Source organism: Cupriavidus sp. IDO (assembly GCF_000812465.1).
Lineage (GTDB): Bacteria > Pseudomonadota > Gammaproteobacteria > Burkholderiales > Burkholderiaceae > Cupriavidus.
This window is the reverse complement of record NZ_JWMA01000146.1, coordinates 1-49,990: the sequence shown is the minus strand read 5'-3', so window position 1 is coordinate 49,990 and position 49,990 is coordinate 1. Positions and strand designations below refer to the sequence as shown.

Annotated in this window: 51 protein-coding genes and 5 pseudogenes; 37 read left to right on the top strand and 19 right to left on the bottom strand. The window is 59.4% G+C overall.

What is annotated here, in order from left to right; genetic code table 11:
- Nucleotides 1-214: 214 nt before the first annotated feature.
- On the bottom strand, nt 215-781 hold the full coding sequence (locus RM96_RS29520; protein ID WP_039015279.1) for a phasin family protein: 567 nt from the start codon (nt 779-781) through the stop codon (nt 215-217).
- A 1,133-nt stretch (nt 782-1,914) separates the two neighbouring features.
- Between RM96_RS29520 and RM96_RS29515 the strand changes: the two genes are divergently transcribed.
- The 4 genes from RM96_RS29515 to RM96_RS37955 all read left to right on the top strand — a co-directional run bounded on the left by RM96_RS29515 (nt 1,915) and on the right by RM96_RS37955 (nt 5,932).
- Complete coding sequence (locus RM96_RS29515; protein WP_039015278.1) at nt 1,915-2,289, top strand: hypothetical protein; 375 nt, start codon at nt 1,915-1,917, stop codon at nt 2,287-2,289.
- A gap of 256 nt (nt 2,290-2,545) precedes the next feature.
- Nucleotides 2,546-2,749 carry a cold-shock protein gene (locus RM96_RS29510; protein WP_039015277.1) on the top strand — a complete coding sequence of 68 codons (204 nt, stop codon included), beginning with the start codon at nt 2,546-2,548 and terminating at the stop codon, nt 2,747-2,749.
- A 1,524-nt stretch (nt 2,750-4,273) separates the two neighbouring features.
- The gene (locus RM96_RS29500) at nt 4,274-4,600 is read left to right on the top strand and encodes a hypothetical protein (protein ID WP_039015275.1); all 327 of its coding nucleotides are present in this window, start codon (nt 4,274-4,276) and stop codon (nt 4,598-4,600) included.
- A gap of 1,002 nt (nt 4,601-5,602) precedes the next feature.
- Nucleotides 5,603-5,932, top strand: a complete 330-nt coding sequence (locus RM96_RS37955; protein ID WP_082016773.1) for a hypothetical protein — start codon at nt 5,603-5,605, stop codon at nt 5,930-5,932.
- A gap of 142 nt (nt 5,933-6,074) precedes the next feature.
- On the opposite strand, the gene RM96_RS29490 is transcribed toward RM96_RS37955, so the two are convergent.
- Nucleotides 6,075-7,907, bottom strand: coding sequence for an ArnT family glycosyltransferase (locus RM96_RS29490; RefSeq protein ID WP_052279828.1), 1,833 nt, complete (start codon nt 7,905-7,907; stop codon nt 6,075-6,077).
- Nucleotides 7,908-8,104: 197 nt separating this feature from the next.
- A pseudogene (locus RM96_RS37950) lies at nt 8,105-8,254 on the bottom strand (H-NS family nucleoid-associated regulatory protein); the annotation flags it as partial.
- Nucleotides 8,255-8,772: 518 nt separating this feature from the next.
- Between RM96_RS37950 and RM96_RS37940 the strand changes: the two are divergent.
- The 5 genes from RM96_RS37940 (at nt 8,773) to RM96_RS37930 (ending at nt 13,240) form a co-directional block, all read left to right on the top strand.
- A complete protein-coding gene (locus RM96_RS37940) occupies nt 8,773-9,108 on the top strand; it encodes a GNAT family N-acetyltransferase (RefSeq protein ID WP_238587469.1) in 336 nt (111 codons plus the stop codon).
- Nucleotides 9,109-10,219: 1,111 nt separating this feature from the next.
- Entirely contained in the window at nt 10,220-10,591 is a 372-nt protein-coding gene (locus RM96_RS39030) for a hypothetical protein (RefSeq protein WP_152624236.1), read from the top strand.
- Between the two features lie 1,160 nt (nt 10,592-11,751).
- Entirely contained in the window at nt 11,752-12,324 is a 573-nt protein-coding gene (locus tag RM96_RS29480; RefSeq protein ID WP_039015272.1) for a hypothetical protein, read from the top strand.
- A 424-nt stretch (nt 12,325-12,748) separates the two neighbouring features.
- On the top strand, nt 12,749-12,937 hold the full coding sequence (locus RM96_RS40355) for a hypothetical protein (RefSeq protein WP_039015271.1): 189 nt from the start codon (nt 12,749-12,751) through the stop codon (nt 12,935-12,937).
- A 45-nt stretch (nt 12,938-12,982) separates the two neighbouring features.
- Complete coding sequence (locus tag RM96_RS37930; RefSeq protein ID WP_238587468.1) at nt 12,983-13,240, top strand: copper-binding protein; 258 nt, start codon at nt 12,983-12,985, stop codon at nt 13,238-13,240.
- Nucleotides 13,241-14,084: 844 nt separating this feature from the next.
- Here RM96_RS37930 and RM96_RS37925 read toward each other — a convergent pair.
- A complete protein-coding gene (locus RM96_RS37925) occupies nt 14,085-14,765 on the bottom strand; it encodes an SOS response-associated peptidase (protein WP_082016769.1) in 681 nt (226 codons plus the stop codon).
- 377 nt (nt 14,766-15,142) lie between these two features.
- Between RM96_RS37925 and RM96_RS40350 the strand changes: the two genes are divergently transcribed.
- Complete coding sequence (locus RM96_RS40350) at nt 15,143-15,367, top strand: hypothetical protein (RefSeq protein ID WP_082016768.1); 225 nt, start codon at nt 15,143-15,145, stop codon at nt 15,365-15,367.
- 793 nt (nt 15,368-16,160) lie between these two features.
- Here RM96_RS40350 and RM96_RS37915 read toward each other — a convergent pair.
- The 4 genes from RM96_RS37915 to RM96_RS29460 all read right to left on the bottom strand — a co-directional run bounded on the left by RM96_RS37915 (nt 16,161) and on the right by RM96_RS29460 (nt 19,062).
- Nucleotides 16,161-16,460, bottom strand: coding sequence for a hypothetical protein (locus tag RM96_RS37915; RefSeq protein ID WP_082016767.1), 300 nt, complete (start codon nt 16,458-16,460; stop codon nt 16,161-16,163).
- Between the two features lie 285 nt (nt 16,461-16,745).
- Complete coding sequence (locus RM96_RS29470) at nt 16,746-17,237, bottom strand: hypothetical protein (protein ID WP_039015286.1); 492 nt, start codon at nt 17,235-17,237, stop codon at nt 16,746-16,748.
- Nucleotides 17,238-17,519: 282 nt separating this feature from the next.
- Complete coding sequence (locus RM96_RS29465) at nt 17,520-18,122, bottom strand: SOS response-associated peptidase family protein (protein ID WP_039015270.1); 603 nt, start codon at nt 18,120-18,122, stop codon at nt 17,520-17,522.
- Nucleotides 18,123-18,618: 496 nt separating this feature from the next.
- Nucleotides 18,619-19,062, bottom strand: a complete 444-nt coding sequence (locus RM96_RS29460; RefSeq protein ID WP_039015269.1) for a GNAT family N-acetyltransferase — start codon at nt 19,060-19,062, stop codon at nt 18,619-18,621.
- Between the two features lie 650 nt (nt 19,063-19,712).
- On the opposite strand from RM96_RS29460, the gene RM96_RS37910 reads away from it, so the two are divergent.
- The gene (locus tag RM96_RS37910) at nt 19,713-19,916 is read left to right on the top strand and encodes a cold-shock protein (protein ID WP_082016766.1); all 204 of its coding nucleotides are present in this window, start codon (nt 19,713-19,715) and stop codon (nt 19,914-19,916) included.
- A 704-nt stretch (nt 19,917-20,620) separates the two neighbouring features.
- Nucleotides 20,621-22,174: pseudogene (locus tag RM96_RS29450) on the top strand (diguanylate cyclase domain-containing protein).
- 247 nt (nt 22,175-22,421) lie between these two features.
- On the opposite strand, the gene hfq reads toward RM96_RS29450, so the two are convergent.
- Nucleotides 22,422-22,748: an RNA chaperone Hfq gene (gene hfq / locus RM96_RS41000; protein ID WP_039015267.1), complete on the bottom strand. Its 327-nt coding sequence runs from the start codon at nt 22,746-22,748 to the stop codon at nt 22,422-22,424.
- 490 nt (nt 22,749-23,238) lie between these two features.
- On the opposite strand from hfq, the gene RM96_RS37905 reads away from it, so the two are divergent.
- On the top strand, nt 23,239-23,658 hold the full coding sequence (locus RM96_RS37905) for a GNAT family N-acetyltransferase (protein ID WP_082016765.1): 420 nt from the start codon (nt 23,239-23,241) through the stop codon (nt 23,656-23,658).
- Nucleotides 23,659-23,696: 38 nt separating this feature from the next.
- Here the strand turns inward: RM96_RS37905 and RM96_RS29440 are convergent, their stop codons facing one another.
- The gene (locus RM96_RS29440) at nt 23,697-24,023 is read right to left on the bottom strand and encodes an H-NS histone family protein (protein ID WP_039015266.1); all 327 of its coding nucleotides are present in this window, start codon (nt 24,021-24,023) and stop codon (nt 23,697-23,699) included.
- 258 nt (nt 24,024-24,281) lie between these two features.
- Between RM96_RS29440 and RM96_RS29435 the strand changes: the two genes are divergently transcribed.
- The gene (locus tag RM96_RS29435; protein WP_052279827.1) at nt 24,282-24,689 is read left to right on the top strand and encodes a hypothetical protein; all 408 of its coding nucleotides are present in this window, start codon (nt 24,282-24,284) and stop codon (nt 24,687-24,689) included.
- Between the two features lie 276 nt (nt 24,690-24,965).
- On the opposite strand, the gene RM96_RS29430 is transcribed toward RM96_RS29435, so the two are convergent.
- The 3 genes from RM96_RS29430 to RM96_RS29420 form a co-directional block, all read right to left on the bottom strand.
- Entirely contained in the window at nt 24,966-25,355 is a 390-nt protein-coding gene (locus tag RM96_RS29430; protein WP_039015265.1) for a hypothetical protein, read from the bottom strand.
- A 457-nt stretch (nt 25,356-25,812) separates the two neighbouring features.
- Nucleotides 25,813-26,481 (bottom strand): RraA family protein, encoded by a 669-nt coding sequence (locus RM96_RS29425; RefSeq protein WP_039015284.1) that lies wholly within the window; start codon nt 26,479-26,481, stop codon nt 25,813-25,815.
- 120 nt (nt 26,482-26,601) lie between these two features.
- The gene (locus RM96_RS29420) at nt 26,602-27,534 is read right to left on the bottom strand and encodes a LysR family transcriptional regulator (protein WP_039015264.1); all 933 of its coding nucleotides are present in this window, start codon (nt 27,532-27,534) and stop codon (nt 26,602-26,604) included.
- A 106-nt stretch (nt 27,535-27,640) separates the two neighbouring features.
- Here RM96_RS29420 and RM96_RS29415 point away from each other — a divergent pair, with 106 nt between their 5' ends.
- The 6 genes from RM96_RS29415 (at nt 27,641) to RM96_RS29395 (ending at nt 31,796) form a co-directional block, all read left to right on the top strand.
- Entirely contained in the window at nt 27,641-28,309 is a 669-nt protein-coding gene (locus RM96_RS29415; protein WP_039015263.1) for an RraA family protein, read from the top strand.
- Nucleotides 28,306-28,962, top strand: coding sequence for an RraA family protein (locus RM96_RS29410; RefSeq protein WP_039015262.1), 657 nt, complete (start codon nt 28,306-28,308; stop codon nt 28,960-28,962). The genes RM96_RS29415 and RM96_RS29410 overlap by 4 nt, the downstream gene beginning before the upstream one ends.
- Nucleotides 28,962-30,176 carry a pyridoxal phosphate-dependent aminotransferase gene (locus RM96_RS29405; protein ID WP_039015261.1) on the top strand — a complete coding sequence of 405 codons (1,215 nt, stop codon included), beginning with the start codon at nt 28,962-28,964 and terminating at the stop codon, nt 30,174-30,176. Before RM96_RS29410 ends, RM96_RS29405 begins: the two co-directional genes overlap by 1 nt.
- Before the next feature lie 140 nt (nt 30,177-30,316).
- Nucleotides 30,317-31,135, top strand: a complete 819-nt coding sequence (locus tag RM96_RS29400) for an alpha/beta fold hydrolase (RefSeq protein WP_052279826.1) — start codon at nt 30,317-30,319, stop codon at nt 31,133-31,135.
- Nucleotides 31,136-31,191: 56 nt separating this feature from the next.
- On the top strand, nt 31,192-31,365 hold the full coding sequence (locus tag RM96_RS40625; RefSeq protein WP_082016764.1) for a LysR family transcriptional regulator: 174 nt from the start codon (nt 31,192-31,194) through the stop codon (nt 31,363-31,365).
- Between the two features lie 251 nt (nt 31,366-31,616).
- Nucleotides 31,617-31,796 (top strand): transposase, encoded by a 180-nt coding sequence (locus RM96_RS29395; RefSeq protein WP_039015260.1) that lies wholly within the window; start codon nt 31,617-31,619, stop codon nt 31,794-31,796.
- Nucleotides 31,797-32,072: 276 nt separating this feature from the next.
- On the opposite strand, the pseudogene RM96_RS29390 reads toward RM96_RS29395, so the two are convergent.
- Nucleotides 32,073-32,937, bottom strand: a pseudogene (locus RM96_RS29390) (MBL fold metallo-hydrolase).
- A gap of 84 nt (nt 32,938-33,021) precedes the next feature.
- Here RM96_RS29390 and RM96_RS29385 point away from each other — a divergent pair.
- The 6 genes from RM96_RS29385 to RM96_RS29360 all read left to right on the top strand — a co-directional run bounded on the left by RM96_RS29385 (nt 33,022) and on the right by RM96_RS29360 (nt 35,966).
- Nucleotides 33,022-33,360: an ArsR/SmtB family transcription factor gene (locus RM96_RS29385; protein ID WP_039015259.1), complete on the top strand. Its 339-nt coding sequence runs from the start codon at nt 33,022-33,024 to the stop codon at nt 33,358-33,360.
- Nucleotides 33,354-33,788 carry a YeeE/YedE family protein gene (locus tag RM96_RS29380; RefSeq protein ID WP_039015258.1) on the top strand — a complete coding sequence of 145 codons (435 nt, stop codon included), beginning with the start codon at nt 33,354-33,356 and terminating at the stop codon, nt 33,786-33,788. Before RM96_RS29385 ends, RM96_RS29380 begins: the two co-directional genes overlap by 7 nt.
- Nucleotide 33,789: 1 nt before the next feature.
- Nucleotides 33,790-34,221 carry a DUF6691 family protein gene (locus RM96_RS29375; RefSeq protein ID WP_039015257.1) on the top strand — a complete coding sequence of 144 codons (432 nt, stop codon included), beginning with the start codon at nt 33,790-33,792 and terminating at the stop codon, nt 34,219-34,221.
- A gap of 33 nt (nt 34,222-34,254) precedes the next feature.
- Nucleotides 34,255-34,731, top strand: a complete 477-nt coding sequence (locus RM96_RS29370; RefSeq protein WP_338011440.1) for a sulfite exporter TauE/SafE family protein — start codon at nt 34,255-34,257, stop codon at nt 34,729-34,731.
- A 54-nt stretch (nt 34,732-34,785) separates the two neighbouring features.
- Nucleotides 34,786-35,604: a c-type cytochrome gene (locus RM96_RS29365; protein ID WP_039015256.1), complete on the top strand. Its 819-nt coding sequence runs from the start codon at nt 34,786-34,788 to the stop codon at nt 35,602-35,604.
- Nucleotides 35,605-35,774: 170 nt separating this feature from the next.
- Nucleotides 35,775-35,966, top strand: coding sequence for a YgaP family membrane protein (locus RM96_RS29360; RefSeq protein ID WP_039015255.1), 192 nt, complete (start codon nt 35,775-35,777; stop codon nt 35,964-35,966).
- 327 nt (nt 35,967-36,293) lie between these two features.
- Here RM96_RS29360 and RM96_RS29355 read toward each other — a convergent pair whose 3' ends face one another.
- Nucleotides 36,294-36,884: a PAS domain S-box protein gene (locus RM96_RS29355; RefSeq protein ID WP_193752549.1), complete on the bottom strand. Its 591-nt coding sequence runs from the start codon at nt 36,882-36,884 to the stop codon at nt 36,294-36,296.
- 222 nt (nt 36,885-37,106) lie between these two features.
- Nucleotides 37,107-38,009 carry a LysR family transcriptional regulator gene (locus RM96_RS29350; RefSeq protein WP_039015254.1) on the bottom strand — a complete coding sequence of 301 codons (903 nt, stop codon included), beginning with the start codon at nt 38,007-38,009 and terminating at the stop codon, nt 37,107-37,109.
- A gap of 103 nt (nt 38,010-38,112) precedes the next feature.
- Here RM96_RS29350 and RM96_RS29345 point away from each other — a divergent pair, with 103 nt between their 5' ends.
- From RM96_RS29345 to RM96_RS29335, 3 genes are read left to right on the top strand one after another with little or no spacing between them, the layout of a single operon-like run.
- A complete protein-coding gene (locus RM96_RS29345; protein WP_039015253.1) occupies nt 38,113-38,766 on the top strand; it encodes an NADPH-dependent F420 reductase in 654 nt (217 codons plus the stop codon).
- Nucleotides 38,763-39,572 carry a DODA-type extradiol aromatic ring-opening family dioxygenase gene (locus RM96_RS29340; protein ID WP_039015252.1) on the top strand — a complete coding sequence of 270 codons (810 nt, stop codon included), beginning with the start codon at nt 38,763-38,765 and terminating at the stop codon, nt 39,570-39,572. Before RM96_RS29345 ends, RM96_RS29340 begins: the two co-directional genes overlap by 4 nt.
- A 3-nt stretch (nt 39,573-39,575) precedes the next feature.
- Nucleotides 39,576-40,250, top strand: coding sequence for an alpha/beta hydrolase (locus tag RM96_RS29335; protein ID WP_039015251.1), 675 nt, complete (start codon nt 39,576-39,578; stop codon nt 40,248-40,250).
- A gap of 49 nt (nt 40,251-40,299) precedes the next feature.
- Here the strand turns inward: RM96_RS29335 and RM96_RS29330 are convergent, their stop codons facing one another.
- On the bottom strand, nt 40,300-40,458 hold the full coding sequence (locus tag RM96_RS29330) for an IS4 family transposase (RefSeq protein WP_238587466.1): 159 nt from the start codon (nt 40,456-40,458) through the stop codon (nt 40,300-40,302).
- On the opposite strand from RM96_RS29330, the gene RM96_RS40995 reads away from it, so the two are divergent.
- From RM96_RS40995 to oiaK, 7 genes are all read left to right on the top strand, one after another.
- Nucleotides 40,393-40,680: a zinc ribbon domain-containing protein gene (locus RM96_RS40995; protein WP_443112285.1), complete on the top strand. Its 288-nt coding sequence runs from the start codon at nt 40,393-40,395 to the stop codon at nt 40,678-40,680. The genes RM96_RS29330 and RM96_RS40995 overlap by 66 nt on opposite strands.
- A 178-nt stretch (nt 40,681-40,858) precedes the next feature.
- Nucleotides 40,859-41,266 carry a DoxX family protein gene (locus tag RM96_RS29325; protein ID WP_039015249.1) on the top strand — a complete coding sequence of 136 codons (408 nt, stop codon included), beginning with the start codon at nt 40,859-40,861 and terminating at the stop codon, nt 41,264-41,266.
- 215 nt (nt 41,267-41,481) lie between these two features.
- Nucleotides 41,482-42,210 carry a transcriptional regulator NanR gene (locus RM96_RS29320; RefSeq protein WP_039015248.1) on the top strand — a complete coding sequence of 243 codons (729 nt, stop codon included), beginning with the start codon at nt 41,482-41,484 and terminating at the stop codon, nt 42,208-42,210.
- Between the two features lie 372 nt (nt 42,211-42,582).
- On the top strand, nt 42,583-43,854 hold the full coding sequence (locus RM96_RS29315; protein ID WP_082016775.1) for an MFS transporter: 1,272 nt from the start codon (nt 42,583-42,585) through the stop codon (nt 43,852-43,854).
- 48 nt (nt 43,855-43,902) lie between these two features.
- On the top strand, nt 43,903-44,733 hold the full coding sequence (apnO, locus tag RM96_RS29310) for a D-apionate oxidoisomerase (RefSeq protein WP_013959592.1): 831 nt from the start codon (nt 43,903-43,905) through the stop codon (nt 44,731-44,733).
- A 71-nt stretch (nt 44,734-44,804) separates the two neighbouring features.
- On the top strand, nt 44,805-46,049 hold the full coding sequence (locus tag RM96_RS29305) for a ribulose-bisphosphate carboxylase large subunit family protein (RefSeq protein ID WP_039015246.1): 1,245 nt from the start codon (nt 44,805-44,807) through the stop codon (nt 46,047-46,049).
- Nucleotides 46,046-47,440: a 3-oxo-isoapionate kinase OiaK gene (oiaK, locus tag RM96_RS29300; protein WP_039015245.1), complete on the top strand. Its 1,395-nt coding sequence runs from the start codon at nt 46,046-46,048 to the stop codon at nt 47,438-47,440. Before RM96_RS29305 ends, oiaK begins: the two co-directional genes overlap by 4 nt.
- A 57-nt stretch (nt 47,441-47,497) precedes the next feature.
- On the opposite strand, the pseudogene RM96_RS40620 reads toward oiaK, so the two are convergent.
- Together RM96_RS40620 and mdh are read right to left on the bottom strand one after the other, a co-directional pair.
- Nucleotides 47,498-47,821: pseudogene (locus RM96_RS40620) on the bottom strand (LysR substrate-binding domain-containing protein); the annotation flags it as partial.
- Between the two features lie 57 nt (nt 47,822-47,878).
- Nucleotides 47,879-49,051, bottom strand: a complete 1,173-nt coding sequence (gene mdh, locus RM96_RS29295) for an iron-dependent methanol dehydrogenase (protein WP_039015244.1) — start codon at nt 49,049-49,051, stop codon at nt 47,879-47,881.
- A 291-nt stretch (nt 49,052-49,342) separates the two neighbouring features.
- Here mdh and RM96_RS29290 point away from each other — a divergent pair.
- Nucleotides 49,343-49,894 (top strand): annotated as a pseudogene (locus RM96_RS29290) (tyrosine-type recombinase/integrase); the annotation flags it as partial.
- Between the last annotated feature and the right edge of the window lie 96 nt (nt 49,895-49,990).

Here is a 49,990-nt window from a genome sequence, read left to right as displayed (position 1 = left end):
CTTTGTCTTGGCCGCCATGCTTGCCTGCCGCTCTCGATGTTCTTCTTTCCACATCCGAACGTTAGATCACATCTACGGCGAATTTTCAAACGGGCTCTAAGCAATGGTACGCATGGGTGATGCGGGGCTCAGCGACTCACCAAGTCCCGCCATCTTCCAGAATTTGGTTGCCTCTTAGGCACCTTGAAGGCGCTACCGAGGAGCCAAAGCCGAACTACTTTGCAGCTACATGGGAGGCCTTTGCTGCACGATGTGGCATGCTTTTTGAGGCCGCCTCCGCCGCAGTATTGAAACTGCTCTCGGCTACTTGCACGGCCTGCTTTGCCGTCGTTTGCATCGACTCATAGAACGTCGTGGTCGCCTTGACGGCCTCCTGCCAGGCGGCCAACGGCGCCGTTGAGCCTGTCGGCGCGTTGCTCACCGCGCTATCAATGAGACCCTGCAACTGGCCCTTGCTTGTTGTGTATTGGACCTCAACGACCTTCTCGAACTCAGCCTGCATATCAGCCAGGATGTCATGCAGTTGACGGCGATACGCCAGTACGTTGTCGACTGCGGGTTGAAAGAATTCAATCTGCAACTCGGCGAATTCTTTCCCATCCTTAGCCGATAAGACCTTCTTCGCGCCTTCCCGTGTCTCTGCCAGCGCTGTTTTCGTCGTTTGCAGATTCAACTCCAGTAGTTTTTCGAAGCCCTCAAACGCCTTACCGGTTAGCCCGGCCAAGGTTTCAATGCCTGCCAGTTGCACCTTACTGAATTGCTCGGGGGACCACTGAGTCATTTTGCATCTCCTAAGTGCGACCCGCCACCTGAGCTGTCGGATGAGAGCTCCGATGGGGCGGGAATCAAGGGAATAACGATTGCAGCATTGTGACCCTGGCGGGCCACGCCGAGGCGCAAGAGCGCCAACGCCGGCAGTCTCTAAGGCTTATAGCATTGCGCTCATTGAGAGGCCTGTCGTGCTCGACAATCGCTTGCGCGAACACGCCCGAAAGCCTGGAGAAAAGCATAGCCTTGGGTTGTGACTCGAGGTCGGCTGTGATTTGGCCCAAGACGCTCAAGCGTAACCAGTTGACGCGCGCACAGTGCCTCCACATCCGCGCTGTCCAACTCCGCAGCGTCAGAGCTGTCGTTTACCAGTACCAGGGTGGCGAATTCATGATGACTTAGCACAGTGTCTCCCAAGCTGTAGGTCTATTTTTGCTACGGGACTTCACTACCGTCCGTGACAGCTGGCCTGTTTGCACAGACCGCTTCTTTCCTCTCGGACGCGAGCTTCTGGCTGGCGGGTGCTTGTTCTCGCACCCGGAACGTTCATCTTAGCTGCACGCCACTGACAGTTCAATACAATCACCAGACATATTCGGGATAATCCCTAGTGCTCTTTTTGTTCGCCTTATCACATGCAAATTGGCTCGGAATTGATGTATCACAAGTTGATATGAATTCAACTTTCGTGGCGGCTATTTTCTGACCGACCGGACGGCATGTCTTCGCTCGACGCGCGAAGTCCAGCGAGCGATTGCGCTACGAAATTCGTAGCAGCGGGTAGCCATGTCAGTGGGGCGCTGCGGCCACTCCAACGCCTGTAGAAGCAAGCACCCCTCAAGGCCACCAGGCCTCTATGAATCACTCACACGCCGCGTGGAGATGGTGACTGATTTTATTTGTGGCCGCCGAAGAGAGCCCGCGTCGCCGGGTAGTCACGTGGGTGGTAGCAGGACTTCCGGGCCGGTCCATATTGACTTAGAATTTCCTTACGTCAGAATTAAGAGGCACTTTCCCTCATAGCGAGGCAGGCACCAGGCAACGAGTCTTGCCATTGGTCAAAGTGAATAACAATGAGTTGAACTCAATGAGACGCAGAAGCGAGCCGGCGGCCCGTATGCCGGTAGACTTGAACGGGGGGCAGAAATGACGACGGCAAGGGCTGGAACCAAAGGGGACGCCATTCGACTTCTTGCAGCAGCGGGGGTTGGACTCATCGAACTCGACTATGAGTCTGGCTGGCAAGACGCTTCTGAACTCAGTCATTTGGGCGAGAAGGTTGGAGTCCGCGTCGAGTATCGCGGCCATGAGAGTATTGCCGTCAAGTCGCCAGCGGCACTTACTGCCGGTTTGAAGCGCCCAAAGCTAACGTTTCGTCAGCGCAATCTTTATTGCCAGTTTGCGCTGACCGAATTGACTGCCAAAGAATTGGCAGCCTTGGAAGCGAAGGCCATGAAACTTGGCGATTACGTCCTGGCCGGGCATCTACTGCGGGACGCCGATACCGTTTGGGCCGAGTAACCTCGACTCATGCGGCCCCTTAATTTCGGAGGTGCTCGATTTGCTCGTCCAGCCCATCGAGCTACTCGTCCCCTATTATCACCCCTCTGGCCGAGAGGTAAACCCTGAGCCGCCGATTGCTTGGCACCCGCATACCTCTTCGGCTAAGCTGGAACTTCGCAGCGCCATACTGCCGTCGACAATACTTGAGCGTTGCGAGATTCTAAGGTCTGGGGACTTAGCACGCGACGCGTGCGCACGAAATTTCGAGGACGAGATGGCGACTGGCACTGTCAAATGGTTCAACAACGAGAAGGGCTTCGGATTCATTACGCCGGACGATGGCGGCGCAGACTTGTTTGCGCACCAGTCTGAAATCCAAGGCACGGGATACCGGTCGCTGGATGAAGGTGCCAAGGTTGAGTTTGAGGTCAAGCAAGGGCCCAAAGGCCCGCAAGCTGCGCAGATTCGAAAGCTTTAGCTGCGGAGCAGCCTGGACGGCAAAGCCCTTCTCTAATGCGAAGGGCTTTTTTGTTGCCGGAGCGAGGCGACTGGAATCTTCCAAGGAGAGTATCAGACAACGACGGTGCGCGATGACTGCCTCTACAGGTTGGGTAGCATCTCACGGCGCCGGCACGTCTAAGTCGTTGCTTTAGCGGCGCCGAAGTAACACTGTTAGGCTGCGTGCTCTACTCGCTGCCGGCACCTTAATGACCGTTGCTCCATCATCAACATCCTGTGTCTGCCTGAGAATGTAAACAACATGAGCCCTCCTGCCGAAGACGCGTGAGGCGAGCCCGCCGATTCGCGCCTCTGCCTCACAATGACATCGACAGGAAACATGCGGGCTGCCCTCGCTGAATGTCAGTTGCAATACATCTTCGGGCAGGTCGAGCACGATTGCTAGGTATTCGACCATGCTGTTCACATGACCCGGACGCCTCCATTCCTTTTCGACCCTCTCCGTTGCCAGCCCCCTCCGAATGGGCTGTCCTAAATGAAACGGAAGCCCGCCAGCCTGCATTGGAATCGGGCGGCAGCCTAGTTACAGTCGCTTACAGCGGTGTAATGCTATTTCGGTATATTGCGTCCCACTGATATCGGAAGCGAGGATGCGATGTTGAGGAAGACGATGGTCGTGTGTGCTCTTATGCTTGGAGCAACTGCCTTTGCGGCCAACGCTCGGGAGTTCGAGTCGAAGGTCGAAGACAATGGTGACCACTACAAATACGAATACAAAGACCCGTTGTGTGAGTACAAGTACGAGTACAACTATAAGGACGGCAAGCAAAAGCTAAAACGGCATGGGGACTGCTCGCACGTCGCCGTTCCTGCTGCTCCCCAACCGACGTACATCGTACCTGGCCCAGTGATAATTCAACCAAGGGTCGACATCCGATAGTAAGCGGGAATTGGCGAGCCCACGCGCCACGAAGCAGCAGGATAGGGACATCCGAGCACCAGGCGGGGCATCAGTGACGGTGCCGATGGCGTATGCTCCATCGCCTCGTGCGTAGATTCGTGCGCAATCCGGAATCAGGGCTGCAGCAGCATTTCAGCGTGGCGAGCGAACGTCCGCGCTGTGCATCTGGTGCGAGATACAGTAGTCCGGAGCCCTCACATCAATTCCCCTTAGGCGCCTTCCTGCGTTGCTCTCGCACATCCTACACGCCGAACTATCAACGTTCCAAGCCGGAGAGGTCCTCGGGATACGCCGTCTGGCATGGACACATTTCGGGCTTGCATCGCTATCCGGCGTTGCTCGGTGCGAAGCTAGCCAAGCTGCCCCTCTTGCTTGTCTCTGCCAGTCAGTTCAGAGCCTCAGTCAGCCTCGTGAGGGCCCTGTCATCCCGCTAGAAGACAGATTTGGATACAAAATCCCGGGACAACTCGGTCAACACGCACGTCACTCGGTTCGTTTTCTCTCATGACTGCCCTGCACGCCAGTCCTTCCAAGGCTGAGAGCATTTCAGGTAGGCAGTGCCCCCACAAAGGATACGTAGTCATGAGAAAGTTTTTGTCGCTGGCCATCCTGGCGGGGCTCGCCGCTGTCGCATCTACCGGCGCGCAAGCTCATGTGAATGTTGGCGTAGGCATCGGCTTCCCGGTACCGTTTGTCGCTGCGCCCGTCTATGCCCCCGCCCCCGTCTACAGCCCGCCGCCCGTTGTGGTCGAGCAACAGCCTGTCGTTGTTGCTCCTGCCTACTATGACGACTGGCGCGAGCGTGCTTGGAGGGAGCGCCAATGGCGTGAGCAGCGATGGAGGGAACACATGTGGCGAGAGCGCCACCGTGAGTGGCACCGTTGGCACGACTATGACTATGATGATTGAACGTCGGGTGCATCGCCGTCACAGAACTACGACTTCCGCGTCTGACTGCCGTCTTGTGCGAATATCCAAAACTACATGACATTCGGGGGGGCGCAGTTCATGCCCCCAGCAAGCAGTTCAGTTGATGCTTGGGCTGTGAAGACCGGCGGCAATGCGACTAAGCTCGCTGCAGCTTGGACCGAATAACTTGGTACTACATGCTCTCCCAGCGCTTTGCTGTTGTTATACAAGCAGGGCAAGTAACCACAACCTGCTCATCGAGGCCTTGCGCGAATAGGTGCTTACTGTTCGCGCGCCCCAAACTCTTGCAGAGCAAATCGCCTGCCGCACGTCTCAGCCGCCCGTGGCGAAAAGGTTGCGTTAGCAAGACGTGCACAGCATGGTCGAGCACCTCCGTAGGCACCGCCACGCGGATTCCCGAGGAATCTGCAACGATACCAGGCACCCACCGAACTGGAATCGCTAGGCTCGCATTGAATGTGAGTGCTTGAGTGCGAAGACGCTCTTCACTCTCATGAAGAGCGACTCGGGCTGCCTCTTCCCTCGCTGCCTTCGCTGCTCGAGCATCATCGACATCCTCCGCCTTGGCGCCGACGAACATCCCATTGGAATGTTGCTAAACTTCGAGCAAAGTGCCGGAGGCAACTGTGACTGCCTGCCTTCGGCGTGACCGCTGCACGCCAACTATCTCAAGCCGCTCCCCGTCCAGCGTTACCTTATTGTCGTCAACGGCCACTCGCCCCTTGTGTTCGACGCTTAGCCATCTAGGACTGGCCGCTGAGATGAGACGCAACTGGTAGATGTCCATGACCGAAACTTGGCCCCGGAGCGGCAGGGTCGAATGATTGTCTTGCTGAAAATTGTAGACACCGAGAGCTCGTTTGTGGCGCGGCCAGCCAATACCAATCCGCTGATGCTCACGTTACAGATTTTTACAGTTGGATGCTCCGAGGTATGGCCCTCGTGCCGGTACAGTTACGCCCGACTCGCCTTGAGGAAGATATGAAACGACTGGCAATCATTGGAGCGCTTGGCGGCACGATGCTGGCCATCACTTCCACGGCCCAAGCACATGTAAATGTCGATATTGGCATCGGGGTACCGGGCGTGGTCTACGCCGAGCCCGCACCCGTCTATGCGCCCCCACCGGTGTATGTCGCGCCGCAGCCGGTGTATGTTCCCCGGCCCGTGGTTGTAGCCCCTGCGCCCGTTTACGCCGCTCCTTACTGGCGTGGCCGCGATGATGATGATGACGACCAGGGCGAGCGCCGATGGCGTAGGCGTGGCCACCGCGAGCACGGCGAACACGGCCGGCACGGACGCGACGACTAGAAGGCGAGCCTCTTGGAAATCCAAGGCGCCAGCGGCGGAGATGGCGCCCCGGGGGAGCTTGGCGGCCGTTTGGATGCCTCTTCCCGTCTGCGTCTGAGCGAGGAGCCGTTCCGACCAGGCGCGCCGGACGGCGGCGTCGACTCTATACCGCCCCTACCGCCTTGCGGCGAAGGAGAGCGAACCGCTCATCAGTCTCTGCCGGTCTTGCCGCAATCAATAGCAGCTCCCAATTGGCGGTGTCTATGCGAGCAACAGGAATCTTCGCCTTGAATTCCACAACCAATAAATCACAGGATTGCGCAGCCGGATTGGGGCGACGGACATCTCCCCAAGCGCTGTGCCCAAGGTACGACTTAACCAACGGCACACCTGTCACGTAGTTCAGCATCGCACGCTCGGACTCGCCAAGGTAATGCGTTGCGACACATGTCTTCGATGTCGCGAGGTAGGGCCGCATGGTGCCAAAGGTCTCTTGATAACTTCTGGCTGCATCAATCCAGGGCAACCACATCAAGCCCGTCGTGGCCCAAAGCAGTGCGAAGCCATTGCACCAGGTCAGCAGCGGAGACTTTATGGGAGCAAGGCGGGAGGCGAAGCCCCACAGAGCCAGGCACACGAGGGCACTCGCCACAGACCCAATTGAGAGCGGCATCTCAAAGTCCAAGGGCAAGAACCGAGACAGCCCGCCGGCCAGAGGCGAACTCAGATGGACTCGCCCATTGGCGACAAGCTCAGCCCACACAACCCATACTGTCAGTGCGGCTACCAGGAATACGAATGCCAATAATCTGGAGAGATACCGTTCCCCTGCACTCGGCGGCCTAAGAAGATACGGCAGTGCCAGCAGGACCATTGGCAACAGCGCGGGCATGACATAGACGTCGCGAATTCTTCCAGCGAAAAGCAAGGCGGCCAGCGCTGCAATCAGGTATAAGCAAATGATGAGGTACCCGCTGGATTGCGTGACCGACCCCAGCAGCCGGGACGTACATGAAGGCGTCCGTAAAAAGCGAAAGGTAAGCCACAAGACCGGCAGAACCGTCGGCAGGCCCAGGGCAAGGATACCCAGCAGGCGGGGATAGGCTGGCTCGTTGTGCCCTCCGAGGTTGACCAGGCCGAAGAAGCGGGCAAGATTGTTGTCCCATATCCACTCATGGAATAGAGCCGGGTCCTGCATCCAAAGCAACAGCGGCCAGCTCAACATCGCGGGAGCTGCCACGGCCGCTGCGATGGCGAAAGCCTTTACCTTTTGCGCCTCGCGGTATGCAGGCAGGGTCAGCGCCAAGGCGACTGTCATCGCGAAGACACCAGGAATGAGCGGGCCCTTCGATAGAAACGCGATGCCGCATCCAATCCCAAGCAGGAGTCCGCCACACCGGGAATCCGACGGGCTTGCCTTGACGGATATGTGCACCAGACCCGCCAGACCAATTGCTGCGCCGGCCAGTTGCCCGACATCCGCTAGCAACTTGTGAATGTGCTCGGCAAAGCCAACCGTCCCTGCGAGCGCGCAAACCGTCAGTAGTGCGCAGGTGGGAGCGCCGAATGCCGAAGCTCCTGGGCCTTGGTTATTGCCCGCCCGCCTGGCGGCAAGGGACCGGACGGCAAGCAGGTTCGCTTCGCCATGGATAAGCACGCCAACGTAGGCCAGCGCCGCCACAGAAAGCGCCACGAATACTACGACGGCAAGCCTTGACGATTCATGTGGCGGAAGGGTTGGCAGCAGCCGCGCGCTGAGTGCGCCTAGCCAGTAGACCAGCGGCGGCTTTTCGACAAACGGCTCGCCGGCAACATACGGGACCAGCCAATGCCCTTCTGTGAGCATTTCCCAAACGATACCGAACGAGTACGGCTCATCAGCCTTCCATGGGAATCGACCGAAGACGCCGACCAGAAAATAACTGGCGAACAGGAATGAAGAAGACCAGAGCCAAGCGGTAAGCCTGCGGCGGCTGTGGTTGGTCAAATTACCCATGAATCCCGCGTGCCCCGTCAACCCAAGCGCAGATTGCTGCCATCAACTCGGAAGCACCGCCCGGTGCAAATAAGAGTACACCAGCGAGCGCTGACGGAGGTGCGGCTATGAGTTGTTGTGCTTTCTCAACCCTAAGCCTGAGCCAGCTCTACCGCGCCGTTTCGCGGCAGGGTGCCAACCTGCGTCGGCCCTAGCCTTCAAAAGCGACCTTCTGTTCCGACGACCTGCTCTGCAATCAAGAACTTCTCAGGGCGCTTACCAAGCCAAGCCGGCTTGCGACCACGGCCGGACCAAGTGGCACCAGTCTTGGGGTCCAAATATTTTGGCGGCAGCGATGTCTTTGGCTGTCCCCTTAGGAACTTGTATCAGAAGGATACGCACGACTTCCGCCTCGCCTGCGTGCTGCTTCGGAGCAACGACTTGTTGCCGCTTAGCTCCATGCATGTAGCTGGTCTATATTATCAAACTCGGTGACGCCGAGTGAACAGGGCAACCTTTGAGGCGTGGCGTGATAGCCCCCGTGGTCGTTCAGCCGCCGCCCGTGGTAGCGGCTCCGGCCTACTATTACGACAACTGGCAGGGCCGCGCCTGGAGAGAGCGCCAATGGCGCGAGCAGCGATGGAGAAAGCACGAATGGCGGGAGCGCCGGCGGGAATGGCGGCGCTGGCATGACGACTACGATGACTAGCATGCGAGAGCGCTAGCCTTGTGCGTAATAGTCGAAACGCAGAGGCGCTCGTCATCACTCCTTAGATTTGCGGGTAACCCCATGAGGCCGCGTCATGCGACCAAGGCAGACCTTCGTGAAGTGGAAGCATTGCTTCGGTCGTGTTCACTGCCTGTTGGAGGAATACCTAGCGAAGCGGTGCAATTTCATGTCAGCCGGGACAGGACCGGCCTCCTTGGGTGCGCCGGTATTGAAGAACTCAGCGGCAAAATTGCCCTGTTACAAGGGGTTGCCGTGGTGGAACGCGCAAGGGGTGCGGGTCTGGCCGCACTACTGGTTTCCGCGCTAGTCGCCGATGGGCGCTTGCGCGGCATCGAGTCCCTGGTCGTCCGAACTGAAGCTGCCGCCGGCTATTTCACTCGTCTTGGCTTCACGCCAGTGGACCATTCGGCCATACCTCCAGAATTGCTGGCTTCTCGTGAACTCTCTGATAGCGGCGCCATCGCTGCGGCAGTCATGAAGGTCGAACTCTAGCGTTTGCTGCGGAATGTATCGGCAGCCGTCTCTGAGACTTCCAGCATTGGCTCACAGCGGCACGACGGGGCGGATAGCCAAGCAATGTGCGCAAGAGTTCGAGGGCTGCTATCAGCTAATCGGATGAGTGTTAGTGGCGCCATTTCGAACATAGTGGCCCGCCTGCTCTATTCCTCGCCTCGCACCGGGCATCGCTAATATGTATCCCGTTGATGCTCATCGGGGACCGTCGGCGTTCGCTCCGGCACTGTATCCGAACAATTGTATTTAACGCCTTATTCTCGACTCATATTGGAAGCAAACGCCGTAATCAATTCTGAGTGGATTAATGGCCTCCTCCATTGTGCCCTCCGCCATTTCCGCCGCGAACCATACCTCGAACGCCACCGTGGCCCATACCTGTACCATTGCCAGGACTCATAGCCGGACTGCCGCCACGGACCATACCCGGACCAATACCAGGGCCCATAGCCGGACCGCCCGCATGGACCATACCCTGGCCGCCACCGGCGCCCACTACCGAGCCACGTCCAACGACCGTACCCGGACCGCCCGCATGGACCATAGCCGGACCACGGCCGACGAAAATCACCGGACCGCCCACACGGACCATACCCTGGCTGCTACCAGCGCCCATAACCGGGCCATTTCTACTGACCACGCCCGGACCGCCGCTATGGCCCATACCTTGGCCGCTACCAGGGCTCATAGCCTGACCGTTGCCAAGAACCATACCGGGACCGCCGCCCGGGTTCATGCCCGGACCGCCGCTATGGCCCATACCTTGGCCGCTACCAGGGCTCATAGCCTGACCGTTGCCAAGAACCATACCGGGACCGCCGCCCGGGTTCATGCCCTGACCGGCGCTGTGGCCCATACCTTGGCCGCTACCGGGGCTCATAGCCTGACCACTGCCAGGAACCATACCCGGACCGGCGCCGTGGCCCATACCTTGGCCGCTACCGGGGCTCATAGCCTGACCACTGCCAGGAACCGTACCCGGACCGCCGCCACCATAGGCAATGCCTTGACCGCTACCAGAACCCATACCGGGACCGCCGCCAGGGTTCGCGCCCGGACCGGTGCCGGGCCCCATACCGAGGCCACGGTCATGGAATCCGTGATGAAACCGGTGGTGCCGCCCGTGATGGAAGCCCCCGATGAACACGGAGCCAAAGAATGTAACCCCGCCATCGTAATACCCAGGATAATAAGGGTATCCGCAATCGGGGGAAGCGTAATAGGGATATCCATAATATGGGTATCCACAATAGGGGGACCAGGGGTAGGAGTATCCGGAATAAGGGTATTCATAATAGGTGTAGGTATTCCCAGGAGTACCAGAATCATATCCAGCGGCGTAGGTATCACTGGGAGTCCCGGAATCGTATCCGGCGGTGTGGGTATCGCTGGGAGTCCCCGAATAACCGGCGGTGTAGGTATTGTCGTAGTAGGCCGCAGTGGGAATTTCGGTGCATCCTGACTGCAAAATCAACGCCGAAGCAGCCATCGCGGCAGCGCGAATCGTGCTCATGGCTTACCCCCTGCCACATCAAGTGAAGCTTGTCGCAAATTTTGCTGATGCCATACACAGCAAATTGGCTCCAACAGGCAGCGCTGTTACCGGCATCTCGACTCCGCCCCCCTTGGTACTGCGCACACGCTATTCAGCCTGCCAGGAAGCTAAGAAAGCGCGAAACTTGGACTCGTGGCAGATGCTCCCCTGGAAATCCCGGCTTTTCTCATCCAGGTCCATTTGGACCAAGCGCTTGAACTTATTTAGGCGCTTTCAGTCCCCTTCGGACACAGCCTCTTAGTAAAGTTTATGCGCCCCAGTACAGCTTTGCACTCCTTTGCAAGATTTCGACCACGCTCATCCACGACCACGGCCGACCAGTACGGCTATCGCGGCCAAAGTGAGGAGTTCAAGGAGAAGTTTCGCGGTGGTCCCTGTGAGGCTGAACGCGAGAACGTAAAGCCCGATTGCCTGTGAGCGGAAGGAAAAGTACCGCAGAGGGCCCCGCAAGGTCGAACGTGAGTAAAAGCGTAGTGGGGTGTATGAAAGGAAGCTTGAATGCGAGATGGTACTTGCATGGAGCCTCCTGCCAGAGTCAATGGCATCGGCAGCAGCCCTCGTCGTCGAAATCTACTAGGCGTGTTCCGGGGTGTTGCCACCCGTGGTCACAATTCGGGGTGCTCGCAGGGCTGCGGGTCCAACTACTGAACGGGCTCGCGGCACCAAGGACAAACCGACCTCGTTGCCGATACCACTTGGGATCTTATCCCGCAACGCACCGGCCGCAAGCCCGCTTCATCCTTCGGGGTCGGGCGCGCCCGATGGACAACTACTGACACCGTAGCTTGAGGGTAGGCTGAGGCTCCCCCGGGCCTGGTCCAGCCTTGCCGCGAAACGCGAGGCGTCCTCGTCAGTGAAGCCGTTCGTGCTGGTACAGCGCTCGAACGAGAGCCGCCCCTCCATCAATGTGCCGGGTCTTGTCAAAGCGGCGCGGCGCTGTTTGCCTGGCTTCCTATGGCTTTGCGAAATCTTGGGCTCAAATAGGGTGCGGTCCACGAACGTCCTCCTCCTGACTTGCGTTTGGCCGGTTTGGCTTCCTAAGCTATAGACGATATTGGGGGTGCACTATGAAACCCGATTCGTACGCACTAGCCCGCCGGGTGGCGTCGGCGATTCTCCTTCTGTGGCTCGCTGCCTGCGCCCATACGGAATTCCATACGCAAGCCTGCCTTTCCGGCGTCGATGTGTATGAGGATACGACGTATGGTAGCGATGCCAGCCGCATGACGTTCTCAGGAACGGACGGTGGACTCGTCGAACCATGCCAAGGGGTGAGCGGCGGCCAAGGCGGCTTCTGGATTGCCAGCATTGAACGCACCGGCCCGGTAGGACGGGCTCAGGACGCCACTGTCGAAACCACCATCCTCGGAGGCGAGTGGACCTGGTGGCAAGCTGACGGTACCCTGCAGAGTGGCAGCGTGACCGGCGGTCGGGTGATATGGCCAGTCGATTTGCACCAAAGTATCGGCCGTTGCGGCGAGGGAGTCGCACAAATCAGCGTCACACTCACGGTGAGTCAGAAGTATTCCGGTAGCGGCACCTTTGAGGGCTGTCTTGATGACACGCATCTGGCACCGACATTGCAGTGGATTGTTTATCCGTCCAAGATGTGGGGTGCGTTTACCATAAGTTCCCCTTAGCGAAATGGTGCTCGTCAAGAGGGCACCCGATAACGCAATTAGACGCGGGATGGCCAGGGTAATGGAGGTTATTGACTCCGAACCCTGCCCCACGAACATGCGCCATGATTCTCGCGCTGACGCTCTTGGTCTCGCTGATTCCGTACCACGAGCAACAAACGCGATTGGAGCAAACAACACAGTCCAGTCGCGCCTCTCTGGCCATCGGGTGGCTTGACGACCTGGTGTTAGCCGTCGTGGCCCACGTCCGCCCGAACGGCTAACGAACTCAAGAGCGCGGGCATCCGACCCGACCTGATGAAGCGTGGCGCCGTGCGTTCGGTCTACGATGGGCGCTATAGTTTCGCGCGCTACTTTTCACCCAAACAGCATAACGGGCCGAAGACGCTGGAGGACCTCAACCGGTTCAACGACGTCGAATTGTATGACCTACATGTCGACCCGTTCGAAATGTCTGGCAGCCGATGGCAAGCAGCGCGAACTCACCGTCGCTATAAACGAAAAGCTGAATCGACTAATCGACACGGAAGTCGGCGAAGACCGTGGGCAGATGCTCCCCGGCGGTATCGACGCAGGGTGGGAGGTGACTGCGGAAACGATGGCCGGCGCTTGATGCGCCGCTATCCCTACTCGCCACTCCCACACGCGTAATTGGCAGTTGCCCCAAACGCCAAGAGAGGGTAAGGCCGGAGTACGCAAGGTCAACGCGGCTAATGGCGAGGTCGCCCTCAAGCACGGCCCCATTGAAAACTTCGGCATGTCGGCGATGACCATGACGCTTCCCATCGAGGATAAGGCTAGCCTTGCCAAGGTTAAAGAGGGCGACATTCGACATGAACGGTGTGGCCACTGGACGAGCCTGCAATGGTGCGGCCTATCCCACGTGGCGATGGAGGAAGCGCTGTATCACGGCTAGTATCACGGTAGGTCCCCCGGGTGCCGAAAGCTTTACTTGCCCTTCCGGACAAGAGCTCGAACTGGCTTGCGTAAGTGACGCCGACGTGGAGCTTCAGGACCTGACAAATCAAATCCCCATTAGTCCGACGGGAACAACAAGCAGGACATTTATAAACGCCAAGGGAGTAAGCTGCTAGAGGATGTAGATTTAAAGCGCCGCACGCGTCTTTCGGAATTGCAGCGACATGAGCCAGCTTCGGCGCGGGTGAAGAGAACGAGCTTCGGCGTTTGCTTACAACCCTAGCCGGGGCGGTTCTGTGCCAGGGTTCTCAAGTCGTCTTTTGGCGTGAAAAGTAGATGGGTGGGCGCTCCGGCTTGCTTCCCGTGGACAAAGCGTCTACGTAGGCTAGACGTCACCAATGGCGACCACGTTATGAACAAAATATTGTTGAGTATCGCGCTGGTTGCCTTGATGGCAGTGTATTACCCCGTTTGCCTAGGCCAGAATGTCAGGGACAAACCACAACATCGGCCAAGCAACCAGCAAAGCTCCGCGCCAACCTCTGGACCAACGGAGGATTCCGATAAACGAAAAGTGGAGGCTGCGGCGGGAACCGATAGAAAAAAGGGCAGTGGCGCCAGCACAGCGGGCGGCGCGACAACAGCTCCGACCTTGGAGGGAGCTAAGCGATATCTGGCGCCGGAGAGCAAGTAGGCTCAGGCAACCTCTCGGTGCTGTACATTACGTGGACACTGCTGGCCATGAGAGTGGATGGACGGCCTTTGGTGTAGGCACTAGGGGTCGCGTCCCATTCTGGGCGGTTCTGCGGTCTGCTCTCACCGTAACTGTCCGCTGGCACTTCTCAGACTGCGGCAACGCTCCGTATCAGTTCCTTGCCCTGATTCAGCACGTTGCCGACTGCCATGCCTACTTCCCACCACTGGAAGGCTTCCGCGGGGAGGCAATGCAGGTGCATCAACACTGACGCTCCCCGGGGTGTCAGCGCCGGGTCTACCCATGCTGCGGCATCTACGCCGGACAGTACGACTGGCCGGCTGTCATGGACATCCGTTAGTCCTCCTTTGACGTCGTCGGTAATGAGAACAAAACCCGCGCCCTCTGGCTGGACCGCTACGCCGGATTCCCAATATACCAAGGCTGCGAGGAAACAAGGCCCATCTTTGCGACTTATATATTGAGGCCGCTTGACGCCTTGAATCATGGGCCATTCGTACCACCCATCCGCAGGGACAATTACCCTCCGCCGCCTCCGCCACAGTAGTTTGTAGTACTCGCTCTTCGCGACTCTATCGATTCGAGCATTGATGACAAAACAGGCGGGATAAGGTCCGCTCGGCCTCCAGCCCCAGCGGACATACTCGGCGCTCGGTGCCTCCTCCTCGCCGAGCCTATGCAGGACAAGCGGACTATGGTTCGGCGCGATGTTGTAACTCGGAAAAATTGCCCCAGGACGAGCGCATCGCCAGCCCAGTCCATTTTCCCATACCTCAAACTGGCTATATTGGGCGATGCGTCCACACATGGTTATCTCTTGTAGTTTTACGGGACAGAATATCCCCGTAGACGCACCTTGGAATGCGACTATGTGAGCTAGCAGACATGTGGGTCTCTCTCATTGTGCTCCGACCTTGACCCCACATTGGGTGAACCCGCCTGGCAACGAACTCGTGCAGCCACGCCGGCGCCCCGACTCTGCTTTGAAAACGAAACGCCATGGTCGATGAAATAGTTAAGCAATTAATTAATTACTTCACGGCGACTAGCGTGTTTTCGCCGGGTCATGAGCTATATGGATAAATTATTTGTTCACTCGACTGGTTAAGTTGCAGTGCACAAACTACACTGAAATTAGTTTTACCTGGGAACGCTTATAACCACCTAAAAAAAGGAGGTGGAAAAATGCTAAAGAGAATCTTACTTCTCGCTGCGGCGGGTGCAGCACTCGGTGCCGGAACCGCTTATGCCGGCATCGGGGCGCGGGATGTTTATACGGATGGCGCTAGGGTGATGGGACCGCGAGACCCGTATACCGATGGAGGCAGGGCAATCACCGATAGACGGGATGTGTTCACGGATGGCGCGAGAGTCACGGACCGGCGGGATGTTTTTACGGATGGTGCGTGAATCACCAGCCGTGATGGCTCGTCGAAGATGGCATGCAAAAGTGGGGACCGACTGGGTTGGAAAGGTACCCCTAGGTAATGGTTTCGAAGAGCCCCTGTTTGGGGCTCTTTGTTCTTCTGGCCTCTGGCCAGTTGGCGCCGAGAAGAGCAAGAGCCTTTCGATGACTTGTGGGCTGTGTGGTGCTTAACCGCACCAGACCCATCCGGTCGCGCTGGACGATGACACGGCGTGCTCGAGGAGGCTATCCGACCATCGCAGCCTGACCAGGCACATTGTTGTGAGTGGTGCAAAGCCTTCTCACGTGTGCGACACGCACTCGACTTCTATGACAAATTCGGGTCAGGCGAGCGCCGCGACGATTGCCGTTGAGCGGGCCGGGGTTTCAGGTGGCAGCTCGGTCTTCCGGAGTTGCAATTCCTCTCGAGCGTCGTGGAAATGACTAAGGTCGGCGCCGAGCAGGGCTCCAAAGCCCACCTGTTTGCGTCGTAAGCCTGCCAGATGCCTAGCTTCGACTTTGGGGATGCGAGGTAAGGGCAAAAAGTAGGCCCGTAAGGCGCGAACCTCAGCGGGCACCATCAATCGGTCTTTCGACCAAGAGGAGAAGGAGATTGCCACACCCTAACAAAGCTATTCAAGACTAGGATAAGCCGGAACACATTGCCAGGCGGGTGGGTTGTTCATCTGTGAAACGCAATCCAAACTCAACTAGTCTGACAGGCTCTGCATTAAAACTCCTCATCAGGCAGGGGATACTCGCTCAAGCCAGTCAGACCAGGTATGTCTACGCAAACAGTCAGTGTTTCTGCGCGTGTTTGCTGTTGCGATGCATGCGATTTGTCTGGGCCTTTTCATGAATTGACCCTTCCGAACTTCTCCGGTCCTCTGCACGCTGCAAGCCTTTGTCACGGTCGCCAGCAAAAGAGCCATTGGAATTTATCATGGCCTCATGGCTTGAGCGGCCTGCCGCCGCGCCGCCGAAATTGCCACCGTTGCCAAAACCACCGCCTCCTGCGCCACCACCATGCGCTGAGGCTGCAAAACTCAAACCAATCAACAGACTTCCAACTGCAACTACCAGTGCTCTCTTGAACATAACGACCCTTTTAGATATCGAAGATTGCTAATGAATATTATATTCCGACTAGAATTAGACGTGCGTAACAAACGGTAATGTTATGTAAAGCGCATTTCTATGGGGAATACCCCCATAAACCTTACGATATGGATAAAGGCAAGAATCGGTGCCAGACCGAAACGGTGGTGTTCACAAGTTTTCTCGCCCCCTTAATTGGTGACTTAAGTGGGCGTTTCATGCTTACCCATTCGTCCACGTTAGCAGGCCTCATTTCCGGCCGTTATGCACTACCGGTCACATAGCCTATCGCAGCATGGAAACTATCTCAGCTGCGCCAATCTCGGAGAGCCGTTGACCCCGACGCTTATGGAATCGAATGTGCTGGAACAAGCGGTCGCGATGCTCGGATAGCTTTTCGGCACTGAAACGCAATAGGACAAGCGCGTAATGTTCGGCAAGAACCTTATAGATACGGTGACGCACCTGCCATAAGTCAACCTCCTCTCGCAGGCGCGCCGTCTCTTCCGCATGGCGCTTCTCGAGTTGGCGCAGGGAAGACACCGCACTTACGTGCATGCCTCGTTGGGAATGGAGCTCTGCTTGCACCTGCCTCAGCTCTTCACATAGGGCGTCCACCTCCTGTTGAAGCTTCAGGTTGCGCTGCACGCGGCGTTGTATCGTCACCGCTTCCTCCAGCGCTTGGTCTGCAGCCACAATGCTGTTTGTCCAAACCACCTCGCTGCCAGGATTCCCTCGCATCGACTTCGCGGCAGGTAACTCCTTGTCGCCATTCATGATGGTCCCCGTTTGAACCCTCAACGCCTCCACCAGCGGCAGTCTGCGCTGCCAGCGTGGACGAATGCTGCGCCCCACAAGCTTTGCCTATGCGAACGTGTGGGGGCCAATGAATCAATTCGAGTCGGCACTGGAAGGCAACACTATCACCACAACGTGTGGTGGGCAAGGAGTGGAAAATCTGCTACACACGCCGGAGCTGCGGGAGACGCGCAATACGTTTCGGTCCACCTTCTCGAACATGGGCGAGAAATATTCAAGCAGATAACGTTTGGAAAGTGGTCAGTCTGGCCGGATGCAGAACGCTGCGCGGTCAGGATTGACACTGATAAGGGACTGCGCCCCGACAGTTCCTTCCTCGCACCAAGCCATCAGGTCCTGATTTCGCAGAACCAGCGGCGCACGTTCGGGAATTGTTCCCGGTAACTCTCTCTCGGGTAGGGTAACCATCGTGAATGTCTCGACTGGTTTTCCGGTGACGGCGTCCTTCGAAGTCTCAAAAAGGCCCGCAGCGAGAAAAATCTTACGACCATTCACCTCAAGCTCGACCCACTTCTTCAAGCCGCCGGCCTTCGGCCACGCGTACCAACTGGACATTGGTATCAGGCAGCGATTGTCAGCAAAAGCTTTCTTGAACGGACGCTGGGCTGCAAGCTCTTCCCCGACGGCGTTGAAGAGTATGTGCGCCAGCCGGCTCTTGGTCCTGCCCGGCGTCACCCGAACAAAGCCCCAGCTGCGCATCTCAGTTTGCCATTCGCCATTCACCAGCCGGATGACTGGCACAGTATTGGTGGGCCTAACATCGGCAGTTGGCTCAAAATCCGGCGGGACGCGGAACATGGGGAACTCGGACCAGTCCGGTTCGAGTCTGTACCTGTCGCACATGCTTTGGTCTCCCTTGACTACGCCATTCCTGGTCTTCGAAGTCGTTCTGGTAATGCGCTTGGCCTCATGCCAGCGCTCTCAGACCAGGCGAGCTTGTGGTCAAAGCATAAAGGGTGGAACAGCTATCGGAATGTGCGGGAGACAACTATCTCGATTGACGGCTTGTTCACTCGGCGGTTGTATAGGACGACGGCGGCAATGTAAGTCAACTTCCAGTCGTGGCTGCATCTAAATCGTTCCTCAGAACTATATTGCAGCGAGCGTCATGGCGGCGAAGTTTGGGCTGCGCTTCAAGATTGAACGGTCCGCATCCCTAGCAATTTGCTTCGGCTTGCCTTACGCTCAAACAGCTTGGTTGGGTATCTCCGCAACAGCTGCAATCTCCTTCTCTGCGTGGTCGAACGACCGATTGATGGTGCCCGCTGAGGTTCGCGCCTCACGGGCCTTCTTTTTTCCAGGCTGATTGAGCTCGATGCAAGCTCTGCCAATGAATTCGTCAATCGAGTCGCCGGCACATGCAATGCGTTCTCGCGCCGAAGCGTCGAACGAACTCCTTCGATAGCTGCATTTCTTGCGGCATCTCGCCGACGGCGGTGAGTGTGAACCCAAAGCGGGCAAAGAATGCGGGATATTCAGACGTGAGCACCGCAGCCTTGGTGCAGCCATGGGCGCGGGCACGCATCAAGACAGCCCCGACAAGATGAGTGGCAACCTGGTGGCCCCGACACTCCGCTAGAACCGCAACGGATTGGATGATGACCGTCTCGCCATATATTTCACCGCAGGCGCAACCGATTACCTTTTCCCCTAGGACCGCCAGACTGAAGAGGCGGGACAAGTGGTCCATATCGCTGATGGGCAAACCGCAGGAGTGGAGCACCTGCGAGACGGCCTGCATATCTGCAGGCTCGGCTGCCCGGATTCGCATGTCTTTTATCATTCTTTTTATCCTGCCTCCCGACGTGCGTACAACCGATTGAGAGCGTATCACCTGACAAAGGTGCGCCGTTCACCCGCGCGTCTTCCCGATTTGCTATATCCGTCAGTGTCATACGTCAACGACTGAAGAATATACTGTCACATTTTCTGCCTCTTCATCAAAAGATGGTCCTGCCAACCACAATAAGAGTCCCCCGAACGCGGCGTGCTAAAAGCACGCTCTTCTAGACAGTATGTCCTAGTAGAGGTAAATTCCTTCACCCGACTGAGTCATCAATGTTCTTCAACGCACATTGCCACTCTTAACTCTGATATAAGTAAAATTAATTCCACCGTCATAATATCGACAAAGGGCCACATAACAGTTTGCAAGCACTCACTGCGATAAAGGAATGGGAATCTACATTGAGCGCTGCAGAGTATCGCCCATCAGAACCGCCCAGATGAGGGCGCTCCGAGAATTCGGAAACACCAGATGGCGCGTCGCCAATATGGCCCACCCTCAGTGACCAGCCAGCCATCTTGGCACCAGCTGGCTTGTTCGACTATGCTCATCGCAGGGACCTGGCGCCCGCAGGCGAACAAGCTCGCTGACAAGTTCAGTGTCTTGATAACTTGCGAGCTTGAATTTCTTTTGACTTCGAGGATGAAATGGCGACCGGTACTGTGAAGTGGTTCAACAACGAAAAGGGCTTTGGGTTCATCACACCGGATAACGGTGGTCCGGACTTATTTGCCCATCACACGGAAATCCAGGGCACCGGATTCAAATCCCTTGATGAAGGCGCCAAAGTCGAATTCGAAGTCCGGCAAGGCCCTAAAGGGCCGCAAGCATCGCAGATTCGCAAGCTTTAACTCCCGCAGCGCGCCTCTGCAGCAAACAAGACAGCCCTCCGCCATTGTGAAGGGCTTTTCGTTTGCTGCGCTCTCCGCCATTGTGGCCCCCATCTTGGTATTCAGAGGCAATGTCGTCACCGGCTTCGAAGCCAGCGTGGCTTTGCGTTCGGTGCTCGGCGACGTCGATGCCGATTTAGCGCCAAGTTTTCCAGCTATACATTGGCGCTGACCTGCGCAAAGCTAGTCGACGAAGATTTGAAATGTCCTCCATCCGCCGAATCTTCGCATGCACGTCTTGGACAGCCTTACGTCCGCTGGCCAGCTCGGCGTCCATAATCACTGCGATTTTTCGCTTCCAACGGCGCTAGTGCTGGGGCTACCGCAACTCGCATCGCAGATAGATTGCAGACACCTGTGCGGCCCGCTGAAATGCTCTTGAAGCCGTGACTTCCGGTGGCGCTTCTTCAGCAGAGCCGACGTGCCCCAAGCAGAAACGCTGCTCATCGCAGAAATTTGCCTGCGTCTTGCCTGACGTCCTGTAGTCAATGCCGCCCATAAGTCCGAAGTCCCCGTACAGACACGGCACTCCTTGATATAGATAACGCCGAGTACAATACGCGTCACTTTGTGATGGATTCCGATGATTCGGACGATTGCTCCGCTCGGAACTCAGTCGTCACCCAAGGAAGCTCCCGGCAACATCCCGATATGGCGACCTCACTATGGAAGGCAAGACGTCCCTCCTCGATTCGCTGATAGCAACTCCTCCGTCGGGTAACAACCGAATCACGACGTCAATTCGGCCATCGCTGCTTTCCACGCTCTTTGAGGACATACGGCCGATGTTCCTATCAGCCATCGCCAGTGTGTTCGTCGCCTCTGTTGCCGTCTTCCGGCTGCATCAGACGTGGACCGTGTAGTGGCTCGCGGCAGACGTATCTTTGCTGGTGGCACGGCTTGGCATCGCCCGCGCTTATGCGGCGCGCAGCCGCACTGAGGCAAGTTGTGCTGAACGCTGGGCGGCTCGATACGCGCCCGTGTCGTTGCTGGCCTGTCTCCTGCTGGGCGTCGCTACCGACACCGAACTGAGCTCGCTCTCCGTCATGGTGACCGCCGGGATTCTTGGCGGCATCGCCTCAAGAAATGCAGCATTGCCCCGCTTGGCCTTCACACAGATTTGCCTGGGAGCACTCCCCATCGGGCTGGGCGCGCTACTCGCGGCCCGCAGCGCATCGTGGATTCTCGGCCGCCGCTTTTCGTCTACATCGCGGCAATGAGGTCGGTTGTCCAACGGCACTACCGGGGCCTCGTCGCGTTGATGACGACACAGCAACGAAACGCGGAACTTGCAACCCGATTCGATGCCGCATTGACGCATATGCCGCACGGGCTGTGCACGATAGACGAGGCTGGCATGGTTATTGTTGCCAACCAACGAACAGCGAAGTTATTTGGCGCGCCCGTCGAGGCGCTCAAGCTCACCCCCCCTCCCGGAGCTTATTGGCGGCTTGGGTCTGGGGAAGTTTGAAGAACCGCTCCGCAAAGACATGGTTGAGCTGTGTGGCACGTGGTTGTCCATGGAGCCGGCCCCCCTCGACGTGAAACTCAGCGACGGACGCCAGCTCGAGATGACTCGGCACCCGGTGCCCGATGGGAGCGCCGTCATCATTATCGAGGACGTGACAGCACGCCGGCAGGCCGAATTAAAAATCCTGTACCTGGCGCGGCACGACTCGCTCACGGGCCTGCCGAATCGACGCGAGCTGCGCGATAGGCTGGAACGGATGCTGGCCAAGCGCGCGAAAGGGCATGGTTCAGCCTTGGCGGTGATGTATCTCGACCTCGACGGCTTCAAACCGGTGAACGACAAGTTCGGGCATTACGCCGGGGACGAAGTCCTGGTAAGCGCGGCGAACCGATTGGCAAAGATGCTGCAGCGAGGCGAGTTGGCGGCACGCCTGGGCGGTGATGAATTCGCAGTTGTCGTGGAAGATGCCTCGCCTGCCGCTTGCTCTGAGCTTGCCCGGCAGATTATCCACCAGATTTCCGAGCCTTATTTGCTGTCAACCGGCGGTACAGGGCGCATCGGCATCAGCATCGGGATTGCGCTCGCCGCCGACGGCGACTCATTCGAGCGGTTGATTAAGCGGTCCGACACGGCTCTGTATTCAGCAAAGGCAGCAGGAAAGGGAGCGTTTCGCTTCTTTGGTGGCATGGCCGAATCGGGACCAGTTATGCCCGACGCGACTAGTTCTTCGTCTGGCACGTGCCAGTAGTCGAATCACCACCGTGCGGCATCCACCCAGTCATTTGAATGCCTGCCTGCAACTGCGACGGCCCCAGGTCGCCGCGCATTGCCATTATGCGCCCGGAAAAACGCAGCGGCTCAGCCTCACGGCTAGCGGATTGTAGAAACGAGCGCCACAGCAAACATTCCGCGCAGCCGCGCCCGACGCCACAAGACTTCCGAGTTGGCTGACACGATTCTCTACTCGCCTGTCGAAGGAATGGCGCTGCAGGATACTACTCTCCTTCATCGCCAGTTGAAGGACGACGCCTTCGCGTGACCACGCGAGGCGTCGCAGACTCATTGTCTGGGGTCTTGTCTTGGGCGGTACGCGCCCTGGAGCCCGACTCACGCACCCGCCCCTGTAATTGAATCGTGGATATCGCGCTCTTGTAAATGGCCTGCGCGCCGCTGGGCGCGCTTAGCATCACTACGAACTGGTCGAACGACACGATTGACCCGCTCAGTCTGACACCATTGACCAGGTACACCTCGACAGGCTTCCGCTCCTTGCGCGCTGTGTTGAGAAAGTCGTTTTGCGGAGAGGATTGCTCAGGCTGCATAAATGTCTCGACAGACGCAGTCGCTTGCCCCACCCGGCTTTCACTGCTCGACTTCCCTGCGGGCCAAACAGGACGACGTGCAAAGCTAGCTATTAGACGGGGGCGAGGCCTTCCCCTTTGGCCGTTGCACCTCACTACCGGCGTCTCGACCGCGACGAAAGTCGAGTCCCTCAGGTTGGGAAAATATAGAAGCGCTTCCAGATTGCCAAGAAATTTCTTGCTCCGAATACCGTCAAGCAGGGCGCCTTACAATCACTTACAAAATGCGGCGCCCTGCAGTGATAGGCTTCTCCAACAAATAGCTGCAGCGTTCAAGAGCAAGAAGCGGCGACACAGGGGCTTGCCAATTCTGAAGCAGGTGGCGAACAGCACCGGCTCGCTGGCACCCCATTGGCTGAGATCAACGGACTCGATGTAGCAGCTGCAACCTTAGTGACTCGAACTGCTGCGTTCCCGTCTTCAGCTCGCACGAAACACGGGAGTTGCCGCAATGGTAAAGAGCGTGCAGGTTCGGGCAGCAGAGGCGACTGATTGGCCTTCAATCGTTGATATTTTAGAAAGCTGTGGCTTGCCAACTGATTTCGTCGGCGATTCATCACACTTCTTTCAAGTCGCGGTATTGGACGAGCAGGTGGTGGGATGCGCTTGTACAGAGCAATACGACGAAACCGTTGTTGTGCGGTCTGTGGCCGTGACTCCTGAGCATCATGGCCAACACATCACCACCCACCTTGTTGGCACGGCTCTAACGCGAGCCAAAGCGAAAGGCTATACAAAGGCCGTGCTTATTGCTGCAGGGAGCGATGATTTCTCACCCCCTGAGCTCGAATTGCCCGAAGAGGTAAGTCTGTCTGCAGATTTCGTGCGGAGGTTTGGTTTTAGTCGACGGTCGAAGCATCCCGTCGACTAGCTCCCAAGTCACCTCCGCACGCAGCCGTACAATCCCACTCAGGCTTCTGGAATCAAAAATTTCGTCCGATTCTTACCGAGCCACGCCGGCACGCGCCCGCGTCCCGACCAGGTCGCACCAGTCTTCGGGTCCATATATTTTGGTGGCAGCGCCGACTTTGCCTTGGCTGCAGGCTTGCTCACCTTGCCAGCAGCTGCCGGGCGGCCACGGCGACGCTTAGGCGCAATATCGTCAACCGTCAGTTCATACTCGGCCATCAAAGTATGGATTTGCTCAATGACTCCAGCAATTTCTGTCGCGCGAACTTCGGCGAGCTGCACTTCGAGTGCTTCTTTTTCTGCGATGAGTTGCTTGTAAGTTGCCATTCTTTCCTCCAGTAATGTGTACGGGCAATCCTAAATTAATTATTTTTCTGGCGCCACCTGTTTCGCATTTCCCAAAATTAGAATTGCACCGCTCCAATCGGCTCGCCGAGCCAGACTCGGCAAAGAAGGCTCCTCCTCCGCTTACAATATTGTTGTGCAACATGCGAGCAGGGACAAGGTGGCGGCAGAACATTTACGCGCTACGATTGAGGCGGACCAATAGGGACACGTCCGCCGAGTGATGCTATGGAGGACAGAATGGCAACAGCTCGAGCTGTAACCAGAGGGGAGGCACTGAAGCTCCTGGAAACAGAGGGAGTAACGGCGGTCGAGTTGGACTACGAGTCAGGTTGGCAAGATGCAGTTGAACTCGGCAGGCTTGGCGACAAGCGCGGAATACGCGTTGAGTATCGCGGGCACGAGAGCATTGCCGTCAGGTCGCCGGCGGCACTGGTAGCAGGCTTGTCGCGGCCAAAGACCACGTTCCGGCAGCGGAATCTTTACTGCCAGTTTGAGCTAAGTGAACTGTCGGCAGGTGAACTGGAGCAGTTGGAGGCAAAGGCAACGCAGTTGGGGGACTACATCTTGGCAGGAAGTTTGCTGCGGGACGTCGATGCTGTCTGGAGCGAATCGCATCGAACTGGCGCTCCGATTACCAGGAGCTAGAGACCACCAGCTGATTGGCCGCCGACGGCAACGTTTGGAAGTAATTTCATCAACCGTGACCTCGTACTCGGCAATTACCGCCAAGCTGGCTAAGCTGCAACGACGGCAACCCAGATGTACCCTCCCGTCTACATCTCTGTTGTGGCATGTGTACCCGCGCGGTGAAGACGCTCGACAGACATCGACGACGTCGATGAATACTGGGCGAGGCGCCGAGGCCCGCCAGGTTAGGTTGGGAGGCCGGCCAGCCCCCAACCATGCTGGACTGCTGGGGTCTCAGGCGAGCTTTTCCTTCAGGAACGCCACGAGATACGGAGTAGCGGCAGCAGCCACGGTCGATGCGGTGGACGGGTCAATGCCCATTTTCGCCGCCAGAGACTCTGCGACTCGGCCGGCCAGGATACCCTCCCCGCCCTCCGCCAAGGATTTGAAAAACCCGTCGCCCCGGACCAGTCCTGCGGCGAAAGCGGCAAAAAAGCTCCTACCCGGATGCTCGCCCATCAGACCGGCATTCTGTTCCTCAGCGTGGGCATGCGCTGTCTCCGCCGCTTGGCTCAGCATCTGCTGGGCGTCATCGGCACCGATGCCCTGAGCTGCCAGCGCCTGGGCAGCCTGGCTCCCGTGCTCGGAAGCGAGAAATTCAGAAATGAGTTGCTGTACATCCATGGAACACCTTCCTGCAGAAGTTACGGTTTAGAGACCCGAACGAGGGCTCAGGCGACTGACCTGCGGACGCCACCTGATGATGTTATCAGCCTATGTGAAGCCTGACCGAACAGCGCCCAACAGCGGTTGTGTCGGGCTACGAAGCTTCAGGTAACCGTGCTGCCTATGAACCTCTGGAAGTGTGGTGGAGTATGACTCCAACGATCACGAGTGCGAATCCAATGACTCCGAGCACCAAGCCGACTATCGAGATGGCGGTCAGCGCATGGTCCGCATCTTGAAATCGCTTTTTCATCCGCGCTTTCACGCCTGCTCCCATGAAGGCGCATCATGTGGTGTCTCCCTCGATGACCGCACACTCTCAAGTAGCTCTGACCGGACCGGCTCGTCTCGGGCCAGTTTGTATCTTCAGAGCATGTGAAAGAACCTCCGCAGTGATGTCCCTTGTTGTGCCGATTCAGTACAGTCCATAGGGCTCGAGCACCTTGCGAAGCCATTCTTGCTCTCTCACTCCTGTCGCAATTTCGGCCATGATTTTCTCCTCGTTCTTCGCAATTACGCCGACTGCCTCCAGGAGCGCATCTGCCTGAGATACAGGAAATGCGACCACGCCATCCTCATCTCCAACAACAACGTCGCCGGGGGAGACAATCTGGCCGCCAATCGACACCGGAACATTCATTGCACCCGGACCCATTTTGTAGGGCCCTCGATGGCTGACGTCCCTCGCGAAGCAAGGAAAATCTGACTCATAGAACGCCGCCGTGTCGCGGATGGCTCCATCCAGAACAAAGCCTGCACAGCCCCGCGCCGCTGCGTATTGCATGATGAGCTCACCAACCAGCGCGTTCGTACAATCTCCACCCCCGTCGACGACCAGAACATGGCCTGGTTGCAACTCCATCAAGGCTTTGTAAATCAGCAGATTGTCCCCAGGCCGAGCCTTGACCGTGATAGCGGTGCCGACCAGCTTTCGGCTACGGTTGAACCGCTTCAGACCTGTCACGCCGGAAAGGCGCTGCAGGTTGTCGCTGATGTGTGGAGTCACCACGTTCCGAAAGGCCTCGATGACTTCGAGCGGCGCTAGAGCCGGAACGGGATTGACGGTGAGGTTGGACGTTGCCACAAGAGTCTCCTGGAAAGAATCGCTGGGAATATCTGAACTCTCGGGCAACATCACGGGGCTGTAAATTCCAAATACCGAATCGATTTGATACGCCAAACCTATGGATAGCATTTGAACACCCTATCCCGCCTGGCGCGGCTGCCGCTGCCGAGTTGTGACCACTTTGCCACTCGACAGGATGTCGATAGCAGCTTCGACTGCAGGACTCTGCCGGCTTTTCGACCAGGCCATGGCGGTGGTAACTACATTGACCGCCTCCTTCAAAGGGCGGACAACTACACTCCCTGGAGCGGCCTTCTTCATGGATGACGGCACAAGCGCAATACCCTGCCCACATCCGACAAAAGCTACCTGCGTGGCAACAGTTCGTACTTCGTGGAGTATCCGGGGCGAAAAGCCCGCAGCGCGACATGTTGCGATGATGCTGTCAAAGTACGTCGGACTGACCCCGCGCGAGAAGATGACAAAGGGCTCTTCCGCCAGGCTTGCAAGGCGAACCCTGGGCATGTCCGCAAACCTATGGGTCTTCGGCAGGGCAACCGCCAGGCGGTCCTGCTTTAGTGGAATCGCATCAATTGTTGTCCCCATATTGCCTTCAAGGCGAGCAAAAGCCAGGTCGATGTCGCCCCGCTCAAGCGCTGGCACTGCATCGACGCTATCTATCTCCGTGACTGAGACCGTCAACTGAGGGAATCTCCTTCCAAGCTCATCAATTAGAGCTGGCAGCGTATCAACCAGCGCAGAAGAAATGGCGCCGATGGATAGCACGCCGGTGCTGCCTGCGATTGCCTCTTGCACGGCCAGTTCTAGTCGGTCCAGTTGCTCTGCAAACTTCCGAACCGCAGGCAGAATTGCCGACCCAATTGGAGTCAGAGTCGCACCCTTCCTGCCGCGCTCAAAGAGCTTCACCTTGAGCGCCTGTTCCAGAACTTGAATCTGCTCAGTAAGTGGGGGCTGAGACATCCCCAGCCGCCTTGCAGCACGCCCAAAATTTCCCTCTTCCGCCACCGCGAGGAAGAGATAGAGGTGCCGAACAAGTCTGAAGTTAATCATGACGATTGATAGGTTTGGCGTATGGAAAGGTTACTGGATTCGGAATTTACATTTCGAACTCTAGCGCGGACAGTAAGGCCATGGCAACCCAACACCCCCTCTCATCATGAGTACTTCCTCTCTACTGGACCGCCTTGCATCGTTCGATACCAACACCGTTTCGGACGCTCTGGACTTCCTGAACCTCCCTGGCGCGACCTTTGGCATTCTGCCTCTCTGGGATTGCCCAAAGATTGTTGGCCGTGCGAGCACCATTCAGCTTGGCCCCAAGACCGATGCAAAGCCGACCGTGCATCTCATCACGCCGGTCGTTGCACAAATTCAAACGGACGACCGCATTCTCGTCATCGCCGGTGGCCAAGAAGGAATCTCGTGCTGGGGTGACATCCTCGCCAACGCGTCTGCAGCAAAGAAAGTACGAGGCTCGGTCATTGACGGTGTGAGTCGCGACATTGAAGGCAGCGAATCCATTGGGTATCCCGTCTTCGGCCGCGGCGTCACGATGATTAGCGCGCGCAACCGCGTGGTGCAAGTCGACTCCGGGAAGCTCGTAACGTTCGCGGGTGTGGTGGTCACCGAGGACGACTATGTCATCGCAGACCGTTGCGGCACCGTCTTCGTCCCCGCAAATCGAATCGAAGAAGTGCTCAACCTGGGCGAACGCATTGCTCGTCGTCAGGACGGCATGGTGCAGGCCGTGCGTTCTGGACGCTCTGTCGAGGAAGTCATGCACGACAAGGAATTCGAGGCCATCAACAGCAAGGAAGCAAAATGACTGACAAGGAACTGGTAGCCCTTTTCGCGGACTTGGACACCCCCGGCGTATCTGACGCGATGGACCGCCTCGGACTTCCCGGTCAATGCCTGGATATTGCCCCTCTGGACAACTATCGCAAGCCTGTGGTCGGCCCCGCCTTCACTGTCAAGTACGTGTCCGCTAGCACGCCTCCAGGTACTGTCGGTGACTTCATCGACGACGTGCAGCCCGGCGACATCGTCGTCATCGACAATGACGGCCGTACCGATTGCACGGTGTGGGGCGACATCATGACGCAGTACGCAGGCGCCCGCGGCATCGCCGGAACCGTGATTGACGGCGTTTGCCGCGACGTGACGAAGGCGCTCGGCGACGGCTATCCGCTCTTTACGCGCGGCCGGTTCATGCGTACCGGCAAGGACCGCGTGCAGGTTGAATCCGTGAACACGCCGGTGTCTGTGGGAACCGCCCGCGTTTGTGCTCGCGACATTGTCGTGGCAGACGCCAATGGCGTTGTCGTTATCCCGCGCGAGCGGGCAAAGGAAGTCGCTGAACTTGCTCGCAAAATTGAGGACGTCGAATCGCAGATTCGCGAGCACATTGCCGACGGCAAGACGCTGGGCGAAGCTCGTGAAGCTCTTGGCTACCACACCTTGCAGAGGAAGGCGTGATGACAGCCGAGCAACAGCGCTTAAACGTGAATCTTGCCAACGCCCAGCCGTCGGCCACGTACCGCATGATGGACCGCGTCGCCGCCAGGCGTGCGGCCGGTGCAAAAATCATCTCCCTGAGTGCCGGAGAGCCCGACTTCGACACGCCGAGTCACATTTGTGAGGCGGCTATCGGGGCAATTCGCAGCGGCCATACCCGCTACACACAGGTAGCCGGACTGCGTGCTCTACGGGAAGCCATCGCGGAGAAGTTCAAAAGCGAGAACGGACTCGATGTCAGTTGGCAAGACACCATCGTCTGTTCGGGCGGCAAGCAGGTCATCTACAATGCCTTGGCCGCCACGTTGAACGGCGGTGACGAGGTCATCGTTCCCGCTCCGTACTGGGTGAGCTATCCCGAGATGGTTCAACTGTGCGGCGCTACACCCGTGGTCGTACGGTGCGGCGCCGATGTAGGCTTCAAACTGACGCCTAGCGCGTTGAGCAATGCTATCACGCCGCAGACCCGCTGGCTGATTCTTAACTCCCCATCGAATCCGACTGGCGCCGTCTACTCGCAAGCAGAATTGTCCGGCCTGGCCGAAGTACTGTTGGCTCATCCTCACATACTGGTGCTGTCGGACGACATCTACGAGCACCTGACCTTCGACGGTGCAAAGTTCCATACGATGGCCCAAGTGGAACCGCGCCTCAAGGACCGCACGCTGACGATGAATGGCGTCTCCAAGGCGTATGCCATGACGGGGTGGCGCATCGGCTTCGGTACTGGACCGGCATGGTTGCTCGAGGCGATGGAGAAGCTGCAAGGCCAGCAAACCTCTGGGGCATCCTCAATCTCGCAGCACGCCGCGCTCGCCGCGCTCGAAGGCCCCCAGGATTTCATCCACGACTCGAAGGCCGTATTCCAGGCTCGCCGGGACATGATGGTGGACCTGCTGAACAACACGCCGGGACTTAGCTGTGCTGTGCCGGGCGGCGCGTTCTACGCGTTTGCATCTTGCAAGGGTCTGCTTGGCAAAACCACACCTGGTGGCACCCTGCTGCGTACGGACGAGGACGTTGCGCTCGCTCTGCTCGAAGAAGCAAACGTCGCCGTGGTGCACGGTTCAGCTTTCGGACTTGGACCATACATCCGCATCGCATATGCCTTGGACAATGAGTCCCTGCGCAAGGCGTGCGAAGCCATTCGTCAGTATTGCCTGTCTCTTAGTTGAGGCAAAAGGGGCAGGGTCAGCGATAACTCTGGCCCTGCTTCGCAATATAAAAATACTTCGTGTTGGCCAGGGTCGCACGATTGAGGCCGTCAAGCTGTCAGGTGCCACAGTCGACTAAGAATCAAACCATCATCCCTACAATGACGATGAACAGAGATACCCGGAAGGAAACCATAGCACTTGAGGTAGACGGCGTAGCGCTCAAAATCGCGGCCATTGGTCGTCAGGGCGACCTCGCGCCAATCGTGTTCTTGCACGGGTTCGGCTCGACGAAAGAAGACTACGCGGACATCGCCATCAATCGTGCCTTCGCGGGCCGTCCGTTCCTTGCATATGACGCGCCTGGCTGCGGGGAAACGGCCTGTGGTGACCTTCGGAAGGTCAGCATTCCCTTTCTGGTTGAGACAGCCAAAGCAATGCTGGCTCATGCGGGTATCGACCGTTTCCACTTGGTCGGGCACTCCATGGGCGGACTCACTGCGCTGATGCTCGCACATGAACTGCCTGACCGCGTGTTGAGCTTCATCGACATCGAAGGTAATGTCGCACCGGAAGACTGCTTTTTAAGCAGACAGATTGTGGACTTCCCCGCTGACGACCCTCAAGCATTCTTCAACGAGTTCATCGACCGGAACTGGCACTCCTCTCAGTACTCTTCGCCGCTCTACGCCGCGAGTCTCCGTCACAAGGTTCGTGCACAGGCAGTGTCGGGCATCTTGACGTCAATGGTGCATTTGTCGGACCACGGTGCCCTCATGAACAAGTTCTTGTCGCTTCCTTTCCCACGGATGTTCATGTACGGCGAGCAAAACAGTCATTTGACTTACCTGCCGCTGTTGGCAGAGTCTGGCGTAGAACTTGCTGAGATAAGTGATTGCGCCCACTTTCCGATGTACTCTAACCCAGTGGAAATGTGGCGGCGCATCGATAGGTTTCTCACAGGCGCCGAGCGCAGTTGACACGCTCTGGCGCCAGCGTCAGGCCACAGCGGCATGAAACCGAGCTCTGTCTTCATATGAATAGTCGCCTTCTTGGGAGCTTCATCCTTGTTGTGCAGTTGGGTAGCTTTCGCGCCGCTGCCGACAAGCTCCACATTACACAAGCCACGATTTCGAATCGGATTGGCCCCACTGATAACAGTCACCTCTATCGAGTAGCCGCAGCAGAATCGCTGTACCGCACGTCTTAACTAATGATTAAAGAGTATAAGCACCGCATCAGGCACAATTACGAGTGGCGCGACGCACATTGTTTGCCACCGCACAGTTCCGTGGGATGTGTGATGGGGTCGCGCTGCCGCCAGGCACAAAGGCATTGCCGCTAGCTCGGCGGCACCGCTTGTCACTGGACTCAGTCAATGGACTACCGGTATCGGGGCTATGCCAAGCGCTTCTGGCAGGACTGGTACGAGCGCGCCTTAAGCAGCGAGATCGAGCCACTGTGCCAATTCGCCTGGCGGCGCAAGCCGTACCTGCGGGCATCTTGGCCCACTCCCGCTGGCCCAATCTGGTTGAAGGCATCAACAGCCGGATCAAGGTGATCAAGCGTATGGCTTATGGCTCGCGCGATGGCCTCTACTTCCTACTTACGGTCCCGGCGGCATTCTCCGGAAATCATTGAATAACCTGCTTTTTTTGGGGGCAACGCGACGTTTAATGGAGGCCCGCAGCCTTTTGCCTGTGTCCCCCTGAATGCGGAGCTGGGGCGATGAGCCTGCCTTGGCGGAAACGCGGCTCTCCAAGCGTGGCTTATAAACTATTTTGCGCCGATTCCGCTGAAGCATACGTCGAGCGGACGGGCAACCATCAGGGCAACCATCGCTTCGTCATCGATGTTCCCGTAAATGCGCAGGTACTTTACGGCCGAGTCGCATATATGGTCGGTCACTGACTTGGCTCAAATGACATTAAGCGGGATTTTTAGATAGCGCACGCCATTCACATCGGGCGGCGGCAGCTCGCCGGCCCGGATATTGACCTGCACCGGGGGACGGCAGAATCAGCATCGGCATCCCCAGTGTCGCGTCGCGCGCCTGGCGCATCGCAACGAACTGTTCCTGGCTCACGCCGTCACGCACGTGAATATTGCCTTCGCGCTGAGCGCGCACCGTCGTTTCCCATGTCGGGCCACGGTACTCGGGCGGATAGTCATGGCACATGTAGAGCCGGGTATCGGCCGGCAAGTCCAGCAGCTTGCGGATGGAGCGATACAACTCGTGCGCGTCGCCGCCCGGGAAATCGCAGCGAGCAGTGCCGACGTCCGGCATGAACAACGTATCGCCGACAAACACCGCATCCCCAATCTGGTAAGCCATGTCGGCGGGTGTATGCCCTGGCACATGAATCGCCCTGCCCGTCAGGCCGCCGACGGCAAACGTTTCTCCGTCGTCAAACAGATGGTCGAACTGCGACCCGTCGAGCCGGAACTCCGGTTCCAGATTGAAGAGTTTCTTGAACACTCCCTGTACACGGCGAATGCTCTGGCCTATGGCTATCCGGCCACCCAGATGGCGTTTCAGGTACGGCGCGGCAGACAGGTGGTCGGCGTGCGCATGCGTCTCGAGAATCCACTCGAGACGTAGTTCATGTGCGCGCACAAACGCAATGACCTTATCAGCACTTGCCGTGGATGTCCGCCCCGCCTTGGGGTCGTAGTCCAGCACCGAGTCAATGATGGCGCACTCGGAGCGCCCCTCCTGATAGACCACATAGGTCACGGTCCAGGTCGCAGGGTCGAAGAACGGTTGAATGGTCGGGTGCATGCTTGCCTCCTCAGATGCAACACATTCTATTCACAAACATTATATTTTTCAATATAATATCAATACACAAAATGTATACGGCCTATGGACCAGCTCCGTCCCAACATTGACCTCATCACCATGCAAGCCGCTGCGACGAACGCCTGCGCCCTGCTCAAGGTGCTTGCCAATCCGGACCGCCTGCTGCTGATGTGCCGCCTGTCCCAAGGTGAGCTGTCTGTCGGTGAGCTGGAGGCGCAGCTGGGCATCCGGCAGCCGACGCTGTCTCAACAGCTCGGCGTACTGCGCGAGAACAGCCTGGTGGCGACGCGTCGTGACGGCAAGAACATCTTCTATTCGGTGGCGAGCCCCCAGGCGCTTGCTGTCATGACGGTCCTTTATGAACAGTTCTGCGCCAACCCCGATCAGGAGGCGACATGCTAATTGACCTCGCAAGCTTCACGCCCGGCCTGTCGCTGGTCGGCGGACTCATCATCGGCGTGGCAGCCGCCGTGCTGGTGCTGTTCAACGGCCGCATTGCCGGCATCAGCGGCATCTTCGGCGGCCTGCTCAGCCTGCCTCGAACGGACACGGCCTGGCGCCTGGCTTTCGTCGCTGGCCTGGTTGGCGCCCCTGTCATTGCGAGCCTGCTCGGCAAGCCGGCCCTTGCCGATATCGAGGCAAGCTGGGGCGAAATCCTGGTCGGCGGCTTCCTGGTAGGCGTTGGCACCCGCTACGCCAGCGGCTGCACCAGCGGCCATGGCGTGTGCGGCATCTCGCGCGGCTCCCTCCGCTCGCTGGTCGCCACCCTGACCTTCATGGTGGCCGGATTCCTTACTGTTTTTGTGCAACGTCACCTGCTTGGAGGCTGATATGACCGCCATGACTGCACTCCTCGCAGGCCTGCTATTCGGCATTGGCCTGATGGTCTCCGGCATGGCCAACCCGGCCAAGGTACTGGGCTTTCTTGACCTTGCAGGAACCTGGGATCCGTCCCTCGCTTTTGTGATGGTTGGTGCCATTGCCATTGGCTCCCTCGCCTTTCTCATCGCCAAACACCGCAAGCGCTCCTTCCTGGGGCTGCCCATGCAACTGCCGGCCAGCACAACCGTAACGCTTCGGCTGGTACTGGGCAGCGCCGCCTTCGGCGTCGGCTGGGGGCTGGCGGGCTTCTGCCCTGGTCCCGCGCTAGTGGCCCTAGGTGCGGGCTATCCGAAGGCCATTGGCTTTGTGGCGGCCATGGTGGCGGGCATGGTCGTGTTCGAAGTCGCGGAGCGGGGCAAATCGCGCATGCAACGGGCGTAAGGCGCCAGCACTGGCAGCGATATGGCGCTGCGGATGTTCAGGCAGCCGAACGGGAGCAAGCCGCAACTCCCGACGGGACCCAGCCAGCCATTGCCGCCTTGCCAACTGGATAGCCGTACTGGCCGATTTGTCTGGACCGCCTCCTGGACCCGCGCCCTCACACTGTCGGGTGTAGGCGCCGGCATTCTTTCCGGGCTGCTTGGCGTCGGCGGAGGCTTCGTCATTGTCCCGGCGCTCAAGAAGGCTACCAACGCCCCGCTGCACGCCATTGTGGCGACATCCCTTGCGGTCATTTCGCTGGTGTCCGCATCCGGCGTCATCTCGACCGCCATTGCCGTGCGTATGAACTGGCAGGTCGGCGTGCCGTTTGCCGCAGGCACCATGATTGCCATGCTGGCCGCTTGGCGCATTGCCAGCCGGTTAAGCGGCCACAGGCTGCAACAGGGCGTTGCGCTGGTGTCCGGACTGATCGCCATCGGCATGGCAGTGAACGTCGCACTGGCCGCCTAGATGCGAACAACCAAAGTACAAATAGTCAATACCGCCTATTCCGAGGAGAAAGTCGTGAACAAGATCAAATTGCATGCGCTGGCCATAACCCTGCTGGCCGCGGCCAGTGCGCCAGCGCTCGCTCAGTCGCCAAGCGTGCCGATGCCCGTACCTGACGAGGCCTCGATTCCCAAGGGACCGATGGGGGACGCCATCAAGCGTGGCAAGGCATTGCTGACGGATACGCACAAGCAACTTCCAAACAATGTCGGCAACGGCTTGAACTGCACGAGCTGCCACCTGAACGCCGGCACAACCGCTTATGCATCCCCGTGGGTAGGCCTTGCCGGCGCCTTTCCGGAATACCGATCCCGCAGCGGCAAGATCATTTCGCTCCAGGAGCGCGTGAACGATTGCTTTCAGCGTTCGATGAATGGCAAGCCGCTGGCGTTCGACTCGGCGGAAATGAATGCCATCATGGCCTATATGAAGTGGCTGTCCACGGGTGTCCCGACCGGCACCAATGTGACTGGTCGAGGTTTTGAAAAAATGGACACATCCCTGAAGCCCGACCCAGCCCATGGCAAAGCCATCTACACCACGCAATGCGCATCCTGCCACGGTGCCGAAGGCCAGGGTACCAAGAATCCGCAAGGCGGCTATGTCTTTCCTCCGGTCTGGGGTAACGACTCGTTCAATGTGGGCGCTGGCATGGCCCGCCTGTACACGGCGGCCGCCTTCGTGAAGCACAACATGCCACTTGGGCAGGGTGGGACGCTTTCAGCCCAGGATGCGGTTGACGTCGCCGCTTACTTCACGCAGCAGCCGAGGCCAGATTACGCCGCACGAGTGAAAGACTGGCCCAAGGGGGACCGCCCGAAGGATGCACGCTAACTTCAGTCGGGGCGCCGTCGTTCCGCACGAGATTGCGCTATATCAAGATCCGGCGTCCAGCAAGAGGCGAGACTATTTCAGTAGCGCTCGCTTCAAAAGCTGAATGTACTGCGCAGCAGATCCATTCGGCTTTTCATCCACACCGTCTTATTATTGGCAAGGAGCCCGCAATGCAAGTAAATGTTGGAACCATCGACAGAATCCTCCGGATTGTTATCGGGTTGGTTCTGATTGGTCTGGCCGCAACCGGACGCATTGGCATCTGGGGCTGGATTGGCGTGCTGCCGCTTCTTACCGGAATCGTGCGCGTCTGTCCCGCCTACAGCATTCTGGGCGTGAAAACCTGTTCGACATCGAAGTGAAGTCCGGTGCAAAGTAATTCGATGTCAGCCAGTTGAGCAGCCGAGGGGCTGCTCGCGTCAATGTTCGCCAACGATTTCGGACAAGCCATAGGCCGCGGGAGCACGACTCAGAGCCATGGCGAACAACCGCTACCGAGGAAGTCGAGTACGAATTCTCGGTCGACGAGAACTGAACTGCCCGTGCCATAGCCGACACCTGCCCTTTCGTATCGATGCGTAAGCGCGAGCGTATCGGGGGCAACACGCGCTCTCGCTTTTCATGGAGCTATGCCGTGTCAGTGACTTGTAGGTTTCCTGCAGCAGCTTGATAAGACGGCGCGTGACTCCTCATTTCCTCTCAAGGCTGCGCAGGCACAGGCTCATCAGCCCCATGCGCCCGCGCACGCCCAGCTTGCGGAAGATGCTGGTGATATGGGCTTGCGTGGTGGACGCGGTCAGGCCCAGGCGTCCGGCGATCTGGTTTTCAGACGCCGCCGTCAGCAGCAACAACAGGACCTTCTGTTCGTGTGGCTCGAGCGCTTCCAGCAATGCAGCCGGAATGAGGTGGTCGCACGCCGGTTGCCGCAGAGCCGTGACGTCGTGCGCAATACCAAGCCGCAATTGATGCAATTCCAGCCAGCGCGCCGACCAAGAGAGATGGATGTCGCTGCCATCGCGGTGCTGATACCGGTTCTCAAACCCCGTCCGCCTGTGCCCGGCCATCACTTCCCTGGCTTCCTTGAGGGTCTTGTCGCGGTCACGCGGCACCACAAGCTCGATCATTGACCGTCCGATGATCTCGGATTGCGAATAGCCCAACGCGCCAGTGCACATGGCATTGACGTACTTGATCTTCCCGGCCTTGTCAACCAGGAAGGCCGTATCCGGCAAGCTGTCCACCAGCGTGAGGACAGCGTCTTCCGCCAATCGCTCGATCATGTCTACCAACCACGGGACGCAAAGTCTCTATCGCAACAATTATGGCGATCTTGCCACAGGAATGGCTTCACCGCTCCGGACCATGCCCTTCAAGCGCCGGATACATCCCGGCGACGGACGCCCGCCGACTATGCCGTCCTAGCATCCGCCAAAGTAGACATGCTGATGACGTGCCAATTCGAATGGCGCGCTATAGGGCTGCGCCGGCCGCCATCTCGACGCTCAATCATCCCAGTTGACGCCTTCGAAGCGCTCGGCAAGAAAATTGATCAGCGCTCGAACCTTTGGTGCCAGATGCTTGCGCGAAGGATACACCGCGTAGATGCCCAGTTCGACGGAACGATACTGCGGCAGGATTTCCTCCAGATCCCCTCGTCGCAAATCTTCATAAAGCATGAAGCTTGGCTGCAGCAGGATGCCACCCCCGCTGAGCCCAATCGCCCTGCACGTATCGCCGTTGTTGCAGCGCACCGTTGCGCGCGTCTGAACCGTGCTCACTTCCCCATTTGGCCCCGTGAAACTCCATTCGTTACGCGAGGCGAAGTTGCTGTAAGCAATGACGTGATGCGCAACCAAGTCGTCCGGGGTGAGCAATGGCGCGTGGCGCGACAGGTATGCCGGTGCGGCGCACAGCCGCATTCGCGTGCTGGCCAGGCGTCGCCCGATCAGCGATGAGCTTTCCATGCGCGCGATGCGCACCGCGACGTCGAAGCCCTCCTCGACAAGATCGACCACCCGGTCGTTCAGGCTGATATCCAACTCTATCTTCGGGTAGGCGGCCATGAAGGCGGCCCATAACGGCGCGAGATGCTGAACCCCAAAACTAAGTGGCGCATTGACACGCAACACACCCACCGGTTCGTCCGATCCAGACGCCGCCGCGTTCTCCGCGACTTCCATCAACGCCAGGATTTCTCGCGCCTGCTGGTAGAAATCGCGCCCTTCCTCGGTCAAGGACAGGCGTCGCGTGGTCCGGTGCAACAACCGCACGCCAAGCCGCGATTCCAGCGCATTGACGTAGCGCGACACCGCTGCCTTGGACATCTCCAGCGGTTCCACGGCAGCGATGAAGCTGCCTTTTTCCACGACCGTGCAGAAGACCAGCATCTCGAGTGCTCGATCCATATCATCCCACTAATCGGAACTATATATCGCATTTAAGCATCTTTATCCCAAAAAATGAACCTATAAACTGGACCCATCTTCCCACTGCTCCGCTGGAGGCAACATGCACATCACGGTTATCGGCACAGGCAACATGGGTGCCGCATTTGCGGCTCAGCTCGACAAAGCCGGGCATAAGGTTCGCGTCACGGGCCGTGACCTTGCCAAGGCGCAAGCGCTGGCCAACCAGTTTTCCAATGTTCAAGCGTTGCCCGCCGATCAAGCTGTCGGCGACAGCAACGTGGTGATTTTGGCGACTGCGTATGCCGACGCCTTTGACGCGCTGCGCGCGGTGGGTGACCTCGCCGGCAAGGTAGTGATCGATATTACCAATCCGCTAACGGCGGACTACATGGGCCTGACGATCGGTCACAACACCAGCGCCGCAGAAGAGATTGCCAAGGCTGTCCCGGGCGTGCCGTTGGTCAAGGCCTTCAACACGCTCTTCGCCCAAGTGCTGGCCGACGGCGCCCTCTTTGCAAACGACCAACGAGGCAGCGTATTCGTTGCCAGCGATAGTCCGCGCGCCAAGCAAACCGCCATTGCACTGGCGCAGAGCATGGGGTTCGACACCGTTGATGCAGGCGGGCTCGTGAACGCACGTTACCTGGAACCGCTTGCCGGTCTGAATATTTACCTCGGCTATGGCGCCAGACTTGGCACGTCGATCGCGCCTGCCTGGATCCATAAGTCACTCACCACCGAGGCAAGGCAATGAGCCATCCGTACCCTGTCCTGTTCATTTCCCACGGCGCGCCAACGTTCGCCATCGAACCGGGCCTGGCCGGCGCGAAGCTGGCCGCGCTCGGACGAGAACTGCCCTCCCCCAGCGCGGTTATCGTTGTCTCGCCTCACTGGATGACGCGTGGCGGGGTGCGGGTCACCGGTAGCAAGGCGCCGGAAACTATCCATGACTTCGGCGGGTTTTCGGAAGCGCTATACCGTCTGAGCTATCCGGCCCCAGGAAAGCCGGAGCTCGCCGAACACATTCGTGAATTGCTCAGCGACAGCGGCTGGCCCGCCATGATGGATGACCATCGCGGTCTTGACCATGGTGCCTGGGTACCACTGCTGCATCTGCTTCCCACCGCCAGCGTACCGGTCGTACAGGTCTCCCTGCCGATGCCACTCGATCCATCGGGAGCCTGGCGCCTGGGACAAGCGCTGCGGCCGCTGCGCGACCACGGCGTGATGATCATTGGATCCGGCAGCCTGACCCACAACCTCTACGAGTTCCGCAGCTCCTCCGGTGCCGTTGCCCCCTACGCGGAGGAATTTGCCAAATGGACCGCCGACACGCTACGTCACGCAGACATTGCCGCGCTGATGGACTATCGAAAACAGGCGCCCGAAGCGGTGCGCGCCCATCCCACCGATGAGCATTTCCTCCCGCTGTTCTTCGCATTGGGAGCCGCCGGCGAGCCATACGCGATGCGTGTACTGGAGGGCGGCATCGCACACGGCGTACTTGCCATGGACAGCTATGTTTTCAGTTCGCCGGACATCGACAGCACACCGAGGTAACACATGACGAATCAAGACATCACTTTTTCCGACCTTGAGGTCGAATCGCAATCCGGGCTGCTCTTTCGCAAACGCAGCCTGACAGGCAAGCCCCGCGCTCGGCTTCTGCTGCTCCATGGCGTCGGTGGCAATGAATCGAACCTCGCCGCGCTTGGCCGCTATCTGCCTTCGAATCTGGAGGTCTTGCTCCTGCGAGCGCCCCGGCAGGTCGGGCCACAAGGCTATGCCTGGTTCCAAGTCCATTTCACAAGCGATGGCCCTCGCATCGACGCTCAAGAGGCCGATTCGAGCCGTCGCCTGCTACTGAGTTTTCTCGACGCACTGCCAGCGCTGCCCACGGTCATCGCCGGCTTCAGTCAAGGGGGCATCCTCAGCGCCAGCGTGGGCCTGAGCGCGCCTCAGAAAGTTGAAGGATTCGGGCTGCTCAGTGGCCGGATTCTGCCGGAACTGGAAAAGGATATCGCGCCTGCGCACGCTCTGGCCTCGCTTTCCGCGTTTATTGCCCACGGTCGGCACGACGACAAGTTGCCGCAATATTGGGCCGACCAGGCCAATGCGCTGCTGGAGCAACTGGCAGTCCCTCATCAAACGCACATCTACGACATGGGCCACGAAATCATCGCCGAGGAAGTCACGGACTTTGTCCGGTGGCTGAACCAGACGCTACACCTTGACTGACCCGGTGCGCGGCAAGCCCCGTCCTTCAGGGCTGAGCTTTACCCACAAGTTATGGGCCTGAATTAAAGATTCGGAACATCTCGGTGATTTCGTGCAAGACGAGGAAGCCTCGCCAGATGACCGTGGCGCCGGGTGGTGGATCATGACGGCGATTCAGGTAGCCGCCCAGGGTGGCAATCCATCGTATCGCCTGATGCAGCGACGGCACCGTGTCCGGCAGAACGTTCGGGCCAAGTCCGGCCTGAACAAGTCCATCCTCGATCAGGGCTGGTTCGAATTCCGGCGCCAACTGGGCTACAAGCTGGCGTGGAATGGGGGCTGGCTCATCGCTGTATCGCCGCAGAACACGAGTCGCACCTGTCCGCGGCTGCGGCTACGTGTCAGCGGACAACCGGCAGACGCAAGCCCGGTTCGAGTGCGCGGAATGTAGTTTCGAGGAGAACGCCGATATGGTCGGCGCGATCAATGTTCTAAGGGCGGGACACGCCCGGTTCGCCTGTGAAGTGAGCGGTGCAGTCATGCCGCCAGCAGCAGGAACCCACCGAAGCGACTAAGGGGCGGCTTAATGCCGCGCCTTTAGCGCCGTAGGAATCCCCGGCCTTCAGGCCGTGGGAGGATGTCAAAATCGCACCGCGCCCTATGCCGCCCTTCTACTGCGCATCGCACTGGGCGCCATGTTTCTTGCCCACGGCCTGACAAAGCTGCTGGTGTTCACGCCGGCCGGCACCGCTGGATTTTTCCAGTCCGTGGGGTTTCCCGGCTTCCTGGCTTATCCCGTGATTGCCTTCGAAATCCTCGCGGGCGTTTTGCTCGTGCTTGGAGTGTATGCGCGCTGGATAGGAGCGATCGCGGCAGTCCAGTTGTTCGTCGCATCAACGGTCCACTTCGGCAACGGCTGGAGCTTCACCAACACCAACTGCGGTTGGGAGTATCCGGTGTTTCTCGCACTGTCCGCGTTGGCCGTGGCCTTGATTGGCGAGGGTGCATGTGCGCTCAAGCCATCCAAGCGCAACTAACCTTGGCGTAAAACGGGTCTCTTTGGCAATCGCGCAGGCCTGCGGCCAAAAGAACAGCAACAAACCCTGTCCCAGCCTGGCGAGCCATGCACCTGCGAGCAACGACTGTCCCGATCACTTTATTTGGACGACCCGGTTCGTCAAAGGCGATGCCGGCTTGCCATCCGACAGTTCATGCCATCATATGGTCTGATGACATCAAGATCAGACGGACCATGCCAACAAGCGAACCCATTCAACGGCGCCGCCTATTTGAGGACGTGCTGGACAGGCTCACCGAGCGCATCCGCAACGGCGAGATCGCCCCTGGCGAACAGTTGCCAGCCGAGCGCGATCTCATGGAGTACTACGGTGTAGGTCGACCAGCCATCCGCGAGGCGCTCCAGGCGCTGGAACGCGCCGGGATCATTGAAATCGCGCATGGCGAGCGTGCGCGGGTCGTGATTCCGACCCCGCAACGCCTGATTCAGCAGATCGGCGCCGGTGCGCAGCATCTGCTGCGCTCTGACCCGGACTCGCTGGAACACCTGAAGGGCGCGCGTGTGTTCCTGGAATGCGGGATGGCGCAACTCGCCGCCGCCAATGCGACGCCTGACGACATCCAACGCCTGCAAGCCCGCCTGGAAGAACAGCGCCAGGCCAAGGACGACTCGGCGCTTTTCCTGACGCGCGACATGGCCTTCCACTGTGAACTGGCACGCATCAGTGGAAATCCCATTTTTCCCGCCATCGTCCAGGCCTTGTTCGAGTGGGCGCGCGAGTACTACCGGGGCATCGTGCGTGCACCCGGCGCCGAGGCGTTGACGCTCTTGGAACACCAACGTGTCATCGACGCAGTGGCCGCCCATGATGGCGATGCGGCTTCGCGCGCCATGCGCGAGCACCTCACGCGAGCCAACGCGCTCTACCGGACCCTGAACGGCTCCACAGCGGATATCTCGTAGCCGCCGCTTTATCTCCGATCTCCTTGGGCAGCGTTTGCCTGGCCCGGCCGGCATGTTGAAGCCGGCCCCCGCATTCCCTCCCGCTAGTTCACGCCAGTTCTAGCCCCGGCATTCCGCTGACTCCTCTAAGCGCTTTTCTGCGCCCATTTTGGGCGCTCGCGTAAACCCCGACAAAATGCAGCTTGGCGTGATGGTGTACTCATCATACCATTACACCAAGACAGCAGCGGAAGACTGCGTCAAAACGCCGTCCGCCAACCGGGCTGGCGTGCGACCCCTACAGGAGACAACGTGGAAAACACTGGAACCACCGCCATCGAGCGGTCCGCGATCCGCAAGGTATCGCTCCGGCTCGTACCGTTCATTGCGTTGATGTTCTTCATCAACTTCCTGGACCGGACCGCCATATCCTTTGCCGGCCCCAACGGCATGACGAAGGACCTGGGCCTGAGCGCCGCGCAGTTCGGTTTTGCTGCCGGCGTGTTCTTCGTCGGTTACATCCTGCTGGAGATTCCCAGCAACCTCGCGCTTCACAAATACGGCGCCCGCCGCTGGCTGGCTCGCATCATGGTGACCTGGGGCATCGTCGCCATCCTGTTCACCTGGGTCAGCAGCATCGAAGGCCTGTACCTGCTGCGTTTCCTGCTGGGCGTTGCCGAAGCCGGGTTCTTTCCGGGCGCCATCCTCTTTCTGAGCATGTGGGTGCCGGCCCGCCATCGCTGCCACGTGCTGGCGCTGTTCTATCTGGCGCAGCCCCTCACCACCGTCATCGGCGCGCCAGTTGCCGCGCTGCTGATCGAGGCGCACGGCCTGTTCGGGCTGGCCGGCTGGCGCATCATGTTTTTTGGCGTGGCGGTGCCGGCCATCGTAATTGGGGTGGTCGCGTGGTTCTACCTGGCCGAGAAGCCTGCACACGCCAAATGGCTGACCAAGGCGGAGCGCGACTGGCTCAGCGCTGAACTGGACAAAGAAGAGAAGATCAAGCCCCACTCGCATGGCCGCATGGCTGGCCAGGCGTTGCGCGACAGCCGCGTCTGGGTTCTGGCGCTGACCTATTTCGGCCTGATCTACGGCCTCTATGCCCTCGCGTTCTTCCTGCCCACCATCATCGGCGGCTTCGAAGCGCAATACGGCACCAAGTTCGACGTCTTCCAGAAGGGCTGGATCACCGCCATCCCGTATTTGCCCGCGGCGCTCGCACTGTTCCTGTGGAGCCGCGATGCGACCCGGCGCGGCGTGCGGCCGTGGCATGTGGGCGTGCCCGCGCTGATCGGCGCCGTCAGCATCCCCGTGGCGCTGTACATGCAATCGCCCGCCGCGACCGTGGCTGTGATCACCGTGACGGCCTGCGCCATTTTCTCCGCCCTGCCCAACTTCTGGTCGATCCCGGCGCGCTTCCTTTCCGGCGCCGGCGCCGCAGCGGGTATTGCGCTCATCAACACCATCGGCAACTTTGCGGGATTCGCCGCCCCGTTTGTGACCGGCGCGGTCAAGGACGCGACGGGCTCCTACCAGGTGCCCATGTTCATCGTCGGCGGCTTCATGCTGCTTTCCGCGGTGCTCGTCTTTGCCATCTCCGCCCGGGAGAAGCAGCCCGCGCCAGAGCGAAACGGCGTGCTGGAACCAAAGACCAACCTGAAATGAATTCGCAGCGCATTGGTATCGCGATGCCTGCCCAACTGGAGAACCAGCATGAAAGAGAAAATCGCCCTGTTTGGCGCCGGCGGCAAGATGGGTGTGCGCCTGGCCAAAAACCTGCTCAAGTCGGACTATCGCGTCAGCCACGTTGAGGTGAGCGAGGTCGGCAAGAAGCGCCTGAAGGACGAACTCGGCCTCGAATGCGTGAGCACCGAAGCCGCCCTGGACAATGTCGATGTGGTGATCCTGGCCGTGCCCGATACCATCATCGGCAAGATCGCTGCCCAGATTGCGCCGCAGCTGAGGCCCGGCACCATGGTCATGACCCTCGATGCTGCCGCACCGTTCGCGGGTCATTTGCCCGACCGGCCGGATCTGACCTACTTTGTCGCCCACCCCTGCCACCCGTTGATCTTCAACGACGAGACCGACCCCGAGGCGCGTCGAGATTACTTCGGCGGCGGCGCCGCGAAGCAGTCGATCACCAGCGCGCTGATGCAGGGCCCCGAGGAAGCATTCGACCTGGGCGAAGCCGTGGCGAAGGTGATCTATGCCCCGATTCTCCGTTCCTATCGCCTGACCGTCGACCAGATGGCCCTGCTGGAGCCGGGCCTGTCGGAGACGATCTGCGCCACCCTGCTCCAAGTGATGCGCGAAGCGATGGACGAAACCGTTCGCCGCGGCGTGCCGAAGGAGGCGGCGCGCGACTTCCTGCTCGGTCACATGAACATCCTCGGCGCGGTGATCTTCAACGAAATTCCAGGCGCCTTCTCCGATGCCTGCAACAAGGCCATCGAGTTCGGCAAGCCGCGGCTGATGCGCGACGACTGGATCAAGGTCTTCGACCGCGAAGAGATTGCCGAGAGCATCCGCCGCATCACCTGACCCCACAGCCAACCGAGGCGAGCCATGCTGCCGGGCCGACCGGCAGCAGGAACCCAGAGCAGGAGCAATGAGTGAGCGAACGAATCTACGCCAGCTACTGGCTGGAAACCGGCGACGACCCCCGGCGCGCGGCCGACGTCATCGCCGGCGAGCAGTCGAGCGGCACCTTTATCGCATTGCCGAATGAGACGCCCGAACTCAAGCAGCGCTCGGGAGCGCGCGTCGAGCGCCTCGAAGTGCTGGAGACCGTCGACAAGCCGAGCTTGCCTGGCGGAATGCCATCCGATGTCTATCACCGCTGCGCGCTGCAGATCTCGTGGCCGCTCGAGAATCTCGGCCCGTCGCTGCCGAACCTGATGTCCACCATCGCGGGCAATCTCTTCGAACTCCGGCAGGTCAGCGGGCTGCGCATCACGGACCTGCAACTGCCGGCTTCATTTGCCCGCGCGTACCAGGGACCGGCTTTCGGCATCGACGGCACACGGAAGCTGGCCGGTGTCACAACCGGTCCGCTGATCGGCACCATCATCAAGCCGAGTGTCGGGCTCTCCGTCGAGCAGACGGCGCAGCAAGTCCGGGAACTGGTGGCCGGTGCCATCGACTTCATCAAGGACGACGAACTGCAGGCCGACGGCAGCTTCTGCCCCTTCGACGAGCGGGTGACAGCGGTGATGCGCGTGGTCAACGAGGCAGCGCAGCGCAGCGGCCGCAAGGCGATGGTCGCCTTCAACCTGACTGGTGACCTGGACCAGATGAAGCGCCGGCACGACCATGTGCTGGCACAGGGCGGGACTTGTGTCATGGTCTGCCTCAACTCGGTCGGCATCGTCGGGCTGCAGGAGTTGCGCCGGCACAGTCAACTGCCCATCCATGCCCACCGCGCGGGTTGGGGGTACCTGTCGCGCAGTCCCGCCCTCGGCTGGGACTATGGTCCCTGGCAGAAGATCTGGCGGCTTGCCGGCGCCGATCATCTTCACGTGAACGGCTTGCGCAACAAATTCAGCGAAGCGGACGAAAGCGTCATTGCCGCGGCAAAAGCGGTGCTCGCGCCAGTCATGCCCGAGGCCGCCATGCCGGCCATGCCAGTGTTCAGCTCGGGACAGACCGGCCTGCAGGCCGAGGACACCTATCGGGCCTTGGGGACGACAGACCTGATCCACACCGCGGGCGGCGGCATCTTCGGCCATCCGGCCGGCGTTTCGGCAGGGGTGGAAGCCTTGCGCGAAGCGTGGGTCGCGGCGGTCAACCAGATTCCCCTGGCGCGGCATGCGGCCACCAGCAGCGCGTTGCGCCAGGCTATGGAGTTCTGGCGATGAGCGCGTCCTCGACCGCTGGCCTGCCTGCGGGCCTGCTACTGACCTACTATGGGGACGACTTCACCGGCTCCACCGATGCCATGGAAGTCATGGCGGCAGCCGGCATTCCCACCGTGCTATGCCTGGAGCCGCCCACCGCTGAACTGCTCAAGCGCTTCCCTGAGGCACGCTGCGTCGGCCTTGCGGGCTCCGCCCGCGGCCGTAGCCCCGAGTGGATGGAAACTGAATTGCCGAAGGCATTCGCCAGCCTGAAGCAGCTTGGTGCGCCTGTCCTGCAGTACAAGATCTGCTCGACCTTCGACTCCTCGCCGGCCATCGGTTCGATCGGAAAGGCCATCGACCTGGGCGTGCAGACAGTCGGCGGTCGATGGGTACCGATGGTGGTTGGCGCGCCGCGGTTGAAACGCTACCAGTTGTTCGGCAATCTGTTTGCCGCCATCGGCGGTGAAGGCTATCGGCTCGATCGCCATCCGACCATGTCGCGTCACCCGGTGACGCCGATGGCCGAGGCCGACCTACGCGTGCACCTGCGCCAGCAGACGACGCGCCCCGTCACGCTGGTCGACATGGTGCGGCTGCAAGCGGGAATGGGAGCCGGGCACGTCGCTGCCCACGCCGCTGACAACAATAAGGAGGCGCCGGTCGTGCTGATCGACGTGCTGGACGACGCGACCCTGCTCGCAGCCGGCCAACTGGTTTGGGAAGGCAAAGGCAGCGGCGTGTTCACGGCCTCGTCGTCCGGCCTGCAATATGCGCTCACGGCTTACTGGCGAGAGCGCGGCTGGATTCCGCAGCAGACGGGCCTGCCCCCCGCCGCGCCCGCATCGGTGATTGCGGTGGTAAGCGGTAGCTGCTCCCCCGTGACGGCCGCACAGATTGCGTGGGCGGCGCGCAATGGCTTTACCACCGAACGCCTGGACCTCTGGCAGATCCTGCACGCCGGCACCGCGCAAGCCGAGATCGAGCGCGTGGTCGGGCTGGCGTGCGACAGCATCCGCCGCGGCATCAGCCCCCTTGTCTACAGCGCTGCGGGACCTGACGACCCCGCCGTCCTCGGCTTCGAGACGCTCGCGCGCGATGCCGGCCTGACCCGGGCCGATGCCGCGCGCGAGGTTGGCACCGCGTTGGCGGAAGTCATGAGGCGCCTGCTCGACCGCACCGGACTGCGGCGGGTGGTGGTGGCGGGCGGTGACAGTTCCGGGGAGGTGGCCAGCATGCTCGGCATCTCGGCGCTGGCGGCCGACGCTGCCACGGCACCCGGCGCCCCGCTGTGCCGCGCGTATTCGCGCCTGCCGCAGCGGGATGGCCTGGAGATCATCCTCAAGGGCGGACAGATCGGCGACGAGTCGTTCTTTGGGAAGGCATTGGCCGGCGGCGCATTCAACGGCTGACGGCGGCCGCATCGCGCTATCGTCTTTCCAGCTGCCCCAGTGCATCCGCAGGGCCCGCACGCGCGGCGGCTGCAGGCGCACGGAGGGCATCACGATGCTGATGGGCATGGCCGGCGGTCGGTGTCCGGGCAGCAGCTTAACCAGCGTGCCACCTGCCAGTTCTTCATCGACCATCTTGTCCGGGACCTGGCAAATGCCCAAGCCGAGCACTGCGGCGGCGACCATGCCCTCCCCGTCATTGACCTGCAGGCGCTCGCGCGGCGCGATTTCCGTCATGCGGTGCGCGTCCATCAGGTGCCAGGGATGCTGGCGTCCAGAACCGGGCAGGCAAAAGACGATGGCTGCATGTGCGCGCACAACCACGGCAGAAGCCCAGCGCATCAAGGCTTCCCGACGCACTTTTGGCCCCGCCTGCCTTCGCAGCAGGGGGTATACGCATTACATCGCCGCAGCGAAGATTGCCATGACTTGCGCCAGCGTGGCCTTGCGCGGATTCGTCAGCATGCAAGCATCCTTTTGCGCATTGCTTGCCATCACTTCATGGTCTTCCGTCTTGACGCCCAGACCCGCCAGACCCGCCGGAATGCCAATCGAGGCGGAAAGGGTCCGGATCGCCGAGACGGCAGCTTTGGCGGCGTCATGCGTGCTCAAGCCCCCAATGTTCTCGCCTAGCAGTTCGGCGATTCTCGCGTAGCGCTCCGGCGCGGCAATGAGGTTGAATTCCGACACATGCGGCAGCAGGATCGCGTTGCACACACCGTGGGGCAAATTGTAGAAGCCGCCGAGTTGATGAGCCATCGCGTGCACGTAACCGAGCGATGCGTTGTTGAAGGCCATACCAGCAAGGTATTGGGCGTAGCACATGGCGGCACGTGCCTCCATCGAGTCCCCGTTCGCGACAGCTTTGGGCAGCCATTCTGAGATCAGCGCGATCGCCTTTTCCGCACAGGCATCGGTAATCGGCGTGGCGGCAGTGGAAACGTATGCCTCGATGGCGTGAGTCAACGCGTCCATGCCGGTCGCCGCCGTCAAGGCGGGCGGCATCGCGACCATCAGGCTCGGATCGTCGATGGCGATCAACGGCGTGCAACGCCAGTCGACGATTGCCATCTTCACGTGATTGCTCGAATTAGTGATGATGCAAAAGCGTGTCATTTCCGCAGCAGTGCCAGCGGTCGTGTTGATCGAAATCAGCGGCGTCATTGGCACCGTTGATTTGTCGATGCCTTCGTAGTCGCGGATATGTCCGCCTCCGGCGGTAACGAGGCCGATGCCTTTCGCACAGTCGTGCGATGAGCCGCCGCCGAGCGAAACGATGAAGTCGCATTCTTCCCGCTCGAACAACCTTACGCCGTCGTGAACGTTCACGTCGGTGGGATTGGGCTCAGCACCCGGAAAGATGACGGCCTGGAGCCCGGCTTCGCGAATGTGCCCCGCGACGACCTCGGAGAGCCCCATCTTGTGCAAGCCGGCATCCGTGACGATGAGAGCCTTCCTGGCCCCGAGTGATTTGGCGCGAGCGCCCGTCTCGCGCGCGCAGCCTGGACCGAAGAGGGTCACGCAGGGAATGAAGAAGCTGTCGACGCGATTAGCGATGTTCAGGTGGGTCATGTCGTCTCCAAGGTTGTAATGAATATGAGGTCTCCTGTCCTCGCAAGCCTTGACGCATGAACCGTACCCGTGTCTGGCGACGTCTTTTTCAGACGCTGTCCATCAGATACACCTCGTGGAGCGTTGTAATTTGAATCGATGTGTTCAGTTTTGGAGCGGCTGGATCGGCACCGAACTTCGGTCGTTCGCAAAGCAGTGTGCGAATGACCGAGGGGTCGATGGACCAAACCGCTCGCACAGTAACCCTCCGGCCAAGCTGCAAAGTGACTCAACCGTCCGCTACGCCAGCGCATGATCGAAGACATGCGGATGCGCAAGCTTGCGGACAAGACCCAGACCCACTACATCCGCGCCGTGCGCCAGTTCACGGTCTTTCTCGGCCGCTCTCCCGACACGGCCAGTACCGAAGACCTGCGGCGCTATCAACTCCATCTGGTCGATCACGGCATCTCTCCGGCTTCGCTCAATGCCGCGATCACCGGATTGAAGTTCTTCTTTGAAGTGACCCTCGGCGACGCCCAACGCATGACCAAGATGCGTCCGGTGCGCGTGCCACGCATTCTGCCGGTGGTACTCAGCCCCGACGAAGTCGCTCGCGTGCTGGCTGCCGCCGGGAACCTGAAGCACCAGACCGCGCTCGCGGTGGCCTGCGGCGCCGGCCTGCGCGCTAGCGAAGTGGTAGCGTTGAAGGTGACCAACATCAACAGTGAACGCATGACCCTGCGTATCGAACAGGGCAAGGGCCGCAAGGACCGCTACGCCATGCTCTCGCCAGTGCTGCTCGAACGACTGCGCGTCTGGTGGCGTGTCGCGCATGCCCAGGGCAAAATGCTCGACAGTGGCTGTAATGCCGTTCAGTTAAGGTCCTTTCTCAGGAACCGAACGGTGTAACGAGAAGGTCGAGACTTAACGACCCGTGCGCATGTGCGTGCGGGTCGT

Excerpts from the sequence above, each read along its gene's own strand:
- RM96_RS29415 (WP_039015263.1), top strand. The coding sequence starts at position 27,641 with ATGAGTACTTCCTCTCTACTGGACCGCCTTGCATCGTTCGATACCAAC.
- RM96_RS29510 (WP_039015277.1), top strand. The coding sequence starts at position 2,546 with ATGGCGACTGGCACTGTCAAATGGTTCAACAACGAGAAGGGCTTCGGA.
- oiaK (WP_039015245.1), top strand. The coding sequence starts at position 46,046 with ATGAGCGCGTCCTCGACCGCTGGCCTGCCTGCGGGCCTGCTACTGACC.
- RM96_RS29405 (WP_039015261.1), top strand. The coding sequence starts at position 28,962 with ATGACAGCCGAGCAACAGCGCTTAAACGTGAATCTTGCCAACGCCCAG.
- RM96_RS29465 (WP_039015270.1), bottom strand. The coding sequence starts at position 18,122 with ATGTGCGACAGGTACAGACTCGAACCGGACTGGTCCGAGTTCCCCATG.
- RM96_RS29345 (WP_039015253.1), top strand. The coding sequence starts at position 38,113 with ATGCACATCACGGTTATCGGCACAGGCAACATGGGTGCCGCATTTGCG.
- RM96_RS29460 (WP_039015269.1), bottom strand. The coding sequence starts at position 19,062 with ATGATAAAAGACATGCGAATCCGGGCAGCCGAGCCTGCAGATATGCAG.
- hfq (WP_039015267.1), bottom strand. The coding sequence starts at position 22,748 with ATGCAGCCTGAGCAATCCTCTCCGCAAAACGACTTTCTCAACACAGCG.
- RM96_RS29430 (WP_039015265.1), bottom strand. The coding sequence starts at position 25,355 with ATGGATGTACAGCAACTCATTTCTGAATTTCTCGCTTCCGAGCACGGG.
- RM96_RS29315 (WP_082016775.1), top strand. The coding sequence starts at position 42,583 with ATGTTCTTCATCAACTTCCTGGACCGGACCGCCATATCCTTTGCCGGC.
- RM96_RS29490 (WP_052279828.1), bottom strand. The coding sequence starts at position 7,907 with ATGGGTAATTTGACCAACCACAGCCGCCGCAGGCTTACCGCTTGGCTC.
- RM96_RS39030 (WP_152624236.1), top strand. The coding sequence starts at position 10,220 with ATGGAATCCGTGATGAAACCGGTGGTGCCGCCCGTGATGGAAGCCCCC.
- RM96_RS29410 (WP_039015262.1), top strand. The coding sequence starts at position 28,306 with ATGACTGACAAGGAACTGGTAGCCCTTTTCGCGGACTTGGACACCCCC.
- RM96_RS29500 (WP_039015275.1), top strand. The coding sequence starts at position 4,274 with ATGAGAAAGTTTTTGTCGCTGGCCATCCTGGCGGGGCTCGCCGCTGTC.
- RM96_RS29380 (WP_039015258.1), top strand. The coding sequence starts at position 33,354 with ATGCTAATTGACCTCGCAAGCTTCACGCCCGGCCTGTCGCTGGTCGGC.
- RM96_RS29520 (WP_039015279.1), bottom strand. The coding sequence starts at position 781 with ATGACTCAGTGGTCCCCCGAGCAATTCAGTAAGGTGCAACTGGCAGGC.
- RM96_RS29340 (WP_039015252.1), top strand. The coding sequence starts at position 38,763 with ATGAGCCATCCGTACCCTGTCCTGTTCATTTCCCACGGCGCGCCAACG.
- RM96_RS29420 (WP_039015264.1), bottom strand. The coding sequence starts at position 27,534 with ATGATTAACTTCAGACTTGTTCGGCACCTCTATCTCTTCCTCGCGGTG.
- RM96_RS29360 (WP_039015255.1), top strand. The coding sequence starts at position 35,775 with ATGCAAGTAAATGTTGGAACCATCGACAGAATCCTCCGGATTGTTATC.
- RM96_RS29370 (WP_338011440.1), top strand. The coding sequence starts at position 34,255 with ATGTTCAGGCAGCCGAACGGGAGCAAGCCGCAACTCCCGACGGGACCC.
- RM96_RS29515 (WP_039015278.1), top strand. The coding sequence starts at position 1,915 with ATGACGACGGCAAGGGCTGGAACCAAAGGGGACGCCATTCGACTTCTT.
- RM96_RS37955 (WP_082016773.1), top strand. The coding sequence starts at position 5,603 with ATGAAACGACTGGCAATCATTGGAGCGCTTGGCGGCACGATGCTGGCC.
- RM96_RS40350 (WP_082016768.1), top strand. The coding sequence starts at position 15,143 with ATGCTAAAGAGAATCTTACTTCTCGCTGCGGCGGGTGCAGCACTCGGT.
- RM96_RS29470 (WP_039015286.1), bottom strand. The coding sequence starts at position 17,237 with ATGAATGGCGACAAGGAGTTACCTGCCGCGAAGTCGATGCGAGGGAAT.
- RM96_RS40355 (WP_039015271.1), top strand. The coding sequence starts at position 12,749 with ATGACCTACATGTCGACCCGTTCGAAATGTCTGGCAGCCGATGGCAAG.
- RM96_RS40625 (WP_082016764.1), top strand. The coding sequence starts at position 31,192 with ATGAATAGTCGCCTTCTTGGGAGCTTCATCCTTGTTGTGCAGTTGGGT.
- RM96_RS29400 (WP_052279826.1), top strand. The coding sequence starts at position 30,317 with ATGACGATGAACAGAGATACCCGGAAGGAAACCATAGCACTTGAGGTA.
- RM96_RS29335 (WP_039015251.1), top strand. The coding sequence starts at position 39,576 with ATGACGAATCAAGACATCACTTTTTCCGACCTTGAGGTCGAATCGCAA.
- RM96_RS37910 (WP_082016766.1), top strand. The coding sequence starts at position 19,713 with ATGGCGACCGGTACTGTGAAGTGGTTCAACAACGAAAAGGGCTTTGGG.
- RM96_RS29435 (WP_052279827.1), top strand. The coding sequence starts at position 24,282 with ATGGCAACAGCTCGAGCTGTAACCAGAGGGGAGGCACTGAAGCTCCTG.
- RM96_RS29320 (WP_039015248.1), top strand. The coding sequence starts at position 41,482 with ATGCCAACAAGCGAACCCATTCAACGGCGCCGCCTATTTGAGGACGTG.
- RM96_RS29480 (WP_039015272.1), top strand. The coding sequence starts at position 11,752 with ATGAAACCCGATTCGTACGCACTAGCCCGCCGGGTGGCGTCGGCGATT.
- RM96_RS37905 (WP_082016765.1), top strand. The coding sequence starts at position 23,239 with ATGGTAAAGAGCGTGCAGGTTCGGGCAGCAGAGGCGACTGATTGGCCT.
- mdh (WP_039015244.1), bottom strand. The coding sequence starts at position 49,051 with ATGACCCACCTGAACATCGCTAATCGCGTCGACAGCTTCTTCATTCCC.
- RM96_RS29350 (WP_039015254.1), bottom strand. The coding sequence starts at position 38,009 with ATGGATCGAGCACTCGAGATGCTGGTCTTCTGCACGGTCGTGGAAAAA.
- RM96_RS29375 (WP_039015257.1), top strand. The coding sequence starts at position 33,790 with ATGACCGCCATGACTGCACTCCTCGCAGGCCTGCTATTCGGCATTGGC.
- RM96_RS37925 (WP_082016769.1), bottom strand. The coding sequence starts at position 14,765 with ATGTGTGGACGCATCGCCCAATATAGCCAGTTTGAGGTATGGGAAAAT.
- RM96_RS29355 (WP_193752549.1), bottom strand. The coding sequence starts at position 36,884 with ATGATCGAGCGATTGGCGGAAGACGCTGTCCTCACGCTGGTGGACAGC.
- RM96_RS29440 (WP_039015266.1), bottom strand. The coding sequence starts at position 24,023 with ATGGCAACTTACAAGCAACTCATCGCAGAAAAAGAAGCACTCGAAGTG.
- RM96_RS40995 (WP_443112285.1), top strand. The coding sequence starts at position 40,393 with ATGACGGCGATTCAGGTAGCCGCCCAGGGTGGCAATCCATCGTATCGC.
- apnO (WP_013959592.1), top strand. The coding sequence starts at position 43,903 with ATGAAAGAGAAAATCGCCCTGTTTGGCGCCGGCGGCAAGATGGGTGTG.
- RM96_RS37915 (WP_082016767.1), bottom strand. The coding sequence starts at position 16,460 with ATGTTCAAGAGAGCACTGGTAGTTGCAGTTGGAAGTCTGTTGATTGGT.
- RM96_RS29385 (WP_039015259.1), top strand. The coding sequence starts at position 33,022 with ATGGACCAGCTCCGTCCCAACATTGACCTCATCACCATGCAAGCCGCT.